This is a genomic window from Marinifilum caeruleilacunae, assembly GCF_013141825.1.
GTDB lineage: Bacteria > Bacteroidota > Bacteroidia > Bacteroidales > Marinifilaceae > Marinifilum > Marinifilum caeruleilacunae.
The window spans coordinates 57,672-115,342 of the sequence record NZ_RZNH01000010.1 but is presented as its reverse complement, the minus strand read 5'-3'; the positions used below and the strand labels follow the sequence as shown (position 1 = coordinate 115,342).

The 57,671-nt window shown below is 38.0% G+C and carries 48 protein-coding genes (2 of these 48 cut by a window edge); 21 read left to right on the top strand and 27 right to left on the bottom strand.

Annotated elements, in window-relative coordinates; all coding sequences use genetic code 11:
* Positions 1-5,157: the 3' end of a T9SS type B sorting domain-containing protein gene (locus tag ELS83_RS08255; RefSeq protein ID WP_171595066.1), read on the top strand. 7,080 nt of this gene lie to the left of the window's left edge; 5,157 of the gene's 12,237 nt are visible here — the last part of the coding sequence; the start codon falls outside the window, past its left edge; it ends in the stop codon at positions 5,155-5,157.
* 126 nt (positions 5,158-5,283) lie between these two features.
* On the top strand, positions 5,284-6,279 hold the full coding sequence (locus ELS83_RS08250; protein WP_171595065.1) for a PorP/SprF family type IX secretion system membrane protein: 996 nt from the start codon (positions 5,284-5,286) through the stop codon (positions 6,277-6,279).
* A gap of 68 nt (positions 6,280-6,347) precedes the next feature.
* On the opposite strand, the gene ELS83_RS08245 is transcribed toward ELS83_RS08250, so the two are convergent.
* The 3 genes from ELS83_RS08245 to ELS83_RS08235 all read right to left on the bottom strand — a co-directional run bounded on the left by ELS83_RS08245 (position 6,348) and on the right by ELS83_RS08235 (position 10,705).
* Positions 6,348-7,061, bottom strand: a complete 714-nt coding sequence (locus tag ELS83_RS08245; protein WP_171595064.1) for a hypothetical protein — start codon at positions 7,059-7,061, stop codon at positions 6,348-6,350.
* A gap of 107 nt (positions 7,062-7,168) precedes the next feature.
* Positions 7,169-7,939: a peroxide stress protein YaaA gene (gene yaaA / locus ELS83_RS08240; RefSeq protein ID WP_171595063.1), complete on the bottom strand. Its 771-nt coding sequence runs from the start codon at positions 7,937-7,939 to the stop codon at positions 7,169-7,171.
* 180 nt (positions 7,940-8,119) lie between these two features.
* On the bottom strand, positions 8,120-10,705 hold the full coding sequence (locus tag ELS83_RS08235; protein WP_171595062.1) for a S9 family peptidase: 2,586 nt from the start codon (positions 10,703-10,705) through the stop codon (positions 8,120-8,122).
* A 457-nt stretch (positions 10,706-11,162) separates the two neighbouring features.
* Between ELS83_RS08235 and ELS83_RS08230 the strand changes: the two genes are divergently transcribed.
* Complete coding sequence (locus ELS83_RS08230; RefSeq protein ID WP_171595061.1) at positions 11,163-12,599, top strand: MATE family efflux transporter; 1,437 nt, start codon at positions 11,163-11,165, stop codon at positions 12,597-12,599.
* Positions 12,600-12,664: 65 nt separating this feature from the next.
* Here ELS83_RS08230 and ELS83_RS08225 read toward each other — a convergent pair whose 3' ends face one another.
* The 5 genes from ELS83_RS08225 to ELS83_RS08205 form a co-directional block, all read right to left on the bottom strand.
* Positions 12,665-13,126 (bottom strand): pyridoxamine 5'-phosphate oxidase family protein, encoded by a 462-nt coding sequence (locus tag ELS83_RS08225; RefSeq protein ID WP_171595060.1) that lies wholly within the window; start codon positions 13,124-13,126, stop codon positions 12,665-12,667.
* 55 nt (positions 13,127-13,181) lie between these two features.
* Complete coding sequence (locus tag ELS83_RS08220; protein WP_171595059.1) at positions 13,182-15,152, bottom strand: response regulator; 1,971 nt, start codon at positions 15,150-15,152, stop codon at positions 13,182-13,184.
* Positions 15,153-15,264: 112 nt separating this feature from the next.
* Positions 15,265-16,425, bottom strand: a complete 1,161-nt coding sequence (locus tag ELS83_RS08215; protein WP_171595058.1) for a sensor histidine kinase — start codon at positions 16,423-16,425, stop codon at positions 15,265-15,267.
* Between the two features lie 14 nt (positions 16,426-16,439).
* Positions 16,440-16,871, bottom strand: coding sequence for a hypothetical protein (locus ELS83_RS08210; protein ID WP_171595057.1), 432 nt, complete (start codon positions 16,869-16,871; stop codon positions 16,440-16,442).
* Entirely contained in the window at positions 16,868-17,512 is a 645-nt protein-coding gene (locus ELS83_RS08205; RefSeq protein ID WP_171595056.1) for a cobalamin B12-binding domain-containing protein, read from the bottom strand. Before ELS83_RS08205 ends, ELS83_RS08210 begins: the two co-directional genes overlap by 4 nt.
* Positions 17,513-17,825: 313 nt before the next feature.
* Between ELS83_RS08205 and ELS83_RS08200 the strand changes: the two genes are divergently transcribed.
* On the top strand, positions 17,826-20,183 hold the full coding sequence (locus ELS83_RS08200) for a PAS domain-containing sensor histidine kinase (RefSeq protein WP_171595055.1): 2,358 nt from the start codon (positions 17,826-17,828) through the stop codon (positions 20,181-20,183).
* Positions 20,184-20,241: 58 nt separating this feature from the next.
* On the opposite strand, the gene rlmD is transcribed toward ELS83_RS08200, so the two are convergent.
* Positions 20,242-21,651, bottom strand: a complete 1,410-nt coding sequence (gene rlmD, locus ELS83_RS08195) for a 23S rRNA (uracil(1939)-C(5))-methyltransferase RlmD (protein ID WP_171595054.1) — start codon at positions 21,649-21,651, stop codon at positions 20,242-20,244.
* A 173-nt stretch (positions 21,652-21,824) separates the two neighbouring features.
* Between rlmD and ELS83_RS08190 the strand changes: the two genes are divergently transcribed.
* On the top strand, positions 21,825-22,940 hold the full coding sequence (locus tag ELS83_RS08190) for a glycoside hydrolase family protein (RefSeq protein WP_171595053.1): 1,116 nt from the start codon (positions 21,825-21,827) through the stop codon (positions 22,938-22,940).
* Positions 22,941-22,977: 37 nt separating this feature from the next.
* Here the strand turns inward: ELS83_RS08190 and ELS83_RS08185 are convergent, their stop codons facing one another.
* On the bottom strand, positions 22,978-23,421 hold the full coding sequence (locus tag ELS83_RS08185; protein WP_171595052.1) for an STAS/SEC14 domain-containing protein: 444 nt from the start codon (positions 23,419-23,421) through the stop codon (positions 22,978-22,980).
* 178 nt (positions 23,422-23,599) lie between these two features.
* On the opposite strand from ELS83_RS08185, the gene ELS83_RS08180 reads away from it, so the two are divergent.
* The 5 genes from ELS83_RS08180 (at position 23,600) to ELS83_RS08160 (ending at position 29,521) form a co-directional block, all read left to right on the top strand.
* Positions 23,600-24,340: an AAA family ATPase gene (locus tag ELS83_RS08180; RefSeq protein ID WP_171595051.1), complete on the top strand. Its 741-nt coding sequence runs from the start codon at positions 23,600-23,602 to the stop codon at positions 24,338-24,340.
* A gap of 120 nt (positions 24,341-24,460) precedes the next feature.
* Positions 24,461-26,401, top strand: a complete 1,941-nt coding sequence (locus ELS83_RS08175) for an ABC-F family ATP-binding cassette domain-containing protein (RefSeq protein WP_171595050.1) — start codon at positions 24,461-24,463, stop codon at positions 26,399-26,401.
* Between the two features lie 135 nt (positions 26,402-26,536).
* Positions 26,537-27,784, top strand: coding sequence for a DUF418 domain-containing protein (locus ELS83_RS08170; RefSeq protein ID WP_171595049.1), 1,248 nt, complete (start codon positions 26,537-26,539; stop codon positions 27,782-27,784).
* Positions 27,785-28,525 carry a 23S rRNA (guanosine(2251)-2'-O)-methyltransferase RlmB gene (gene rlmB, locus ELS83_RS08165; RefSeq protein WP_171595048.1) on the top strand — a complete coding sequence of 247 codons (741 nt, stop codon included), beginning with the start codon at positions 27,785-27,787 and terminating at the stop codon, positions 28,523-28,525.
* 135 nt (positions 28,526-28,660) lie between these two features.
* Positions 28,661-29,521, top strand: a complete 861-nt coding sequence (locus ELS83_RS08160; protein WP_171595047.1) for a tetratricopeptide repeat protein — start codon at positions 28,661-28,663, stop codon at positions 29,519-29,521.
* 29 nt (positions 29,522-29,550) lie between these two features.
* On the opposite strand, the gene ELS83_RS08155 is transcribed toward ELS83_RS08160, so the two are convergent.
* From ELS83_RS08155 to ELS83_RS08135, 5 genes are all read right to left on the bottom strand, one after another.
* Complete coding sequence (locus tag ELS83_RS08155; protein ID WP_171595046.1) at positions 29,551-30,924, bottom strand: 4Fe-4S dicluster domain-containing protein; 1,374 nt, start codon at positions 30,922-30,924, stop codon at positions 29,551-29,553.
* A 327-nt stretch (positions 30,925-31,251) separates the two neighbouring features.
* Positions 31,252-32,337, bottom strand: a complete 1,086-nt coding sequence (locus tag ELS83_RS08150; RefSeq protein WP_171595045.1) for a 3-oxoacyl-ACP synthase III family protein — start codon at positions 32,335-32,337, stop codon at positions 31,252-31,254.
* 266 nt (positions 32,338-32,603) lie between these two features.
* Complete coding sequence (locus ELS83_RS08145; RefSeq protein ID WP_171595044.1) at positions 32,604-33,158, bottom strand: chalcone isomerase family protein; 555 nt, start codon at positions 33,156-33,158, stop codon at positions 32,604-32,606.
* Positions 33,159-33,189: 31 nt separating this feature from the next.
* Positions 33,190-33,483 carry a PQ-loop domain-containing transporter gene (locus tag ELS83_RS08140; RefSeq protein ID WP_171595043.1) on the bottom strand — a complete coding sequence of 98 codons (294 nt, stop codon included), beginning with the start codon at positions 33,481-33,483 and terminating at the stop codon, positions 33,190-33,192.
* Between the two features lie 5 nt (positions 33,484-33,488).
* Positions 33,489-34,727, bottom strand: a complete 1,239-nt coding sequence (locus ELS83_RS08135) for a mechanosensitive ion channel family protein (protein ID WP_171595042.1) — start codon at positions 34,725-34,727, stop codon at positions 33,489-33,491.
* A gap of 140 nt (positions 34,728-34,867) precedes the next feature.
* On the opposite strand from ELS83_RS08135, the gene ELS83_RS08130 reads away from it, so the two are divergent.
* Positions 34,868-36,151, top strand: a complete 1,284-nt coding sequence (locus ELS83_RS08130) for a M64 family metallopeptidase (RefSeq protein ID WP_171595041.1) — start codon at positions 34,868-34,870, stop codon at positions 36,149-36,151.
* A 74-nt stretch (positions 36,152-36,225) separates the two neighbouring features.
* Here ELS83_RS08130 and ELS83_RS08125 read toward each other — a convergent pair whose 3' ends face one another.
* On the bottom strand, positions 36,226-36,561 hold the full coding sequence (locus ELS83_RS08125) for a DUF6249 domain-containing protein (RefSeq protein WP_171595040.1): 336 nt from the start codon (positions 36,559-36,561) through the stop codon (positions 36,226-36,228).
* Positions 36,562-36,919: 358 nt separating this feature from the next.
* Between ELS83_RS08125 and ELS83_RS08120 the strand changes: the two genes are divergently transcribed.
* Positions 36,920-37,495, top strand: a complete 576-nt coding sequence (locus ELS83_RS08120; protein ID WP_171595039.1) for an RNA polymerase sigma factor — start codon at positions 36,920-36,922, stop codon at positions 37,493-37,495.
* 21 nt (positions 37,496-37,516) lie between these two features.
* Positions 37,517-37,942 (top strand): hypothetical protein, encoded by a 426-nt coding sequence (locus ELS83_RS08115; RefSeq protein WP_171595038.1) that lies wholly within the window; start codon positions 37,517-37,519, stop codon positions 37,940-37,942.
* Between the two features lie 122 nt (positions 37,943-38,064).
* On the opposite strand, the gene ELS83_RS08110 is transcribed toward ELS83_RS08115, so the two are convergent.
* The 6 genes from ELS83_RS08110 to ELS83_RS08085 form a co-directional block, all read right to left on the bottom strand.
* Positions 38,065-38,436 carry a DUF3127 domain-containing protein gene (locus ELS83_RS08110; protein WP_171595037.1) on the bottom strand — a complete coding sequence of 124 codons (372 nt, stop codon included), beginning with the start codon at positions 38,434-38,436 and terminating at the stop codon, positions 38,065-38,067.
* A 24-nt stretch (positions 38,437-38,460) separates the two neighbouring features.
* Positions 38,461-38,895, bottom strand: a complete 435-nt coding sequence (locus tag ELS83_RS08105) for a peptidylprolyl isomerase (RefSeq protein WP_171595036.1) — start codon at positions 38,893-38,895, stop codon at positions 38,461-38,463.
* Positions 38,896-39,176: 281 nt separating this feature from the next.
* On the bottom strand, positions 39,177-39,869 hold the full coding sequence (gene bamJ / locus ELS83_RS08100; protein ID WP_171595035.1) for a BamJ family beta-barrel-assembly machinery protein: 693 nt from the start codon (positions 39,867-39,869) through the stop codon (positions 39,177-39,179).
* 23 nt (positions 39,870-39,892) lie between these two features.
* Positions 39,893-40,495: a BamJ family beta-barrel-assembly machinery protein gene (gene bamJ, locus ELS83_RS08095; protein ID WP_171595034.1), complete on the bottom strand. Its 603-nt coding sequence runs from the start codon at positions 40,493-40,495 to the stop codon at positions 39,893-39,895.
* A gap of 117 nt (positions 40,496-40,612) precedes the next feature.
* Complete coding sequence (mnmC2, locus tag ELS83_RS08090; RefSeq protein ID WP_171595033.1) at positions 40,613-41,317, bottom strand: tRNA (5-methylaminomethyl-2-thiouridine)(34)-methyltransferase MnmC2; 705 nt, start codon at positions 41,315-41,317, stop codon at positions 40,613-40,615.
* The gene (locus ELS83_RS08085; protein WP_171595032.1) at positions 41,292-42,809 is read right to left on the bottom strand and encodes an MATE family efflux transporter; all 1,518 of its coding nucleotides are present in this window, start codon (positions 42,807-42,809) and stop codon (positions 41,292-41,294) included. The genes mnmC2 and ELS83_RS08085 overlap by 26 nt, the downstream gene beginning before the upstream one ends.
* A gap of 56 nt (positions 42,810-42,865) precedes the next feature.
* Between ELS83_RS08085 and dinB the strand changes: the two genes are divergently transcribed.
* The 4 genes from dinB (at position 42,866) to ELS83_RS08065 (ending at position 46,770) form a co-directional block, all read left to right on the top strand.
* On the top strand, positions 42,866-43,984 hold the full coding sequence (gene dinB / locus ELS83_RS08080; protein ID WP_249414424.1) for a DNA polymerase IV: 1,119 nt from the start codon (positions 42,866-42,868) through the stop codon (positions 43,982-43,984).
* 168 nt (positions 43,985-44,152) lie between these two features.
* On the top strand, positions 44,153-44,935 hold the full coding sequence (locus ELS83_RS08075) for a 5'-nucleotidase C-terminal domain-containing protein (RefSeq protein WP_171595031.1): 783 nt from the start codon (positions 44,153-44,155) through the stop codon (positions 44,933-44,935).
* Positions 44,910-45,857: a bifunctional metallophosphatase/5'-nucleotidase gene (locus ELS83_RS08070; protein WP_216616430.1), complete on the top strand. Its 948-nt coding sequence runs from the start codon at positions 44,910-44,912 to the stop codon at positions 45,855-45,857. Before ELS83_RS08075 ends, ELS83_RS08070 begins: the two co-directional genes overlap by 26 nt.
* 34 nt (positions 45,858-45,891) lie before the next feature.
* Positions 45,892-46,770: a cation diffusion facilitator family transporter gene (locus tag ELS83_RS08065; RefSeq protein WP_249414423.1), complete on the top strand. Its 879-nt coding sequence runs from the start codon at positions 45,892-45,894 to the stop codon at positions 46,768-46,770.
* On the opposite strand, the gene ELS83_RS08060 is transcribed toward ELS83_RS08065, so the two are convergent.
* A complete protein-coding gene (locus tag ELS83_RS08060) occupies positions 46,767-47,714 on the bottom strand; it encodes a DMT family transporter (RefSeq protein WP_171595030.1) in 948 nt (315 codons plus the stop codon). The genes ELS83_RS08065 and ELS83_RS08060 overlap by 4 nt on opposite strands.
* Before the next feature lie 114 nt (positions 47,715-47,828).
* On the bottom strand, positions 47,829-48,542 hold the full coding sequence (locus ELS83_RS08055; RefSeq protein WP_171595029.1) for an XRE family transcriptional regulator: 714 nt from the start codon (positions 48,540-48,542) through the stop codon (positions 47,829-47,831).
* A gap of 221 nt (positions 48,543-48,763) precedes the next feature.
* Between ELS83_RS08055 and ELS83_RS08050 the strand changes: the two genes are divergently transcribed.
* From ELS83_RS08050 to ELS83_RS08040, 3 genes are all read left to right on the top strand, one after another.
* Positions 48,764-50,404, top strand: coding sequence for an acetolactate synthase large subunit (locus tag ELS83_RS08050; protein WP_171595028.1), 1,641 nt, complete (start codon positions 48,764-48,766; stop codon positions 50,402-50,404).
* 26 nt (positions 50,405-50,430) lie between these two features.
* Entirely contained in the window at positions 50,431-51,822 is a 1,392-nt protein-coding gene (locus tag ELS83_RS08045) for an aldehyde dehydrogenase family protein (RefSeq protein ID WP_171595027.1), read from the top strand.
* A 359-nt stretch (positions 51,823-52,181) separates the two neighbouring features.
* A complete protein-coding gene (locus ELS83_RS08040) occupies positions 52,182-53,201 on the top strand; it encodes a LacI family DNA-binding transcriptional regulator (protein WP_171595026.1) in 1,020 nt (339 codons plus the stop codon).
* A 67-nt stretch (positions 53,202-53,268) separates the two neighbouring features.
* Here the strand turns inward: ELS83_RS08040 and rlmN are convergent, their stop codons facing one another.
* Positions 53,269-54,315, bottom strand: a complete 1,047-nt coding sequence (gene rlmN / locus ELS83_RS08035) for a dual-specificity RNA methyltransferase RlmN (RefSeq protein WP_171595025.1) — start codon at positions 54,313-54,315, stop codon at positions 53,269-53,271.
* Between the two features lie 18 nt (positions 54,316-54,333).
* Positions 54,334-55,005 (bottom strand): ferredoxin--NADP reductase, encoded by a 672-nt coding sequence (locus ELS83_RS08030; protein WP_171595024.1) that lies wholly within the window; start codon positions 55,003-55,005, stop codon positions 54,334-54,336.
* A gap of 165 nt (positions 55,006-55,170) precedes the next feature.
* Here ELS83_RS08030 and ELS83_RS08025 point away from each other — a divergent pair, with 165 nt between their 5' ends.
* Positions 55,171-56,148 carry a DUF4097 family beta strand repeat-containing protein gene (locus tag ELS83_RS08025; protein ID WP_171595023.1) on the top strand — a complete coding sequence of 326 codons (978 nt, stop codon included), beginning with the start codon at positions 55,171-55,173 and terminating at the stop codon, positions 56,146-56,148.
* 323 nt (positions 56,149-56,471) lie between these two features.
* On the opposite strand, the gene ELS83_RS08020 is transcribed toward ELS83_RS08025, so the two are convergent.
* Positions 56,472-57,671, bottom strand: the 3' portion of a protein-coding gene (locus ELS83_RS08020; protein WP_171595022.1) for a Gfo/Idh/MocA family protein. The gene runs 150 nt beyond the window's last position; only the last 1,200 of its 1,350 coding nucleotides appear in the window; its start codon lies beyond the right edge, outside the window; the stop codon is at positions 56,472-56,474.

Sequence of the window (57,671 nt, the reverse complement as noted above, 5' to 3'; positions counted from 1 at the left end):
CTGGCCGAAGAAGGAGACTATACATGTGAAGTATATAACGATCAAGCTTGTAATAATCAAATCGTTAACTTTAATGTAGATGTAAAAGAATTCGTAACTCTAAATACCATAAATAATGTAGATGTTTGCGAAAGTGCAGCACACCCTACATTTACAATTACTCCAAGCGGAGATGGTCCATTCTCTTATCAATGGTATAACAGCGCGGGTGCAATTGGTACAGAAACTTCAGATTCATATACCGTAGGAACTTTAACCGACGGAGAATCATACTATTGTGAAGTTACAGGAGCATGTAATACCATTAATTCCAATGCAGCAGTTGTTACTGTATTAGAAGAAGTGGCCATTACAACACAACCTGTTGATATTACAATTGTTGATGGCGATGATGCAGTATTTACAGTGGTAGCTTCGGGTGAACCGATAATTACTTACCAATGGCAGGTAAGTACAGGTGGAGCTTTTGCAGATATGCCTGGCGAAAATGCAGCAACATTAACCATTGCTGATGCCGGACTTGCCCTAAGTGGAAATCAATATCAGTGCATTGTTGACAATGGATGTTCGAACTCGGTAACAAGTGCAGCAGTAAGTTTATCTGTAAATGCATTGATTAAAATATTTACTCAACCAGCTAATCTTCAAGCTTGTGAGGCTGATGCGGTAGAGTTTGAAATTACCGGAACCAATACCGGTTATACATACGATTGGGAGTACAGTACTGGTGGTGCTTATGCCAATGCCGAAGTGGTAGCAGGCATGTCCGAGGTATTAACTGCAAATGGTTCCAAACTACGTATCGCTAATGTAACTACTGCAATGAATACTTGGACTTTCCGTTGTATTGTAAAAGACGGTTCAAGTACCGATGATGTTTCGAATATAGTTGCTGTTGAGGTGGTTAAGCCTGTTGGTTTTGCTCCTGTAGATGATCAAAACTTATGTTCTGGTGAAAGCAAGCAGATCGAATTATCGGGCTTGAATGGAACAGGCAATATCACCTATGAATGGAAAAAAGATGGAATTGCATTAGCCACTACAAACACAATTCATACAATTGCTGATACCGATAATGGCAACTATGAAGTTACAATGTCAAATGGTGTTTGTCCTGATTTTACTGATACTTTTGAAGTATCTCATTATAAAGAATTAAGTATTGATCCTTGGGATAATGCAAGTGAGGTATGTGTTGGAAACACGGAAACACTTACAGCAATCGTAGATTTTGATGCTGGATTAACAGGATCAACTACCTACAAATGGTATAAAGATGAAGTAGATACAGGTGTTACAACAGCAGATTACAGCTTGGTAGCAACTGCTAAAAATCAGTCGGGCCAATACAAGTTGGAAGTTAGCGATGGTTGTTCTACTCAATCCATTTCTGGATATGTGAATGTATTTGAACCTGTTGTAGCAATTAATACATGGGATGCAAATGATGAGATTTGTGTTGGCAGTGAGTTGAACCTTGAGGTTCAGACAAGTGGTGATGTGAAATCTTATACATGGACACATGATGGAAATCCTTTGGCAGCCACTACAAATTATATTGTAGCTGAAGTAACTTTAGCAAATGCTGGAACATATAGATGTGAAATAGAACATCATTGTGGAAGTGTAATTACATATACAATCGATATTTCGATCATTGATGCTCCAAGTATTGATGGAACAGGAATTGAAAACCTTACGGCTGTTTGTGAAGGTGATCCACTGGTATTAGGTGCAATTAGCGTAAGTGGTTCTTATGATGAAATTAAGTGGACACTTAGCGATGATTCTGAAGATACAACATCAGGTTTAACCTTAGATTTAGGAAATGCGACTCCTGCAATGGAAGGAAATTACAAAGTGGCAGTTTCTAATGTTTGTGGTAGTAGTGAATCGGTGGGAACACAAGTTGTGAACCCAAAACCTACTCTTGAGCCTATTGCAGATCAGGTCGTATGTGAAGGTGAAGATGTAGTGTTTAGAGCCAAAGCAACGGGCCGCGACTTGAAATATCAATGGAAAATTGATGGGGTTGACCTGGGTGTTAGCATTCCAACTTTACTAAGAAGTGGATTAGATATCTTACCAGACGATCCGTTTACTCCTAAAACTTATACAGTAGAATGTATTGTAACGGATGATAATGGATGCGGTGGAACACTTACAGAAACCGCTCAACTTACTGTAAATCCGGGAACGATTCTGAAAGCCACTTTAAAGAACGTAGTAAAATTTGTAGGCGAAGATTATACAATGACTGTTGATGTAACAGGACATAACCTAACCTACAGCTGGACTCATGTGAAAGATGGTGTAACAACAGCACTACCTCAAACAGGACCATCTATTAATTTTACTGATATTCAGATGGATGATGCCGGATATTACAACTGTGAAATTACAGGTTCTTGTGGAATACGATTGGCATCAGGTAAACTAACTGTGAAAGAGCCTGTTGTGGTTGAAGATGGATTGGCTAGTCTTGAAGAGAAATGTATTGGCGAACCATTAAACCTAACAATTAATGCGAGTGGGCAAATTTCAAGTGTTTCGTGGACCAAAGATGGTACTCCGCTTGCGAATACCGAGCTTACACTATACATTGCTGAACTTACAAGTGCAGATGCCGGTGTGTACCGATGCATTATTGAAGGTGAAGGCGCACCAGCAGGTGGTATTATAGAAGAGGTTACCGTTCGCGTTTATGAAAATACAACACTACTTGCAGCATTGGGTACCCAAACAGTTTGTGAAGGTGATGAACTGAGTTGGATTCCAAATGTTTCGGGAGCTTCAGATATTGAATACAAATGGATGTTTGGCGGTGTTGAAGTTTCGACAGACAAAATCCTGCACTACGACGCAATATTATTAAGCCAGGAAGGTGATTATGAGGTTCAGGTGAGCGGATTATGTGGTGATGTTTCTACGTCAGGATCGCTTGAAGTGATAGAATTACCGAGTATTACAAGTGTAAGTGCAAGTAATGAAGTTTGTGAGAACACATCATTGGTAGAATTTAATGTTGAAGCTACTGGCGAAAACCTTAAGTACCAGTGGAGAAAAGATGGAGTTGATATGGCTGGAAAAACTTCTCCGGTGCTAAGTTTAACTAATATTCAACTAGATGATGATGCAGTATATAGCTGTAGAGTATACAATTCCTGTTCAGAGGCAATTGGTACAGATATTACTCTTACTGTTACACCTCAATTGAGAATTTTGTCTGAAATTGCTGATATTGAAGTATGTTCAGGCGAAGAAGTTACACTAACTGCTGATGTAGATGGAAATAATGTAACATATCAATGGAAATTAAATGGTGTTGACCTTGCTGGAGAAACCAGTTCAGTATTGAACCTGGGTGTAACAACAAGTGCCGATAATGGTTATTATACCTGTATCGTATCTGATAATTGTACAGATTCAAGATCGACCAAGCCAACACTATTAACAGTACACGAATTGCCAAATACAGCTATTTTCGGAAGAATGAAGCTTTGTGCAAAAGAAGACCGTGTTACTTATTTAACCAATCAGATTGATGATAATGAATATGGATGGTCGGTTGATGGTGGTGTGCTTGCCGGACCTAACGCTGGTTTAAGAACCAGGGTTACATGGGGTGACGATGATACAGGTCAATTATCAGTATTTATTTCTGATATAGAAACAGGTTGTGAGGCAAAAGTAGACTCATTGGTTACCCTAAATGCATTGCCAACTGTTAATTTGAATGCATTCGAGTCGAAAGGTGTTTGTGAGGAAAGCTTCACGCTTGCAGGAGGATATCCGGAAGGTGGTATTTATTGGGTTAACGATATCTCGGAAGAGGTATTCGATCCGGCAGAGAAAGGCCCGGGAACCTACAATATACATTATACCTATACCGATGAGAACGGATGTTCGAATGTAACCTCTAAAACTACGCTTAATGTAGATCCGTTACCAACAGTAAATATTACAGATAATGTTACGATTGGTAGCTGTAAGCCATTTGCATTAAATGCACAAACCGACGAGAATAATATTCAATGGTCGCCAGCAACAGACTTGGATGATGCCAACTCGATGACACCAACTTTTACACCAGGTGAATCGCAGGTGTTAATTGCCACTGTTATGGATGAACATGGTTGTACAAATATGGATTTGGTTGAAATAACAGTAGCTCCATTACCAATTGTTACAAGCATAGCCGACACTACCGTTGGTCAGTGTAATCAACTGCAATTGCTTACGGATATTGTTGGAGATGCTGGTGAAATAACCTGGACAAATCCAGATCACCTGGATGCTCCTGATACAAGAAGTCCTAAAATTATTAATGCTCCGGAAGGAACATATACCTATAAAATTAGCGTTACAGATCTTTATGGTTGTGAAGCTGAGGACGAAGTAGTTGTAAATATGGTAGCCGATCCTACATTGGATGAAGATCAATTCGGTTGTGAAGGAGATCAGTTCGAGGTGAACATTGCAGGTATGGATAATCCGATCTGGGATGATGGTTTCACAGATGAGGCCCGAACAATTGATCAGCCAGGAAAATACCTGTTAACGGTAGAAAATGAGCATGGTTGTGGCGATGAGCAAAACTTTGTAATCAATCCAACACCAAATCTGGATTTAAGAAACAACCTGATTTATGATGGTCCGGATGAGCTGGAGCTAACAGAAGGAAGACCTGTAAGCATATTTGAAGGACAAACGGTGACAATTGCACCCAACCTTCCATTGGAATACTCACCATACTTCTTCGAATGGCAAGATGGTAGTATTCTACAGCGATATGAGGCTTCGGAGACAGGTATCTATAAACTGATAGTACAAGATAACCTGGGTTGTACAGCCATCGACTCTGTTGAAATTGATGTGAAGCCGGTAGGTCTTGAATCACCTAACGCATTTACACCAAATTCTAACAACGAAAATGATCGTTTCTACTTAAAGGATATCAACTACGATATTGAGAAGTTTGAAATGTACGTGTACAACCGTTGGGGTGAATTACTGTACACAACCAATGAAGTTGGTCGCAACGGAGGTTGGGATGGTAAATACAATGGAAACCTTTGTCCGGCAGGAGCATATGTCTGGATGGTATTTATCAACGGTGAGTTAACCAATAAAGGAACCTTCATGTTGATTAGATAATGAAGAAAAGTTTTATTTTATCAATAAAATAAATTTATTTTACAAGTGATTTCGGACTTATACCTAAAAGTCCGAAATCACTTCCTAAACCTTGAATAATTCGGTGGAATTATAAATTACGAATCGATGAAGAAAGCTCTGATTGTTTTTTGCGTATTATTTTTTGGTTCCCTGGTGTATAGCTTTGCACAGGATATCCGATTTTCACAATTTTACGCAAATAAACTATATCTAAATCCGGCTTTGGCGGGGTCTACTAACAATTCCAATGTAAGTTTGAATTATCGTAATCAGTGGCCAAATCTCGACTTGCCCTATGTTACCTATAGCGTTGCTTTTGATAACTTCTACGAGGCTTTAAATGGTGGGATAGGGATAATGGTCATTCAGGACGATCAGGGCGATGGAGCGCTTAAAACAACCACCTTTGCCGGAATGTATTCCTTCTACCTTCGAATTAACGATGAGTTTGTGGTTCGACCTGCAATACAGGCTGCTTTTATGCAGAAAAAGGTCGACTGGCAAAACCTCGTTTTTCCCGACCAGGTTTCTCCGATTTATGGAAATATTTTTCCGCATAATTCATCGGGCGACCCTGTAAATCGAAGAAAAGATGGATGGGATTTTTCGTTAGGTACGATTGCTTACTACAAAGATTACTATTTTGGAATTGCAGCCCATCACCTGGCAAAACCTGATTTGAGTTTTGATGATGAACAGGAAGATAAGTTGCAAACAAAATATACGGTTCATGCCGGAGCTGAGTTTGTTTTGGGAGGGCGAGGCAGAACCTACGCAGACAATTGGGTCATTGCACCAGCTTTGTTATATCAGAAACAGGGCGATTTTTCACAAATGAATTACGGTGTTTATGCCAGTAAAAGTTCAATTGTATTTGGTTTGTGGTTCAATCAGAATTTTGAGCCAAACTACGACTCTTTCATTGCTATGGCAGGTTTTGTTACCGAACGATTTAAAGTGGCTTATAGCTACGACTATGCCATTTCTAAGCTGATACACACCAATACGGGGGCGCACGAAATTTCCTTCTCCTTTCCTTTATCAGTGGATACCAACAAAAGAAGAAAAAGAATTAAGGCGGTTCGTTCGCCTGTGTTTTAAACATACTGCCTACAAAAAAGGGAGGTTTTCAAATTTGAAAACCTCCCTTTTTTGTTTTTTATCTCTGTTTATTTAATTCTCTCAAGATATTTTGCTTTGATCTTTTTCATTAAATCAAGGTTCAAATCTTCAGCATATACCCTTATCATGTCAATTGCTCTAAAATGATCGTAAATAAAGCCCAGGGAAACGTCGAAATGTATCATTTCCATATTGTACTTCACTTGCTTGGTAAGTTGCTCAAACTGCTTCCAATTTAGCTTCTGAGGGATGGTAAAATACCCATGGTTAGGCTCAATGTGATCCTTGAAAAACCCATCCTCGATAATATCTAAAGCAAAAAACTTGTCAAGCTGAATCATTGCCTTTGAATTGTGAGGAATCGTAGCACCCGATTTAAAATCAATTCCTTCTTCTCTGTAACACGATTGAAGTTCCTTAATCTGATCATAAGCTGTTAGCCTTCTGATACGAATTGCATGGTACACATCATTGTAAATGGTAATGTTACCAATTGCCGCATGAAAATTTGCTTCGAAATAACTCATGATCTTCTGAGTTGCCCTGGTGAACTCCTCTAAATCATACTTTCTGTCTAATACCAAATAGATATAATGAGGCTGAACATCTTTCTGAAAACCATCATAATACTCATAATATCCCGGGAACGGATTGGTAGCTTCCAGAACAATGGTATTAGGTAAAATTTTATCATCAATAACTTCTAAGGTTTCTTCTTTTAGAAGACTCCCATACTTCACAACATAGTTTTCAGCAGTCATAGTAGAAGGATTAAGGGGTTAATACTCGGATTGTCTTACATTTAAACATAGTAAAATTTGAGAGTAAAAACAAGACCTAAAACTCTTTTTAATAATGTAAATTTTCTTTAATGATCGCGTGTAAAAACAGGAGCATTTTCTTTTGATAAATTCGGATTAAAAATATATCCATCTAAATCAAATGCTTTTAAGTCTTCCGGATTTGTGATTTCATTCTGAATAATGAATCGTGTCATTAATCCGCGTGCTTTCTTGGCAAAGAAGCTGATCATTTTGTATTGTCCATTCTTTAAATCTTTAAAAGCCGGAGTCACAATATCAGCATTAATTTTCTTTGAGTTTATCGATTTAAAATACTCATTTGAGGCCAAATTAATCAGATTTTTATGGCCATATTCTTTCAAATCCTGGTTGATGGATTTTGTGATTCGATCGCCCCAGAATTCATACAAATCTTTTCCCCGGCGATTCCCTAATTTCTTTCCCATCTCAAGGCGGTAGGCCTGTATCAGGTCCATTGGTTTTAAAACACCATACAAACCCGAAAGAATACGAAGTTTCGATTGAGCATATTCAAAATCTTTGTCTGTTAAACTATCCGCATCAATGCCTGTATAAACATCGCCTTTAAAAGCCAGTAAGGCTTGCTTTGCATTTTCCGATGTAAATGGCAGGCTCCACTGGTGAAAGCGTTCGAAGTTTAACTGCGCAAGTTTTGGGCTAACACTCATTAATTCCTGAATTTCGTCCACTTTTAATTTGCGGAGAATTTTAATCAGCTGTTCGGCATCCTTTGTAAAACCAGCATCGGAATGCAGTTTGGTAGGTACCGATGATTCAAAATCTAAACTTTTGGCAGGGGATATAACGATAAGCATGTTTTGTTCTTTTAAATGATTGATTTTTAATGCTACACCTATTAAAATGTTAGCGGTAATAAAAGTAAGTATAATTCACATAAGCATCAATAGTGTTTATCATTATTGATAATGACTTAGTTTTTCTCTATCTGCTAAAGCAATAAAAAAGGATGCCTTGTTAGACATCCTTTACATACTTTATAAATTTTTATCCGGATACAAATCATTCCACCATTGCGGCTGATCTTTCAAATATTTTGCAAAATATGCGAAAATGGTGTTGTTCCAAAGAATGCGTTTGGTATAGTTTTGTATCAGGTGATCCTGACCTTTTACCTGTACAAACTCAACATCTTTGCCTAGTAATTTAAGAGCCTGGTACATTTGAATACTTTCTCCCAATGGCACGTTGGTATCGTCGCTTCCGTGAAGCAATAACATAGGAGTTGTAATTTTATCAGCATTAAATAAAGGACTCTGATCCACATAAATGTCTTTTCTGTTCCATGGGAAAGATTTTCCTGTTGCATTCATGCTGTAAGAATATCCCCAATAACCTTCGCCCCAGTAACTGGTAATATCGCTAATGCCGGCATGCGAAATGGCAGCAGCAAAAATATCGGTTCTGGTTTGTAACAATTGGGTGGTAAATCCACCATAGGATGCTCCAATACAACCTACTTTATCGGCATCGATAAATTGATGATCCTTGATGAATTTTTTGGTTCCATCGATAATTTCATCGGCAGTAATAATTCCCCAATTGTTTTGGTGGCGAGCAGAAAATTCTTGTCCGAAACCAGTTGCACCACTTGGTTGTAACAAGTACACCACATATCCCATGGCGGCATACATATTTAATGGATATCGGCCTCCAAAGCTTCTCTCTACCGGCGAAGTACCACCATAGTAATTTACAATTAGCGGGTATTTTTTGCTCGAATCGAAATTAGGAGGGAAATATACGCGGCCAATAATGGTAGTACCATCTTCTTTCGTAAAGTTCCAATCCTTAGTCATCCCAAATTCAACATTGGCTAAATGTGCCTTTTCAGGATTTGAAATCACTTTTACCTTACTGTCTGCGACATTGTAAACAAAAGCTTTGTACTGACTGGAAATTCCGCAGGCAACATAGCTTAATGCTGAACCATTTTCTGATAAATCGAATCCTCGAACTACATCCGAACTGGTATTCAGTTCTGTAAATTCTTTGGAAGAGGTGTTGTAAGAGAATAATTTTACGTAATCCTGATCCTGTGCTTTGATATAGATCTTGCCATCCTTTTTGCTCCAAACAGCAGCATCAATTGCAGGATTAAAATTGTAAGTAATCGGATCAACTTTTTTACTTGCTAATTCATAAATGTAAAGCTGACCGTCGTAATTGTTAGCAATCGGATGATCGCCAATGTTTTCGCCAATTTTCCCAAAACAGGATGGACCACCCTGAACCAGCAAGTGTTTTCCGTCGGGCGAATACTGTGCTTGCCCACCAACAAGTTTGTCTTTCCAAATGGTATCTACTGCAAAAGTTTCCACATCCATCTGGTAAAGGTTTTGTTTGAAATAAGGATATCCACTGTAATCGGGGCGTGAGGTTGTGAAAAGAATCTTTTTTCCATCAGGACTGATATCGGCCAGGCTGGTGCTTAAAGTTCCATATGTAAGGCGTTGTTTTACTCCACTTGCAACATCAAGTTTGTACAAGAACGATCGGTATCTGTACCATGGTAAACGATCTTCCATGCCTTGGAATTTTTTCATTTTCCAGTCTTTCGAATGGCTTTTTCCAACACTGTAAATTATCGATTTTCCATTAGGTGCCCAGGTGTAAGATGAAAAATCTGCAATACTTCCTGCAATTTGCTTCTCTGTGTTCTTCTCAAAATCGAAAACAAAAACAGATGTTTTGCCATTGTATGCTTTGGTGTAAGAAATTTGATTTCCCGTTGGCAACCAACTGATATTGGACAGCTGTGTGCCTCTAAACGAGTACAGAATCTTTCCGCTTTCAATTTCCTGTATCTCTTTCCAGTTTTCACTTTTATCCGATGGAGGCAATGTTCTGCTGTAAGAAATCAAAGCATATTTGCCATCGAATGATAAAGAGGTGCTTTTTACTTTTGTTCCATCCAATACTTTATGGATATCCATATATTGTTTTGACGATAAACTCAGGTCAAATAAATCGCTGTTCCAGTCTTTTTTCGCTTTAAGCGATAATGAAAACTGATTGTTCTTTTCACCGCTTAAAAGTTTCACCACAATTTTATGATGTCCTTGTTCAAGTTTTAAGCTTTTGCTCGACTCTTTGGCTTCATCCGACTCGTGTTTGTATTGAGATAATTGTTTTTTTCCATCAATATAAACCTCGATCATTGGATAACTTTTCATCTCCAACTCCAGTTCGCACCACTCATCGGTATACAAATAAGAAACCAAATAGTACAATTGATTCTCATTGGATGGAAGCGATACAAAGTTTTTAGAATTGGCTTTTTTCTTTTTCCAGGTCAATACCGATTCATTCCAGTTCAATTTGTCCGACTCCTTCGGATTCATCTTACAAAGATCAATTTGATTTTCCTGTAAAAGATTTTTCAAATCGAAGGTGCTACCACTAAAATCTTCGGTTGAATTGAATGCAGGCAAGTGCAGTTCTATGGCGTCTGTTATCAGCCAGTTTTTTATGGTTTTTTGCTTGTTCTCATCGGTAGAGTTTGCAAAACAAATGTTTACACTTAGTATCACAGCTAATGCTGATACAAAAATCTTATTCATGTTTTTAGAATTTATTTGGTTTGTTGCCAGACTTCAATAGTACGGAAATTTCTGAGCATAAAAAAGAACATTTGTTAGCATCCGATCGATTTTACAACTGGTATTCAGAGACTAATAAAAAAAAGTGTTGTGAATTGAATTATTTGATCTATATTTGTGATACTCACAAAATGAGGAGGAAAGCTATGAATATGAATGTCACATTTTTACCTAATATCTGCAAGAGCTAATTAGCTTAGGCTTTCCCATTTCTATTGATCTTTATGAATCACAAGTAACGGAGGCGTAAGCCGCCCGAATTACCATTTGTACACACCTAAATTTATTGGAGGAAAAATTATGAATACATCAATGTATGATTGTGCTCCCAAAACGGAGCTCGTAAATGTCGAAACAGGATATTTTAAACCAAAGAGAATTGCAAGCATTTTAATTCATCATCATAAGCGAAAACCTAATGCAACAAAATATAAAGGATAAAAGAACAAAAATAGAAGGAATTGATCGCCTGGCTCAATTCATTAAATTAGTAAAGGAAGCCCTTTCGGGCGAAGAGAGAGATTATACCAATGGAAACATTAGAAAGGCCTTATTTATGTTGGCCATTCCAATGGTATTGGAAATGATCTTCGAATCGGTTTTTGCTGTGGCCGATATCTTTTTTGTATCTCAACTTGGCGACGATGCTGTTGCCACTGTGGGAATTACAGAATCGATAACAACCATAGTATATGCCATTGGTTTTGGGCTATCAATGGCCACAACAGCACTGGTTGCCCGAAGAGTGGGCGAAAAGAAATATTCAAAAGCAGCTAAAGTTTCTGTTCAGGCCATTGCAACAGGAGCAATCGCATCGGTGTTTATTGCATTTGTAGGCATTTTCTTTTCGAAAGACCTGCTTCGATTAATGGGAGCCAACTCAACTATCGTGAACGAGATGTCGGGTTATGCAAGCATCATTTTGGGCAGTAACATGATTATCATGCTGCTGTTTATTAACAATGCCATATTTCGTTCGGCTGGCGATGCTGCACTTTCCATGCGAGTTTTAATTATTGCCAACTGCTTGAATATTGTTTTGGATCCATTGCTGATTTTTGGATTAGGACCTATTCCAGGAATGGGAGTGGAAGGGGCTGCAATTGCAACTTGTATTGGTAGGGGAGTGGCCGTAATTTATCAGTTTGTTTTGCTTTTTAAAGGGGTTGGAAAAATTCACATCAAAAAAGAGCATTTTACCCTACGATGGAAAACCATTCAGAAACTGATCAATCTATCGCTCGGAGGAATTGGGCAAAACATTATTGCAACATCCAGCTGGATTGGTTTAATGAGAATTATGGCAGAATTTGGAAGTGCCGCTATTGCTGGTTATACCATTGCCATCCGCATTTTAATTTTTATTCTCCTGCCTTCCTGGGGATTGAGCAATGCGGCAGCAACACTGGTAGGGCAAAATTTGGGTGCCAACCAGGCCGAAAGAGCTGAGAAATCGGTATGGGCAGCAGGAAAAATCAATGTCATATTCCTGGGATTAATAGGAGTGCTTTTCTTCTTGTTTCCACGATTTTTTATCGAGCTGTTTACCCTCGACCAGGGAATTGTTGAAAATGGGATACAGGCGCTAAAAATTATTAGCTGTGGGTTTATTTTTTACGGTATGGGAATGGTGCTGCTGAACGCGATTAACGGGGCCGGCGATACCCAAACACCAACCTTATTAAATCTGATTAGCTTCTGGATTGTTGAAATTCCGGTAGCTTACCTCTTGGCCATTCAGTTCGGATGGAATCAGGATGGAGTTTTTTATTCCATCATTATTGCCGAAGCTGTACTTACTTTAATTGCCTTGTACTGGTTTAAAACCGGCAGGTGGAAATTAAAGAAGGTGTAAATAAATCCTTTTAAGGAAATTGAGTTAAGCTTCATCGGGAATCTTTTTCTGATGAAGCTTATTTTTTACCAATCACCTGCCTGTTTGCCACTAAACTCATTAATTTTTACTTTCAGAATCAGTACTTTATCAACTGCTTTGGGATGGTAAGAATTATCGGCTTTGCCAGAATGATTCATAATCACATCCAAGCCTTTACATTTTTCATCGAAATCATCAATCATTTCAACTTCTCCTGTTCCAATAATCGAACGATATTTTGTAGTCCATTGGCACGATTCTTCATGAGGAATAATTTCACTGCCCCTTTCAATTTGAAAACCTACCTTATTGTTCTTCCTTAAAAGATCAATTTTCTTGCCTTCTTTGGCGCAATGAATAAAGAGTGAATTATCGGCATAACCGTAATTCAAAGCTACAATATATGGGTAAGGATGGTTGCTAATGGCCAGGCGGCAAATGTTCGCCCCTTTCAATATTTCCTCTAGCAACTTAGGATCAGTTATTTCTCGTTCTTTTCGTCTCATGTTAATGTGGTTTTATTACTGATATAAACCTACAAAATAATGAGAAAAGAATTGCTTAATTGGATTGACTCAAATGTTTTTGTACAATCTCTGAGAAGGATTGAAAGGTAATTGGCTTGGCTAAAAAGTCGTTACAACCAGCATTAAATGCTTGCCTCTTATCGTCGGACATGGCATGAGCAGTTTGGGCAATTACAGGAATGGTTTTATTTGTTTTACGGATTTCCCTGGTGGCCTGTAAACCGTTCATAACCGGCATTTTTATATCCATTAAGATCAAATCCACTTTAATATCGTTATTGATAATATCAACAGCATCTTTGCCATTTTCGGCATGTAAAATATTGTAATTGTATTCACTCAGTAAATCTCTTACATAGATATAGTTTGAAGGTTCATCTTCAACCACAAGAATTGTTTTTCCACTGGTGTGATAAAAGAATTCATCGGCCTTTATCTTTTTATTTACCTGTTTAGTGGAAGTAGGCAAATAAGGAAGTTCGAAATAAAAACATGCACCAGTTCCTTCTTCCGACTCAAGCCATATTTTACCACCAAACAGCTCTACAATACCTTGGGCAATAGAAAGACCAAGACCTGTTCCGGTTGGAAGTGTTGCTTCCTGTAAATCGGTTTGCCTGAAGCGTTCAAAAATTAAATGATGAAAATCTTTCGGGATACCAATACCTGTATCGCGAACATGCATGACTAGCCTGTTTTCGTGTACTTGGTAGCCAAATTCAATTTCGCCCTCATTGGTAAACTTGATCGAATTTTCCAATAAATTGGAGAACACCTGGGAAAGCCTTGTGATATCGGTGGATATAAAACTCGAGTAATCGTCTAATGCTTTCAACGTTTTGAGCTCAATCCCTTTTTTACCAGTCGCAATTGAAAATTGCTGGTGAAGTTTATCGATAATTTCGTTCAGCATTGCAATTTCGTAACTTAAACTAAATTGTTTTGCTTCAATTTTCGAAATATCAACAATATCAGATATAATCGTTAGCAACCTCTGACCGCCATTGTCAATCATATCTAAATACAGTTTTTTCTTTTCTCGTGGAAGGTCATCTTTATGCAAGAACTCCGAAAAACCCAGGATCGAATTTAAGGGCGTCCTGATTTCGTGTGACATATTTGCCAGGAAAGCCGATTTTAGCTGTTCACTTTCTTCCGCTTTTTCTTTTGCTTCTTTTAATTCAGAAGTACGCTGTTCAATTTGTTTGTCGAGTTCTTTGTTAAAATCGTTGAGTTTTTGATAGGAAGATTTTAGTTTCTTGGAAGTAATTCCTAAAATTTCCTGTTCACTCTTGTTCTGAATGTTCTGAATTAAATCATCTTCATTCGTAAAAATGGTACTAATTTCATCGATAAAGCGATGAATTGGTCTGGAAATACTTTTGGAAAGCCAAAGTGCAGTACCAATACTTATCAGTAATATTAATGAAATACTGGTAATGAGGATGGCAAAACTTTTTTGCTCCGATTCCAGGGTACTTAGATAGAATTCATCAGCTTTGTTTTGTGCAAAATCGGTCAGGATTTTTGTTTTTTCGAATAGTAGATTTACATGGAACGCTCCTCGTCCTCGTGTAATGTCCGCGGCTCTTTCATCATGTCCACCTTTTTTGAGCATGATTACTTCATTTCTGATTTTTTCCCAATCGCGATAAGCCTGGTAGGCATCATTTACAACTTCTTTTTCGCCTAAAAAGCGTTCCTGTACAACCTTAAAGGAAGTGTAAACTTGTCTGTCATGCTTGTTGACCACTAAAATCGATTCGTATAATTCTTCGATATTTTTGGCAAGCACAACATCTTTCATCGAACGATGAATGGCATTAATGCTGATGTTAATGTCACGAACAGAATTACTTACAGCTAGTGGATGACGGTAGATAGCTTCTGTTTTCTTGCTTATGTTTTTAATTTCGATAAAAGAAATTATTCCAATAATAAAGCTAAAAAACAGGATGAGAGAAAAGCCTAAAATTAGTCGGGTTTGAAATTTGAGTCCTTTCATAATGAGTGTGGTTGTTGGTTATTTAAGTAGTCGTTAGATTGTAACTTCAATATAATCAACAAAATATAGAATTGCAAGTTAAGTTTTTATGAACTGAAAGGATTCAAGTAAGTTAGTTTGACCTTTGTGGAAGGCGAAAAATAATTGTACTTCCTTCACCGGGAGTCGAATTAATTTCAAATTCTCCACCATGCCTGGTGATAAATTCTTTGCACATTAATAATCCCAGCCCTGTTCCTTTTTCATTCTTTGTGCCGGCTTTACTCTTGATTTCGGAGGACCCAACAATTCTTTGAACCTCTTTCTCTGTCATTCCGATTCCTGTATCAGAAATTCTAAATTCCATATGTTTTTGCTTTTGCTCGATATTCATAGATACTCTTCCCCCTGTCGAAGTAAATTTAATGGCATTGGCTATCAAGTTTCTTAGAATAACTGAAAGCATGTCGTAATCTGCATAAACGAAATCCTGGCTGTGATGCAAGATATCCAAATGAATATTCTTTTCGCTTGCCCTTGATTTAACCTGTTTATAAATTGGTGTCAGGATTTCTGCCAGGGCAAAGGATTTTGGGGTATAAGGAATTTTACCACTGTTTGAGTTTTGCCAATTCAAAATGTCTTCGAGTAAGTGGTAGGACTGTGTTGAAATTTCATTGATAATTTTGGCATATTTTTGAATGGACTCCTGATCCAAAGTATCAAGGTCGTCAACCAAAAGAGATGAGAAGCCAAGTAGAGAATTGAAAGGACTTTTTAAATCATGGGCCAAAATGGATAAAAACAAATCTTTGTTGTTGTTGAGTTCTTCTAATTTTTGATTGCTTTCGTGAAGTTGATTCAGAGTTTCTTCCAGTTCATGATTCTTAAGAATCAAATCTCGTTGCAGGGTATTTACTTCTCGGTTGAGCTCTGCCATTTGCTTATTCTGATCGAGCAGCTCCAGAACTTTTGCACCGGCAAGAATTAGGATTTCATCTTTTTTTCGATATACATGAGCATATAGCGAAGTATTTACTGTTTGCAAATCGCCAATGGTAATGTAACCCACAAAAATTGGATTAGGATCAGTATCCAATTCAAGTAAAGTTCGAATATTTGGATTGATAAAGGCCTGCAGTCTGTTCTTGCCTAGTAGTTGAGACATCGAATCGTTCAGGTACAAAATTTCCTCATTGTCGTTTAAAAGTATGATATATACCAGCTCTTCATTTGAAATGACACTGGCGATTTCATGTTGCCAACCTTGAATGATGCGATTGATGTTTGACATATGCCTTTACTATATTATTTGCTCAATTTCGAAAAATGCTGAATGTTGGAGTGCATCCAATCATAAAGGGGCATTATTTCTTTACAAGATTGAAGGGGTAAATATTCCTCTAAGGATTTTTTCCATGATTCAAGTTGAACGGGCCAGTATTTTGTGTTAAAACCATGATTCTGATAAGCTTTAAATACCCAAATAATGGTTTCGACCAATACTTGAGCATTAAAATTAGCCATAAGAGAAGCCATAAAATCCAGGTGGTTTTTATGATTATCCTTCATCATGTCCAGGTTTTCATCACCTATCAGGGTTTTTAAATCAGCTTGTTCTGTCATTAAGTCGTTTACCCTGGCAATTAGTTTGTCGGCATTTTTATGGTAGTCTTCGAGAGCTTTGTCCCCAATTTTAGGAATTTGATTCGCACTAGATATCAAATCTGATTTATTCATGCTGAAAGTGTTTTTATGAATTTTTCGGTGTGAAAAGTGTCTTGTAACAAAACAACATTTTCATATTGAGCTATGGTTTCTTCTCCTCCATGTCGAAAGGCTTGTCCGCCAACTGCAATTAGATGTTTAGGAAATTTTGTTCTGATCGCAAGTATCAGTTTTTCCAATGCGGGCAAATGAGAATAAATACTTAAGGATACGGCAAATACATCAGGTTGTATAAGAGAGGCAAACTTTACAAGTTCTCTATTTGGAGTATTGGCTCCAAGAAAATACGATTTCCAACCATTTTTTTCAAAAACATCACCAATCATTTTAATGCCAATTTGGTGGAATTCGTTTTCTACGCAAGCGGTTAAAACCGTGTTTTTTTTGTTTGCCGAATGCTTAAGCTTTAGCTGTAAATCATTGAGAATAGATTCGATAATTCCCGAGGATAAATGCTCGGTTGCCACACTTATTTTATTGGCTTCCCATAAATCGCCAACCTCGTACATTGCTTTTTTAATCATCTCTTCGTAAATGATCAACAAAGGGAACTGTTTCTCCCAGTGCTCATTAATGATATGATGACACTGATTTCGATCGCCAAGAAGCAATGAGTTGATAAATTGGTGGTAAGTTTCAGTAGTAATAGTCATGTTGTAGTTTCAATGCTTTTATCCCTTTAATTTACCGTATTTTTTTTTAAGATTCTATTCATATTACAATTACTTCCTGTTATTAATGAACATATCTATGATTTTTAAGTAGATAAAATAGTAAACAAAATGAAGGATAGTGGGCTTAGGGTTATTTAAAGTAAGTGAGTAAATTGTAATTTTGTAAGCATTTATGAATCATTTATTTAATAAAATCATTATCTTTTTAAAACAATTTCTATGTTTAGTCGTATTGATTCATGTAAGCATTTAATTAGACTGTAAATACTACTCTTAAATCTAACGATATATAATGTCTGGCACTACTACTACCCAATTAAAAATTTCCAATGCTGTTTTAAGTAAATGGCAGGATGTGTTGGATTTAACTTCTAAATCATTCAATATATCCAATGTGTTTATAACCCGTGTAAGTAATTCCGATATTGAGTTGCTTTTGAAAAGCAATTCCAGTCAGAAGGAATTCAAACTGGGTGTAAAAGAACGACTCGATTCTTCCCATTATGGAAAGGTATTCACAAGCGATAAAAAGCTTGGAGCCGATGATTTTTTATTGGAAAACTCCAATGAAATCACCTACCTGGGATATCCTTTAAAGGCTGATAACGGCCAATGGTTTGGCAGCTTGTGCATTGTTGATAAAAACAAGCGAAAGTTCGATTCTGCAGTAAAGAAATTCTTTAAGGAATTTAAAAACATGATAGAAGAAGACTTAAGTTCCTTGAAAAACAAAAAGGATAAAGCGCTAGTCAGCTTATCTAAAGATCATTTGCTTATAGAAGAGCATAGATTGGAAAATGAAAAGTTGGTAGAACAGCTTATTCAGAGTGAAAGGAAATACAAAACTCTTTTTTCATCTACGAATTCTGCAATTGTAATTTTCGAAGCAGTACAAAATGAAGCAGGTGATTTGGTCGATCTGATTTATAAGGATATGAATCCTGCCAATGAAAAAATTATAGAAATATCGAGAGAAAATGCGGTTGGCAAAACCTTATTGGATTTGTTCCCCAATACTGAACCTGAATGGATTGCGCATTTTAATACGGTAATCAAAGATAATAAGAACACAAGCTTTTACTCCTATCATTCCGATATTGGAAAATACATTTATACCGATTCATTCCCTTTAAACGAAAAGGAGTTTGTTGTTTCGGCTGTTGACTTAACCGATAAGGTCAAACTGCAGGAAAAGCTAAGCGAGGTTGAAAATCGTTACAAGAATATCTTTTATTCCAGCTCATCGGTAATGATGCTGATTTCGCTCGAAGATGGAGCCATAAAAGATGTGAATGATGAGGCTTGTGAATTTTATGGGTATAGCAAAAGACAATTACAGAACCTGAAAATTTGGGATTTAAATATTGGAGGACAATCAACTGCCTGGAAAAATATTGAGAAAGTAATCAAAAACCCAAGGGGAACCTGCAAGGCAAAACATCGCACCGCATCTAAAGAGGTGAAGGAAGTAGAGGTGAATGCCAATATTGTACAGTTTGAAGGAAAGGAATTATTACACTGTGTGGTTAGAGACGTAACCACCAGGAATAAAAACCTTCTAAAAATTACAAAATTATCGAATGCTGTAGAGCAAAGCCCGGTTTCCATAGTAATTACAAACCTGGATGGTGATATTGAATATGTAAACCCAAGAACCTGTAAAGTTACTGGTTACGAAATTGAAGAATTGCTAGGAAAAAATCCAAGAATTTTAAAATCAGGAAAGCAATCGGCTGATGTATATCGCGATTTGTGGGGTAAAATATCCTCAGGAATGAAATGGGAAGGAGAGTTTTTCAACAAAACCAAAAATGGTAGTTATTACTGGGAATCAGCATCGATTTCGCCGGTTCTCGACGAAGCGCAAAAAATTATTGGCTATATCAAAGTTGGACTCGATATCACTGAAAAGAAAAATACCGAAGCAAAATTAACGCATGCTCTTTTAAAAGCTGAAGAAAACGACAGGTTAAAAAGTGCTTTCCTGGCCAACCTAAGTCACGAGGTGAGAACTCCATTAAACGGAATTTTAGGTTTTACCGATTTTATTAGCGACGAGAAAGTTACGGCCGAAGAACGCAAAGAGTATGGTACCATCATTAAAGATTGTGGAAATCAGCTGATGACAATTATGGATGATATCTTGAATGCCTCGCTTCTGGAGGCCAAACAGCTCGATTTAAATATTGAAACGGTGTGTATCGATCATTTGCTCGATGGAATTAAAGATCTTCACCAATTAGAGGCGAACAGAAAAAAATTGAACATTCAATTGGATCATTTGTACAATGCCAAGTTGAGGATACAAACAGATAAAGGGAAACTGGTTCAGGTATTGAACAATCTCATACAGAATGCGATAAAATTTACCAATGTTGGAGAAATTATTATTGGTTGCGAAAACCTGAAAGATACGGTTTTGTTTTACGTACAGGATTCAGGAATTGGAATATCACCCGAGCATCAGAAAATCATTTTCAGCAGGTTCCGACAAATCGAAAATCACCTTACACGAGAGCATGGAGGAATTGGATTGGGGCTTTCCATATCCAAGCAAATTGTAGAATTCCTTGGCGGTGAATTATGGGTGGAATCGGATGTTGGCAGAGGTTCAAAATTTAGTTTTACCATACCCAAAAAAATAGGATAATAAAAAAGCTCGCAAGAATCATTTGCGAGCTTTTTTATTTTTTCCTTTTTAGGAATTGTTATCTTTTCTCCAACTGCACAATATTCTCCACATGATGTGTGTGTGGGAACATATCTACAGCCTGTACTTTTGTTACTTTATAGCTTTCGTCCATCATGGCCAAATCGCGTGCCTGGGTTGCCGAATTACAACTTACGTAAACAATTCGTTTTGGAGCAGCGTGCAGAATGGTTTCAACAACATCTGCGTGCATTCCTGCTCTTGGCGGATCAACAATCATGGTATCCGGCTGACCGTGAAGTTCGATAAATTCTTTGGTCAGTACCTTTTTCATATCACCGGCAAAGAATTTTGTATTGTCAATTCCGTTAATTTCAGAGTTTACCTTAGCATCTTCAATGGCTTCTGGTACGTACTCAATACCAATAACCTGTTTTGCTTTTTTCGCCACAAAATTCGCAATTGTTCCGGTTCCTGTGTACAAATCGTAAACTACTTCGTCGCCTGTAAGCTCAGCAAATTCCCTTGTTTTGCAATACAACTCATAAGCCTGGTCCGAATTGGTCTGATAGAATGATTTAGGTCCAATCTTGAACTTCAAATCTTCCATTTGCTCAAAAATATGATCGCGTCCTTTAAACAAGATTACATCCTGATCGGTAATGGTATCGTTCGCCTTTTCGTTAATCACATACATTAATGATGTGATTTCAGGGAATTTTTCTACCAGGTGGTTCAATAAAGCTTCTCTCTTTTCAACATCTTCGTGATAGAAAGTAACGATTACCATGTTTTCACCTGTTGATGCAGTTCGAATGATCAAAGTTCTCAAAAATCCTTCATGGTTGCGAATGTCGAAAAAGCTTAAGTCGTTGGCAAAAGCAAATTTTTTAATCGCCAAACGAATGGCATTCGAAGGTTCCGGCTGCAGGTGACATTTGTTGATGTCAACAATCTTATCAAATAATCTTGGCACATGGAAACCAACCGCAGGAGTACGATTTAGATCCTCACCACTGGCAATTTCTTCATTGGTTAGGTAGCGTTTGCTCGAGAAAGTATATTCCAGTTTGTTGCGGTAGAATTCAGTTTTAGCCGATGCCAGAATATCATTCACTTCAGGCAATTCTACTTTACCAATACGCTCCAAATTGTCGATTACTTCCTGCTGTTTGAACTTTAACTGTTCTTCGTAAGGCAGGTTTTGCCACTTGCATCCACCACAAACACCAAAATGTTCGCAAAAAGCATCCTTCTTTAAAGGCGAATGTTCGTGAAAAAAAACAGGATTACCTTCCATATAACTTTTGCGTTTTTTGGTCACCTGTACATCCACTACATCGCCCGGAATCACGTTTGTTACAAACAATACTTTTTCTTCCACTTTTGCGATGGCCTTTCCCTCGGCGGCTAACTTCTCAATTCTAATGTTTTGCAGAAGGGGTTTTCTGTTTCTTCTTCTTCCCACTTGTTATCTATTTTTAATTTGGGCACAAAGATATAAAAAGTCGAACAGTCGAAAAGTTGAATCGTCAAAAAGTATTACTGTATTTCTCGATACTTTAATCTTGATACATGTAAGTTTAATTTGTTATCTTTAGCGAGTATTCCAAAGCCACAAATCTTATTTATAATCTTACTATGAACAAGCTACTTGCTGTTATCAGTTTGTTGTTGTTGGTGTCTTGTGGTACCAATCAATCAACAAAAGTTCCATGTTTTGCATGGTTAGGTGGTCCTGGCGAAGCAACAGACACCGAACTGTTGGAAAAATTTACCGATTTAAAAGAAAAAGGGATTGATGGATTGATGTACAACGGAGGTCACGATCCGGCCGTTTATCAACGTGTTGGGAAAATTGCCAAAGAGGTTGGACTGGAGTTCCATACCTGGATACCAACAATGGTGCAGGGCAGAGACAAGAATATCCCTGCTGAATTGTATGCCGTAAATGGCAATGGGGAATCGGCTTACGATAAACCAGCCTATGTGGATCATTATACTTTTTTGTGCCCCAATAAAGAGGAGGTTTATAAATTTCTATCGAATTTGTATGTGACCATTGCCCGATTGCCCGAAGTAGACGGTGTACATTTGGATTATATCCGTTACCCGGATGTGATTCTTGCAAAGGGCCTATGGAACAAATATGATTTGGTGATGGATAAGGAATATCCCGATTTTGATTATTGCTATTGCGATAAATGCAAGGCCGATTTTAAAGCAAAAACAGGAATCGAAATTACCGATCAGGCAGAAGCGAGAGAGCTTCAGGAGTGGAAAAAATTCCGCCAGGATCTGATTACAAAAATTGTAAACCGCCTGGTAGAAGATGTGCATGCACAAGGAAAAGACATTACGGCTGCAGTATTTCCGGGACCACATTCGCATGCTGTAAAAATGGTGCGCCAGGAGTGGGATCAATGGAATCTGGATGCATTTCTGCCAATGAATTACAACGATTTTTACCTGGAAGGAACAGAGTGGATTGGTAAAATGTGTAAAGAATCAGTAGAGAGTTTAAATGGAGAACGACCAGTGTACAGTGGCCTGTTTATTTGTCCTAATCCTGCAACTAAATTAAAAGAGGCCGATCCGGAAAACCACGGTCTGTTGCCAGAAGAAATAGGCGAGGCAATTCGCGAATCAATGGTAAATGGTGCTACAGGAATTTGCTTGTTTACACCAGGTAGAATGACCGATGAACATTGGGTAGAGTTCGAAAAAGCAATCTATAAAGACTATTCGAAACAGTAAAATATAAAAAAGGAGAGTTGTAAAAACTCTCCTTTTTTTATGAAGCTTTTCTTAAAACAAGCTTCGATAATGCTTTGTGGACACTTAAAGTTTTTTGTTGATCAGTTTTGCGATTCAGCCAATCGGTTGCTGAACTCTCCATGCTAAAAATTTTAATCGATGTTCCCAGGTGTTTTACCCCATCCATAAACAACATGGTTTGCACAACCTGATCGGGACTATCAGCCAAAACTGCAATTTTATTGATATAACGATACAGTTTGTCATCGTTAAAAAAATCAGTGTAGATCTTGCTGGCTTCTATCGATGCTTTTAGGTTTACATTCTTCACATCAATTAAAACATCCACATTGGTTTTAATATCCAGAAGAGAAAACATCTGTTGAAATTCAGCAATTAATTCAGTACGGATAATTTTTCCACTGCAAGCAATAATTAACTGCTTTTCATTCTTCAAATACGAATAACGTATATATTTCATCTCTACCTCAACAATTCAATTATTATTTATTACAGAGTAAGTTGAATTACAAAATGGTCCGCAAATGTAATTCTTTTCTAAAACTCTCAAAATGATCTTGTTTAGGTTTACGGATAAAATACTAAGTTTGCAGAATTAAATTAACAACAACAAAATACAGCAAACACAATAATTAAGCATGAATCACTTGTTTATACCCAACAAAGGAAAAGTTGATTTGAACGATGTAGTTTTTGACGAACGACTTTTTTCGCAGATTTCTCAGTTTATGAGAGAATATGAACATGTTGAAATCCTTACAAAGTACGGATTGCCTGTTATCAACAAGATTTTACTATACGGAAAATCGGGTTGTGGTAAAACCATGACAGCCAAGGCAATTGCCAATAAACTGAATAAAAAAATCAAGACAATTAATCTTGGGAACATTATTTCTTCCAAACTGGGAGAAACCTCAAGAAATATTGCTTCGGCTTTTAAAATGATCGAAACCCAGGAAGCAGTTTTATTCTTCGATGAATTCGATTCTTTGGGAAAAGAACGCAATTACGACAATACCGATAGTAGCGAAATGAAACGAGTTGTAAACGGTATGATTCAGATGATGGACCATTTGCCAAAGAATTCGATCATGATTGCTGCTACCAATCAAATTGACATGATTGATGAGGCGTTGATTCGTAGATTCGAATTGAAATTGGAGTTTCAGAATCCGAAAAAACAGGATTTGGATCGTTTATACGATAAGCTGTTGGCCAGATTTCCTGAGGAGTATGCCAAAGTAAATCGCGTGTACGATATTTCCTTTGCCGAAGCAGAAAATATTGTAATGACTGAAGTGAAAGAGAATATCATTCAGTCGGAAATGTTAAAAAAAGCCACAATTGGCGAAGAAGTAGCTGTTGAAACTCATCTGTAAACAATTTTCTTCTTTAGTACTAAACAAGTCCTGAAACCTAATGACAAATAGTGTTGAACTGAGCATGATTAATTGTTCATTCTTCATTATTTTTGTCGCCATATCTAAAATCGGAACAGAATGATCTCTATAAATAATCTTACAGTTGAATTTGGTGGTTTTACTCTTTTTAAAGAGGTTAGTTTTCTTGTGAATTCAAGAGACAGAATTGGCCTTGTTGGAAAAAACGGTGCTGGTAAATCAACTTTGTTAAAGATATTTGCAGGATTACAGGGAGCTACCAAAGGAAATGTTTCCATCCCTTCCGAAATTAAGATTGGATATCTGCCTCAGCAAATGAACCATGTAGATGGCAGAACCGTAATGGAGGAAACTCTTACAGCTTTCGAAGAAGTTTTAGGCCTGGAGAAGGAGATTGCCAAAATTAATGCTGAAATTGCTGAACGTACCGATTACGAGTCGGAAGAGTACATGAAGCTGATTAACAGTTTGACTGATAAGAACGACCGTTACCACATGATGGGTGGTGAAAATGTTGATGCAGAAGCGGAGAAAACTCTGATGGGACTTGGTTTTGTGCGTAGTGACTTTGACAGACAAACCGAAGAGTTTAGCGGTGGTTGGCGAATGCGTATCGAGCTGGCAAAGATTCTTTTGCGCCGACCTGATGTATTTCTGCTCGATGAGCCTACCAACCATTTGGATATTGAATCGATTCAATGGCTGGAGGATTTTCTGAAAGTGTATCCGGGAGCCGTGGTTTTGGTATCGCACGACCGTGCATTTTTGGATAATATCACCAACAGAACAGTTGAGATTTCTGTAGGGAAAATATACGATTACAAAGTTCCTTATTCTGAGTATGTTGTTTTGCATGCAGAGCGTCGCGAACAACAAATGAAGGCCTATATTAATCAGCAAAAGATGATTAAGGATACCGAAGATTTCATCGAAAGATTTAGGTATAAAGCTACAAAAGCTGTGCAGGTTCAGTCGAGAATCAAACAACTCGAAAAGCTGGATAGAATTGAGGTGGATGAGGAAGATTTATCGAAACTGAATTTGAAATTTCCACCAGCACCTCGCTCTGGCGATTTGGTTTGTGAAGCCAAGGGTTTAAGTAAGGCTTATGGAGAGCATTTGGTTTTGAGTGAACTCGAGTTTGTAATAGAAAGAGGAGAAAAACTTGCCTTTGTTGGAAAGAATGGTGAAGGAAAATCAACACTGGTTAAGGTCTTGATGGGAGAGTTGGAATACAGCGGTTTGTGTAAGATTGGCCACAATGTTAAAATCGGTTATTTTGCCCAAAATCAGGCCCAGCTTTTAGACGAAAACAAAACCGTTTTCGATACCATAGACGATGTTGCTGTTGGCGACGTAAGAACAAAAATCAGGGATATTCTGGGTGCATTTATGTTCCGGGGCGAGGATGTTGACAAGAAGGTGAAAGTGCTTTCGGGTGGTGAAAGATCCCGATTGGCCATGATTCGTCTGCTACTTGAACCAGTAAATTTATTGGTGCTCGATGAGCCTACCAACCATTTGGATATGAAATCGAAAGATGTGTTGAAAGAGGCCTTGTCGCAGTTTGAAGGAACAGTGATTGTGGTTTCTCACGACCGTGAATTTTTAGATGGTTTGGCATCGAAGGTTTATGAATTTGGGAATAAAAAAATCAAAGAACACCTTGGCGGGATTTACGACTTCCTTCGCGCCAAAAGAATGGAATCGCTACAGGAACTTGAGGTAAAAAAGGCGATTGTACAGGAGAAGGTGGAAGAAGCACCATCTGAAAATAAATTGAACTACCTGGAACGAAAAGAACTGAGCAAGAAAATTACCAAAATGGAGCGCAATGTGGCCAAAGCTGAAGAAAACATTGCAAAATTCGAAGAGCAGATTGCTGAAATGGAAGAACTGCTTTCGAATCCTGAGAAAATGCAGGATCAATCCTTATTTACCCAATACGAAGATGCCAAGCAGGACCTTGAGAAAGAAATGATGGCCTGGGAAGAGTTCAATGAACAATTGGAGGAATTGATAGCAGAGCGTGGGGAGTAGGAGTTTTCTGCAGATCAAAAAAGCTTATTCTGTTTTTTAAAGATATATGGATATTTTCGTGTAGCTGTATTCTGCCCGGGAATTATCTTTATGATTAAATGTTTGCGCGAAAAGTGCTAACTTGAAAACAAAAAAATGCAAAAACCACATCCTGCCCCAACTGCCCTGAAAGAAAGAATTCGTTCGCTTGATATTCTACGAGGCTTTGCTCTTTTAGGAATTCTTTTTATCAACATACAACTGTTTTCTTTGCCGAATGCTTCTTTTGCCAATCCTTTGGTTTTGGGCGAAATGAGTAGTTTGGATCATTTTTCATATTGGTTTGTGCATGTTTTTGCTGAGCTAAAATTCATGACGATATTCTCTATTCTTTTTGGAGCAGGAATGTTGCTTTTTGTGAATCGATTGGCCGAAAAAGAAATGGATGGAGCAAAAATCCACATTAGAAGAATGATGTGGCTCTTGCTTTTTGGAATGATACATGCCTATTTTATTTGGTTTGGCGATATCCTGGTTGCCTATTCAATTATCGGATTAATTGTGCTGTTAATGCGCAAAATGAAAGACGCCTGGAAATTGGTTCTGGTCGTGTTTTTGTATTTTATTCCAATGTTGTTTTTCTATGCTGTAGGTGGTTTTTTCCAAACAATGCCCGAATCGATGCTGGAAGAATCAATGGCGGAAATGCTTCCTTCTGCGGAAGCTTTAGCGGCAGAAATTGAATTGTATCAGAATGGCTCGTGGTTCGAGATCTTTATCAAAAGGGCCGAGTTGAATATAAACTACCAGGTAGGATCATTCTTTATGCTTTCAATTTGGAGAACAACAGGAATGATGCTGTTGGGAATGGTGCTGTTGAACCAGGGGATTTTATCAGCAAAAAAAACGAAATTGTTTTATACAATATTAGCAGTTTTGGGAATTGGAGTAGGAGCTATCATCTCGCATTTTGGAGTACAGGAAATGTCTGAACACAGGTGGGAAGTAATCCATTATTTCAAGTACGGATATCAATACAATTACTTTTCAAGCATCTTCACTTCCTTAGGGTACATTGGTTTAATCATTTTGATTTACCAATTAAATGTGCTTAAATTTTTAATGAAAGGTCTCGAAGCAGTTGGTCGATTGGCTTTTACGAACTACCTTTGCCAATCCGTAATTTGTTCCATCATTTTTTATAGTTACGGCTTTGGATTATTCGGCGAGTTTACAAGATTCGAGTTGCTTTTCTGGATGATTGGAATCTGGATTTTCCAAATGGCTTCTTCCTATATTTGGTTGAAGTATTATAGAATGGGACCATTGGAATGGTTGTGGAGATACCTAACCTACAAGGAAAAACCGCAATTGAGATTAAGTGTAAAATCAAGTTTTAGATAGATGGCTAAACAAAAACAGGAGATGTTGTTCGGAATTAGAGCAACAATGGAAGCAATTAAAAGTGGTAAAGAAATTGAAAAGGTATTGATCCGTAAAGGATTAACCGGTCGTTTGTATCAGGACCTATTCGATTTGATTCGTGACGAGAATGTAGAGTACCAGTTTGTTCCAGCTGAGAAAATCAACTCATTGAATCAAAAAAATAACCAGGGTGTAGTAACTTTGGTGGCACCAATTGCTTACCAGGAGGTAGAAGATGTTGTGCCACAGATTATGGCCGAAGGAAGAACGCCTTTGATCCTGATTCTGGATCAGATTACTGATGTGAGAAACTTTGGAGCCATTGCGCGTTCTGCCGAGTGTGCTGGTGTTGATGCCATTATCATTCCATTTAAGAACTCAGCTAAAATTACCCCTGATTCGATAAAAACTTCGGCAGGAGCATTATATCAAATCCCGGTTTGCCGTGTTCAAAACTTAAAAACTTGTGTTCGTAACCTAAAGAAGGAAGGAATAAGAATTGTTGCTTCTACCGAAAAGGCAGAACAATTTTATACCGAAGCCGATTTAACCCTTGCAACGGCCATTATTATGGGATCGGAAGATACTGGTATTGATGAGGCTTTGCTTCGTTTGGCGGACGAAAAGGTGAAAGTGCCAATTTTGGGGCAGATTGAATCCTTGAATGTATCGGTTGCAGCTTCATTAATGGTTTACGAAGCGGTTCGACAAAGAAAATAAAGCGATCAGGTCAAAAAATATTGTAACGCAGGAATAAACTTTCTGCGTTTTTTTGTGTCTAATTGTGAATGATGATTCACCCTAAACGACTTAATAAGCGTCAGAATAGTAGAGAATCATTAACAAACTTGAATTATGAAAGGAATATTTACATCTCTATTGGTCTTGTTTTCGTTGATTTTGTATGCACAAGATTTCGACACCGAATTGAATAAGGCGAACAGCAAGTTTTTCGAAAAAAAATACAAAGAAGCTTTACACGATTACCAAAAATTGGTGGAAAGTGGTATTGGAGATCGCATGCAAAAATCGTGGGCATATGGCTATATTGGTGTTTGCCAGCAGGAACTGGGAAATATTGAGGAGGCAAAAACAAACTACAGAAAGGCTATGGAAATGGGTACTCCAGGTCCGAGTTTTTATTCAAAATGCCTGGCCATTTATAAATCGGAAAAGAATATTGAAGGCCAGGAATTTGTACTGCTGGCCAAAAAAGTAAATATGCCTCACGAATATCGAAAGGCCGTGAAGAGTTTATCTTACCTGTACATGAACTCAAAACAGTTCGAGAAATTATTGCCTGTTTGCGAAGAATTGATTGCATGGTATCCTACAAATCACAAGTATCATTATTTCAAAGCAGTTGCGCATCAAAAGTTAAAAGATTTGGAGAGTGCGAAGACTGAATATCGAAAGGCAATTGAACTAAAGCCAAGCGATGCCAGCTCTAATATGAACCTGGGAATGATTTTGTTTTTAAAAGCCAATGCTGGATACGACAAAGCGGTAAAATCCTATGAATCCCTGGCAAAGCCAAGTGATGATGATTATCAGAAATGTAAGCAGAAATTGGCCGTTTATCGCAAGAAAATGCGAGAAGCAGAACCCATGTTACTGATTGCTTACAAAGCCAAGCCCAACAAAAACTTGAAGAACGCCTTGTATAACCTGTATAAAAAGTGCAACGATTTTGAGACTGCAAAGCAGTATCAGTAAATCAAGATCAACCAATGGCGCAGGAATATTTATTTCTGCGCTTTTTCATGATTTGGAATCCAGGATGGAAGCTCGGCCGATTTTGGTTTTCTCCCATAAAAGAAATCATCCAGATGCACTGCCAACATTCTGAAAAGAGATGATTTTTTAATGCCGAATCGAATGAAATTGTGCAGCAAGTTGTCGGGATGAGAATAAGGACAGCATGCCATGCAACGACCACAATCGGTTCCGGCTTTGCACCAGTAGGTAAAACAGGATTCCGAATTGATCTGCCATCTCTTAATGCCATTTACCAATTTCGGATCATCAAAAGAAATGGATTTGCTTGGACACACCTCGGCGCACTTCTTACATTGCAAACAAAAGTCGAGCATCGAGTTGTCTTTTATCCTTGTGTCTGTTCGCAGTTTAAAATCTGTACTAACCACACCCAATCTCACCCTTGGACCTTCTTTGGGAGTCATTAGTAAGCCCATTCTGCCAATTTCGCCCAAACCGGCATCGCGAGCTACCAACGGACAAACCAATTGGTAGTTGCCATCGATATGAGCGCGGGCCGAAAAGCCCATGCTTCGAAGAAATTGTGCCAGCTGAACGGCAATTCGTCCAGCTTCTAAATATTGCTGTGCCGATTCCATTACAATGGAGGATTGTGGCGCCGCTGCCACCATCTCCTGGCTCATTTCAACCGTAAATGCGATGGCATGACTGTGAACACTCTCAATGGGATTGCCGTACTCTTCACCTCTTCCTTTATGCGAATAGAAGTGATAGTTTTCCAGTTTGGTGATACCAACATCCAATGCTCCCAGTTTTTTGCTCCAGTCTTTAAGGAATTTGCTTAGTTCACTACTGCTGATATCAGACTTGCTGTGATGAACCGGTCCATCTACCGAATTTTTAAACTGCTCAACTGCAAAAAAGCTAGAATTACCTGCTTTATATGCTACTTCATTATAGAAAATCGATTTTTCAGCCGTTAAACCTGGTTCTTTTCTAAACCCATTGTCAAGATCCAGCTTGTCGGGGTTTTTAGAATAGTACTCCTTGTATCGATCTGTATTCACTTTAAGCTCATTTCTGGCAAACATGATATCTCTTTCATCAATCTGATGTTTTGGAATATCATCGGTGATCTGAGCTTTTTTACCAAAAGAGATAAAGAATAAAATGCCCATTAGTACAAGGTCGGCACTAAGTATTAATGCAACAATTTCCCAATTGTAAAACCAGCTTAGAAAGTAAATAGGTGGCAGTAACAAGGCCAATAAAAGTGCTCTGAATGCAGCCCTGTTTTCCTTTTCCTGGTAAAAAATGATAGATGCGTAAACTAATCCTGCCAACAGAATAATCGAAAAAATCAGGCAGGTAAGGATTGATATTTGATAGATTAGGCTCATTAGAATAAGGTTAGAGCGGAAAGATAAAGGATTTTTTCAGGGAATCCATTTGGTGCATCTAATTTGGATTCTTTCTCGTCATTTTCGGACAAAAAATTACCCGAACCAAGTAGTCTTGATTCGGGTAATATTTATAGTAATTTTAGGGTTAGAATGCAATTTTAAAATCAAATCTGATAATATCCTATTCTCCTCAATCCCTTTTATTCTCTAGCCTCTATCAGATTCAGCCCTGCTAATTTAGAAAAATTATTTTTGAATCCAACACTTTTAGATAAATCTTTATTAAAAAAGATAAAATTTTAACATTTCATACATGCTTTAACATCAAACCTTATAAACGAATGAATTGATATTCATTCCTGCTCCAACCGATGCAAAAACAACGTAATCGCCTTCATTCAGATTGTGTCCATTTAGTGTTCCTTTTGCAATTTGATCGTAAAGCACCGGCACTGTGGCAACCGAATTATTACCCATGTTTTTTAGGATAATTGGCATGATATCTTCTGGTACTTCTCTCTCTTTGTACAGTCTGAATAAGCGTTTACCAATGGCTTCGTCCATTTTTTCGTTTGCCTGGTGTATTAAGATTTTCTTAATGTCTTTGATGTCTAAACCAGCCTTATCGATACTTTCCTTTACAACACCCGGAACATTGGTAATGGCATATTCATAAATTTTACGTCCGAACATCTTAATGAAATGGCTGTTACTGTTTCCTTCAAAATCGGCATTGTCAGAAATGTCTGATCTTAAAAAATAGGCCTGATCTTTTGTGTCTGTTCTCATGGCATGTGACAGGATGCCCGTATTTTCATCCGATTCGTAAGCTTCCAAAATGGTTGCTCCGGCACCATCAGAATAAATCATACTGTCTCTGTCGTGCGGATCGCAAACACGCGAAAGCGTTTCTGCACCAATTACCAATACCCTGTCGGCGTCGCCCGATTTAATGTAATAGTTGGCCTGAATCATTAACTGAACCCAACCTGGACAGCCAAAAAGAATATCGTAGGCAATACACTTTGGGTTTTCGATTTGCAGAAGGTTTTTCACTTTTGCAGCCAGGCAAGGTAGCTGGTTGGTTAAAGTAGAATTTGGCTTGATATCGCCATAATTATGCGCAACCAGAATGTAATCGATACTTTCTTTATCGATGTTCGAAGAATCGAGCGCATCTTTTGCGGCCAGGTAAGCCAAATCGGATGCCTGCTGCTTTTCGGTAGCGTATTTTCTCTCCTCAATTCCGGTAATCTCGCGGAACTTTTCGATGACTTCCTCGTTTGGAGTTTCAATTTTTTGTCCGTTCGGTTCAAAAAAATCATGGTTCAAAAAGTGGGAGTTTTTTACTTCGATACTAGGTAAATAGCTACCTGAACCTACAATTTTTGAAAATCTCTTGGTACTCATTGTCATTGTTTTTGTTTCATAAATGTGCGCAATTTATGTGCGCAAAATATTAGCTCAAGAAACAGATTTCTAAAGTCCGAAAGAGTTGTAATAAAAGTTATCCCGCAGGATAATAAGTTTGGTGTGTGCGCTAAGATAGAGTTTTTTTTCGAACCGCATTTGTAAATGCATTATTTAGAATACAATTCCCATGTTTACACAAAGCAATAAAATATGGACGAATAAAAAAGGAGTGACTTAATATCACTCCTTATTCTATTTTGCTTCTACTTTAAAAGATCTTCTTTCAAATTTTTATCGGCAGGTTTATCGCAGAGCCAAATTCCAAAAAGTGCCTTTTTAAAATCCAGGCCATTAATCTCTTTTTTCAGCTCGCCATTTTTATAAACCAGTGTTCCTTCGTCCGGATTGTAAACAAATTCGAATACATCCTTCTTTTCCACTCCACTTAAGAATACCGATAAGAAATCGTTGATCCTGGAATCGACGGCTTTTGTGTTGTTTTTGGTAGAGTTTTTGAAACCATCGCGTGTGGCTTTTTCCATTTTCTCAGCAGTTATTAAACCCGAAATAATTTCAAGTCGTATGCCCATGCACTTGTCTTCATTAATAATTTGCATGGCATCATTGCTTTTGTTTTCAAGATATAATCCCATTGCATACATATCCATCCAAAGTTTTACTCTGGTTCCAGCTCCCTGTAAATGCATTTTGGTCTCCTTAACCATCATTTCCGATGGCAGTTCAACATTACCAACTTTGGTTTGAGCGAATGAGCATAAACTGCTTAGTATAAGAATAAGGGTAAAAAATTTCTTCATATCAATTTTGGATTAAGCTTAGATTTCGTGTTTATGAATAAATTAATTTGGCATAGCAGAGGTAAAAGGTGGCCACAATATTTACCATATAGTTTAGCCAAAGTGGGTATTGCCTCTTGCCCGAATTTAAATCGCCATTCACAATATAGATAAAAGTAAAGAGTACTCCAAAAGCCCACATCAGCAGAAATGGCCAGTTAAAGCTGTCTACATCATGTGTTTTCCAGGTCTGAACAACCTGTGGAATCACCCCGATACTTAGTATAATGTTTCCAAACCAGCCTAAGGATTCGAAAAAGGTGAGATTTTTAAGAAAATTTTTCATTGATATTAGTTCATTAATTTTTGGAAATCGTCGCCAGTAGGGTTCTGGAAAACTTTTAAGTTGAATTCTGGTACAATGGCAAAGATGTGATCGAAAATATCGGCCTGAATTGCCTCGTAATTTGCCCATGCCTGGTCGTTCGAGAATACATAAATCTCAATAGGCAAGCCTTTTTCGGAAGGTTGCAACTGGCGAACCAGGAAGGTCATGTTCTTATGAATTTTTGGATGGCTTTGTAAATATGCTTCGATGTATTTTCTGAATGTACCTACATTGGTTAGCCTTCTTTGGTTTACAGGAATTTCTCCTTCGGGATTAGCAGATCGAATTTCTTCCATCTTTTCTTTCATGTAATCCTGAATCAAATGGATCTTTTCAAACTTGTTAATGTCTTCTTCAGAAAGAAAATGAATCGATTTTACATCAATATTCAAATGGCGTTTTATTCTTCTACCGCCTGATTCTTCCATTCCTTTCCAGTTGTTGAATGATTCAGAAACCAATGCATAAGTAGGAATGGTGCTGATGGTTTTGTCCCAGTTTTGAACTTTTACTGTATTTAAACTGATATCAATTACAGTTCCGTCGGCACCTTTCGATGGCATGGAAATCCAATCGCCAATGTTCACCATTTTGTTGGCCGAAAGCTGAATGGAAGCAACGAAACCTAAAATGGTATCTTTAAAAATCAAGAGAATAACAGCTGCAAAGGCTCCCATCCCGGCAATAATGGTTAGCGGATTTTTATCGAATAAAACCGCTATTATGGCTATAATTCCCAAGGCATAAAAGAAGATTTTTACAATTTGTATGTATCCTTTTATAGGCCGGGTTTTACTCACCGGCATGGTATTGTAAATATCATTACTGGCATTTAGGAAAGTATCAAGTAGCATAATGGCCAAGACAACCATGTATACATATGCTCCATTTTCAATGAAATTACTCCAGGATGGATGATCGATTAAGCTGGCACTCGAATAGATGATTAAAGCAGGTGCAAAATGTGATATCTTATTAAAAACTTTGCGTTCCAGTAAGATATCGTCCCAATGAGTTTTAGTTTTGCGAACAACCCTGGTTATAAATGCAATTAGTATCTTTTTTGCTATAAAATCAGATAACCAAGCGATAAGAATTACAACAACTGCTGCAATGGCTGATTGCAAAATAACAGCCCAGTATTCCGTAATACCTTCATTTATTAACCAGTTCTTTAATTGAACTCCCAAAAGTTCTTTCATGCTAGAATAATATTTGTGTGTGAATTAAAAATCTAAGATATCTATTTCGATCAGGAAAAGAAAAATGAACTTGAATATTTCATGGTGTTTTTATGATTCACGTTTCGTATTTTTATCACTTCAACTTAAACAACTTTAAAATGAAAGCTAAAACTTTACTTGTTCTGTTTTTTATTGCAATTGGCTTTGTAAGCTACGGACAAGACAAATTTGAGAAATACTTCGAAAATAAAACCCTTCGTATCGATTACCTGATGGGTGGTGATGCTGAATCACAAACCGTTTTTCTTAAGGAGCTTAAAGAAGAGCCACACTGGGGTGGGAGTACGGTTAATTTGGTAGATATATTTGGCTATGGTACTTTCCGCTTTCAGCTTTACGATGTGGCGTCGAATGAATTGATTTATTCGAAAGGTTTTAACTCCTTGTTCCAGGAATGGCAAACTACTGCCGAGGCAAAGGAATTGAAAAAGGCATTTTACCAGGTAAATGTGATGCCATTTCCTAAAAAGACGGCTCGTTTTGTTTTGGAATCGAGAAAATGGGATGGGAGCATGGAGAAAATCTGGGAGTACGAAATTAATCCTGCCAATTATTTTATCGGCAGGGACAAGCCTATGCATGTGCCATTTACAAAGGTGATGGGAAAAGGAAATCCGGAAGAGAGTGTTGATATTGCCTTTATTGCAGAAGGCTACACTGCCGAAGAAATGGATAAATTCCGAGCCGATGTAAAAAGAGTGGCTGGTTATTTATTGGATGTTCCTCCTTTCGATAAGTATGCAAAGCGATTTAATATTTATGCATTGGAATCGGTATCAGAGGAATCGGGAACGGATATTCCGGGAGAAAACATTTACAAGAACACAGCGGTAAATACCACATTCTACACTTTCGATGTGCCAAGATACCTAACTACTTTCGACATTAAAGCGCTTCATGATATTTGTGCCAATGTGCCTTACGACCAGATATTTGTATTGATTAATACCGACCGATATGGTGGAGGAGGTTTTTATAATTACTACTCAAGCTGTTCGGCCGATAATCAATTGACATACGAAGTATCGAGCCACGAGTTTGGACATGGTTTTGTTGGACTTGGCGATGAGTATTACAATTCGACAGTGGCATATGATGGTTTCTACAACCTGGAAGTGGAACCTTGGGAACCCAATATCACCACCATGGTCGATTTTGATTCGAAATGGAAGGATATGCTGGATGAATCGACACCAGTTCCAACTCCACGAACTCCCGAATATGAAAAAACTTTAGGTGTGTTCGAAGGTGGAGGATATATGTCAAAAGGAATTTATTCTCCGGTTCAGGATTGTAAAATGAAATCGAACAACGAGAAACATTTCTGCCCGGTTTGCGAAAGAGCTGCCGAAAAGGTAATTCTATTCCATATTGGGAAATAGAAGCACGACTTCGTAGATATAAAAAAAATGCGCTTCATACCGAAGCGCATTTTTTTGTTTGGGCCAAAACAGTTCTATTCAGTTTCCTGCTGCTTTTTTGCAATGCTGTAAAAAATTAAGAGTGCCAGTCCACCAAATAAGAAGATCATTGAAAAATATGCAACTTCTTCGTTCAATCTTGTATAAGCATCCAAAATGTTACCAATAAGAATTCCAACTGCGAATCCGATTAATAAAATTCCATACTTTAAGCTTTCAAGTGTACTACACTTCTTTTCTCCTTGCAATAAACTAATGTCCATGCCTTTTTCGATTAATGCTTTTCTTTCTCTGTGGCGGTGTACCAAAAATACTACCAAAGGAATTACTCCAAATACCGAAATTATTGCTACTACTCCTGTGATATCCATAATATGTGATTTAAGGTTAAACTTTAAATTATTTCTTTATTTATGCGCTAAAACCGTTTATTGATTTTTGCTTTCATCTTTATGACGCCACCTCTTTTAAATCGGTTACAAAAAATTTTAAGAAAGTTTTAACGTGATAAATTATTCAGATGAAAATCATTGCCTTAACTTGCATGTAAAGCTTGAAGAAAAAGAAAATTGAAACGAATTGTAATTTAACTGTAACCGATTGTAGAACTTGTGCGTCTAAGTTACAGATGATTGAAATAAAAGCACAAAAATTTCGCTTTTGAAGCAACATTTATCGACGAAAGTTTGTCTTTTTAATTGTTGGGCCTAATTGAAAATTGAATTGAACATGGCATTTAGAAGAGATAGCTATTACATTGCAAAAATAAAGGAGGGAGATCCTGGAGCCTATGCTGTTCTTGTAGATAAATACAAGAAAATGGCGTTTAATGTGGCTTTGCAATTAATGGGCAATCGCGAAGATGCCGAAGAAGTTGCCCAGGATGCTTTTTTGAAAGCATATCAAGCCATAGATACTTATAAGGGCGATGCAAAATTTTCGACCTGGGTTTATCGAATCATCTACAATACTGCAATATCGAAATTGAGAAAAAAAAAACTTGATGTAAGCTCCATTGATGAAGATTATTCGGCATCGGTAAATATCAAGTCTACTCAATCGGCTTTGCAGGAGCTGCGCTCAGAAGAAAGAAAAAAGTACCTTACAAAGGCTTTACAAAACATGAGTGCAGAGGACAGAACATTATTAACTCTATTTTACCTGGAAGAAAATTCGGTTGAAGAAGTTTGTTCGGTAACCGGTTTAAGCCAGTCAAACGTGAAAGTAAAGTTGCATCGTGCACGAAAAAAATTATATTCCGAATTGGAAATGATTTTGCACGGAGAGCTAAAAACAATATTATAGATTTCGAAAAATAAGGAGATCATGAACAAGCAAGAAGATATCTATAAAGACGAATTCATTAAGAATTTAATGAAAGATGTTGAGTTGGAAGAACCATCGGATCGCTTTACCAATAAGGTGATGGATGATGTGATGCAGGATTGGCTGGCTAAGCCAATTGAGGTGAAGCAAACCCGATCGCGAAAGCAATGGTTCGGTATTATTGGTGTACTGGTGGTATTAGGCTTAATTCTTCTGGGAACCGATGTAAGAACGCTGGTAAGCGATTTAGATCATCCTTTCTTTACTCAACTGGATAAAATATTCCTGACACCAATTAATCAGTTGCTAAATGGAGTTTTTGTTAGCTTGTCGAAAGTTCCTGTAATTGTTTATGTGGTGGTGGTTGCCATGGCTTCATTGGCAGCATTCGACAGAATTGTGAATAAATTTCTTCACTTTAGGTAAGTTCAAACACAGCCGGTGCCGACCGGATTTTTTCAATATTTTTTGACGATAAACTGCTCTTCTCCAGGAGGGCAGTTTTTTTAATAAAAAAAAGCCGCTCTTGGGCGGCTTTTATATTTTAATTAAAAAGGAAGATCATCTTCTTCCGGAGCTGGTGGTACATCATCAGCAGTAAATTCCGGCATTTCAGGAATTGCAGCTTCAGCTTGCACTTTTTCAATTCTCCAGGCTTCCAAATTAGAGAAGTAGTTCACTTTTCCATCTTTCTCCCACTTGCGACCACGAATGTTGAAAGAAACTTTAATTTCTTCGTTCAAAGAAATTGGTTCCAATAGGTCACATCTGTCTTGAGTTAATTGGAATTTAATGAAATCGTTCCACTCCGAATTTCTTTCATTTTCTACTTCAATTACAAATTCTCTTTTCTTAAAGCGATCGCTAATTTGTTGAGTATCATCTTTAACGATTACTTTTCCGTTGATTTCAAAATTCATCTGTATCTAATTATCTTTTAGGAATTACTCTTTAATGATTACAATTTTCTCGATTTTATCGCCAGCGCGGATATCATCAACAATATCAACACCTTCTACAACTTTACCGAAACAAGTGTGGTTTCTGTCAAGGTGAGAAGTGTTGTCGCGGTTGTGGCAAATGAAAAACTGCGATCCACCTGTGTTTCTACCTGCGTGTGCCATAGAAAGAACTCCTCTGTCGTGATATTGGTTGTCTCCATCTAACTCACAGTTAATTGAGTAACCTGGTCCGCCAGCACCTGTTCCATCAGGGCATCCACCTTGAATTACAAAGCTAGGAATTACACGGTGAAAATTTAGTCCGTCGTAAAATCCGGATTCCGATAGGTTTACAAAGTTTTCAACAGTTTTTGGAGCGTCTTTTTCGTAGAATTCTACTTTCATCACTCCTTTTTCGGTATGAATTTCAGCGTACATGACTATTTATTTTATTGGTTATTATACAGTTTTATTCGTTTTCAGTTTTCGAAAACAAGAATTTAAATTTACAACATCGTGCTGTGAGTTGCAAAGGAATGCAAATCTAAAAAAAAGAAATCGGCTTAAAAAATTGTCGGCTGTGGATCTGGCTCAGAACGAAGTAATGGTGTGTTCTTTTTAAGCGGATAAAAGTTTCAAAAAACCCCTTTCGATTGACATCAAAAGGGGTTCTGTTTTTAATATATTGTCCTGATTTATTACAGGTCAATTATTTTTTATTATTCTGCACCAACAATTTCCAAAAGCTCAACTTCGAAAATTAGGGTTTCGTTTGGACCGATATCGCCACCTGCACCACGAGGACCGTAAGCCAATTTAGCAGGAATGAACAATTCGTACTTAGAACCAACAGGCATTAGCTGAAGTGCTTCTGTCCAACCTTTAATCACGCGGTTAGCAGCAAAAGTTGCAGGCTCGTTTCTCTTGAAAGAAGAATCAAATTCTTTTCCATCAATTGTTGTTCCACGATAGTGAACTTTAACTTTATCAGTAGCAGCTGGTTTATCGCCAGTACCTTCTGTAATTACTCTGTATTGTAGACCGCTGGCAGTAGTAATAATACCTTCTTTTTTAGCGTTTTCTGATAAGAATTTCTCTCCTTTTGCAAGGTTTTCTTCTCCTACTTTTGCTTGTAAATCACGAATGTATGTATTGATTACCTGACCGCTTTCACGTAATTCGATTTTTAGCGAATCGTCATCCATTACATCATAAATACCAGCGAGAATTGCTGCTTCGTTAAATTCAGTGATTTGACTTTTCTTAAGGTTTGAACCGAAGTTCACACCAATACTGTAGCTTACTGAATCAATCTGATTGTTTAAGGCAACATCCTTGTTCCCGTTCTGGTTACAAGAAACTAGAGCCATTGCACCCAAACCTAGTGCAAGAGACAATACTTTTAACTTCATTTTGCGTTATATTTTGGTTATAATTAAACGATTTCTAACAACTCAACTTCGAAAATAAGAGTTGTGTGAGGTCCAATTAGGTTACCAGCACCTTGCGCGCCGTAAGCCAAATCAGAAGGAACATATAATTTCCATTTCGAACCAACTGGCATTAATTGAAGAGCTTCAACCCATCCTGCAATTACACCATTTACAGGGAATGTAGCAGGCTCGCCTCTGTTCACAGAGCTATCGAATACTGTTCCATCAATTAAAGTACCGTGGTAGTGACATTTTACGCTATCAGTTCCCTTAGGTAAATCACCATTTCCTTCGTTCACGATTTCGTACTGAAGACCACTTTCCAAAGCAACTACACCTTCTTTTTTAGCATTTTCAGCTAAGAATTTTTTACCAGCTTCGATTGCTGCCCCAGCTTGCTCTTCCTGAATTCTTCCAAAATATTCCTGTAGAATAGAATTAGCTTCTTCTGGTGATAGTTCTGGCATTTTACCATTGAATGCTGCATCAAGTGCTTCCATGAAAGGTTCAACACTAATTGTTTTTACTCCTGATGTAATTAGGTTGCTTGCGATACTTAAACCAAGGCAATAGCTTACCTTATCTTGTTCTTCTGTGTACTTCATTTTATATAATTATTTGTTATTTCTTGTTTAAACTTATGATTAGTATGATCATAAAGATCGACTAAGGTAAGGCTTTTCCTTCACATATTCGAAATTAGCCGGAATTTTAAGCTTTTTTTACAAATATTTTTGCTCATCAAGCGGCTCAAAATCATCAATTCGAGTGGCACGTAACATTTGTCTCTTACCGGGAGGTCCAGGCAATCGTTTTACTTTAAAACCAGCTGCACGCAAGGCTCTTTTTACGATTCCTTTGGTGCAATATGTCACTAGTATGGCTTCTGAATTGCTAGCCTGATAAATTTTTTCAAAGATCTCGCGACTCCATAGGTCTGGTTGAACATCAGGAGCAAAGGCATCGAAATATACCAGGTCATATTTAGCCGAAAATTTGTAATCAAGTAGATCGCCCTGAAGCTTTCGAAGCGTAAAATTGTTATTGATTTGAATGTCCGTATTCCACTGGCAATCGTGTAATTTTTGGAACAGATCAGTAGATGCCTTATCGTTTTCGTCCGCGTAATTCAGTTTGGCAACCAAATCTTTTTCCAAAGGATAAAGTTCGATGGAGTGATAAACGACTTTCCTGTTTTGTTTTTCTGCTTCTTTAAGGGTGAGGTAGCAATTTAAACCCGTTCCAAAACCGATTTCAAGAATATGAATCGGGTCCTTATCAGCGTAAGCAAAACCGGCATTGAGGAAAATATGCATCGATTCCTGCATTGCACCATGAGTGGAATGATAATGTTCATCTAAATCGGGCATGTAAAATGTATGCGAACCGTCTTCGGTAAGTTTAAGCTCCCTTTTTAATTTCTTCATTTTCCAATGGATTAATAATGATTGATGTCTGACGCAACCTGCTTGGTATTAATCGAATCCAAAACTTTTGAAATGGCAATGGATGTTCATTCTCCGGGTGTTTGTATAGCAATATCAGGAACCAAAAGAATAAAATACTCCCTTTTAATACACTCGATACTGTAATTCCCCACCATACTCCTGTAACCTGAACCGATTCGGATGAGATCCAATCCTGGAACAATGGCAATAAATCCAGCAAAGTATAGCTAAACAAAAAGGCGAATGGTATGCGCAGTATATTGCCAATTATTCCAACAATTGCTGGTGGAATAGCTCTTCCAACTCCGTTAAATGCACCTGTAGTAGTAATTTCTATACTCATAAACACTTGCGAAAAACTCAAAATAATAAGGTATACAATGCCGAGCTGAACAACGCCCTGTTCACTGTTTTTCATGAACAAACCAAAAATCGATTCGCCAACAAAAAGAAACAGAACTGTACTGATAAGGCCAATAAATCCTGCAATTGCAAGGGTAATAAAAAATCCTTTTTGAATTCGGCCCCATTTTTTGGCACCGAAATTTTGTCCGGTGAAGGTTCCCAGCGCAGTAGAAAAACCAGATGCTGTCATCCAGGAAAGAGCCTCGATTTGTGCACCTATGGATTGTACTGCAAAAGGGATTTCGTTTCCTTCGGCAATTCCATTTAAAACCCGAGCCAGAAGCATGGCCAGAAATGCAAAACAAACCGATTGCAAAGCTACTGGTCCGCCCACTTTTAAAATGGGAGCGAGAAATTGTTTCTGAATTTTTCCCAAATAGTGCTTAATATTCAAAGGATTCTGCCTGATGTGTAGATTGTAAATAAAGATCAGGAATACCAAAAACTGCGAACTAACAGTAGCAATAGCTGCACCTTTCGCACCCATTGCAGGAATACTTCCCCAGCCAAAAATTAAAATCGGATCGAGAATGATATTCATGATAAGTCCAATGGTATTTACAACAAAAGGAATTCGGGTGTTTCCCGTTCCGTTATAAATACCCGACATGCTAATGTTGGTAAACGTAAATGGCATCCCAAAAGCCACAAAGCGGAGGTAATCCACGGCAGTGGCATTTACATATTCGCTTTCGATATTAAATGTGCTGATAATGGGTACTGCAAAAATCCACACCAAAACTGCAAAAGCAGATGATATCAGCAATGACAAGCTGAATGCATTTTTTGCAAATGATTGAGCATCGGGAAGGTGATTCCTTCCAATGGATTGGGAGATCCCAACTTCTGCTCCAATTTTTGGGATGAACATGAGCGATGATCCAAACCAGACCAAATACAAAGCCATTCCAACTGCACTAACCGTTTCTTTTCCCACATGCCCCAACCATGCCATATCGGTCATGTTGTAGGCCATTTGCACAAAGGAAGTCGCAATGATTGGAATTGCCAGCTTCACAATTTGTGAAAAGATATTGCCCGATGTGAGATCCTTGATTTTATTCACCTTAAATAATCCTTGATTTTGTATTTTATAAGTAGGCCGTAAAATTACAAAAATGCATGCGATTATTTTTTGAATGCCTCACGATTATTCAAATATTTGCATTGGAAAACATGGAAGAAATTCGAAAAATTATACATATCGATATGGATGCATTTTTTGCATCTGTAGAACAATTGGATCGTCCGGAGCTGCGTAATAAGCCAATAGCAGTTGGAGGTGATGGAGATAGAGGAGTTGTTGCAGCTGCCAGCTACGAAGCGCGCAAGTTTGGGGTGCGCTCGGCCATGTCATCAAAAATTGCCAAAAAAAGATGTCCCCAACTCATTTTTGTGAGAGGAAGGCACGATAGATACAAGGAGGTATCCAAGCAGATCATGAATATTTTTCATGAATTTACCGATTTGGTGGAGCCACTATCAATCGATGAGGCTTTCCTTGATGTTACCCACAACAAGAAAAACCTTCCATCGGCCACCTTAATTGCCAAAGAAATTAAGAAGCGAATAAAGGAAGTAACCGGGCTGACTGCATCGGCAGGAATATCTGTGAATAAATTTTTAGCGAAAATAGCTTCTGATGTGAATAAGCCAGATGGTTTATTTGCCATTCCTCCTAAAGATGTTGAGGCTTTTATTGAAGATTTACAAATCGATAAATTTTATGGTGTTGGCAAAGTAACGGCCGACAAAATGCACAAACTGGGCATTTTTAAAGGAAAAGATTTAAAAAAGAAAAGTCTGCTTGAGTTGAGCAGGTTGTTTGGGAAACATGGGGCCTATTACTACAATATTTCCAGGGGAATTGATGAGAGATCGGTGAATCCGAATCGAATTCGAAAATCGGTAGGAACGGAGCATACCTATCAATCCGATTTAATCGATACAAAAGAGATTAAGAAAGACATTCAGAAGACCACCCAATCCTTGGTTAGAAGGTTGGAAAAGAGCGATTTTAAAGGGCGAACCATTACTTTGAAACTGAAGTACAGCAATTTTGAACAGGAAACCCGAAGCAGAACTTTACTGCAAATCATACAAGGGGAAGAAATGATACAAAAACTGGCAGAAGATTTATTGGATCAGGAAGAATTGAAAACCAGTATTCGCCTGATTGGCCTTACCATATCAAACCGAATAAATGAATCGGAACCCATGCAGCTTACCATAGATTTTTAGGTTCTGAATAATTTAAATGGCCAGGCATTAAACACTTTCAACGCTAAGCCTGATTCATTCTATCTAAGTACCGGTAAATAAATGTTATCAATTATTTAATGAAGATAATCGAATATATTTATAATTTTACCAGCCAATAAAAAGACTTTAAAGTATTTTACTCTAGAAATGAAGAAAAACCTGATCACATCACTTTTATATGTTCTTGTTGTTTCGGTAATGATTTCTTGCGCCGGACCTGCAAAACATACTGCAAACCAAGTGGAATCGCATTATTCTGTTAATTCCGATCTGGATGAGATTTCCACAATTGATACCAGTTTAACCAATCTGATCAATTCCTACAAACACCAGTTGGATGGGGAGATGAACACAATTATATCGGTAGCCGAAATGGATTTAATGACCGGTAAACCCGAAGGATTGCTGTCTAATTTTATTGCTGATGCCATGTTTGATATTGGCAATCAGTATTGTGCTGATCAAAAATTAGATCATGGAGTAGATGTGGTTTTGATGAACATGGGAGGCATTCGAACTTCCCTGTCGAAAGGAGAGATTTCAACCGGAAGAGTGTATGAAATGTTGCCTTTTAAAAACAAGTTGGTTATTGTTGGCATGAAAGGAAAAGACTTGATCAACCTAATGCATAGAGTGGCCTATTTTGGTGGAGAAGGAGTGAGTGGTCTTCGAATGGGAATAAAGGATCGCAAAGCAGTAAATGTTGTAGTTGCCGGACAGGCAATTGAGAATGATAAAATATATCATGTAATGAGTGTAGACTACCTGGTGAATGGTGGTGGCGGTTTCACGGCTTTTGAACAGCGTGAAACCTTTCGACATATGCATAAATTATTGCGATCGGAAATCATCAGTTACATGAGTGAAATGCACAAGCGAGGAGAAAAAATATCAGCTAAAAAAGATGGGAGGATTTACAATGTGGAATAGAAGAGAATTTGTTAAGAAGCTTGGATTAACTGGTGTTTTTCTGGGTAGTGGATTGTTCTCAAAATCACTTTTTGCAGCTTCGAAATCCAAATTGAAAATTACCTTGTTGCACACCAACGATTTGCACAGCAGGATTGAACCTTTCCCTGAAAAAGATCCAAAATATGGCGGATTGGGAGGTTTTGCCCGTTTGAATGCTTTGATGAAAAAAATCAGGAGAGAAGAGGAGCATGTTTTACTTTTCGATTGTGGCGATGTGTACCAGGGAACTCCATATTTTAACTTTTTTAAGGGAGAAGCAGAATTTAAACTGATGTCGAAAATTGGTTACGATGCAGGTAATATCGGGAACCATGAGTTTGATAATGGAATCAAAGGAATTGCCTCACAATTAAAACACCTGAACTTTCCATTGCTAAATGCCAATTACGATTTTTCGGGAACCGACTTGGAGGGCAAGATTCCTCCCTATCATATTTTCGAAAAGGGAGATTTGAAAGTGGGTGTTTTTGGTGTTGGAGTCGATTTAACTGGCTATGTAGAGCCTCACAACAGGGAAACAATTACCTATATCGATCCGGTTGAGGTATCTAAAAAAATGGTTCGCATTTTAAAAGAAGAAAACAATTGCGATTTGGTAGTTTGCTTGTCACATTTGGGACATACCAGCCATATTGGTGAGGATTGCGATACAGAATTTGCCAAGCAAACCAGGGGCGTGGATGTAATTTTAGGTGGACATTCGCATACGCTGCTTGAAAAACCAGAGCGTGTTCAAAACCTTGATGGTGAAGAGGTATTGATCAACCAGGTAGGTTGGGCAGGAATTGCTTTGGGAAGAATCGATTTTTATATCGATCCGAAAAAGAATACAAAATTAGCCGCTTCGCAATTGATAAAAGTGAAAGGGAATATAGTTTAAAATCGTTAACTTAGGTATCTGATTATTAGATTGTATGAAGAAATTTGAGCTGAATAAATCGAATTGGGCCGAAACAGAAGGCTGGCTGTCTATTGCCGGTAATGTGATCTTATTTGTACTAAAGTATTGGGCAGGATTGGTGACCGGTTCCATTGCGATTATTGCTGATGCCTGGCATACTTTATCAGATAGTTTAAGCTCGGTTATCGTTTTAATTGGAGCAAAAATTTCGAAAAAACCTGCCGATGATGATCATCCTTTCGGGCATGGTAGAGCCGATTTAATTAGTGCATTTATTATTGGGATTCTGCTGCTATTGGTAGCCTTCGATTTTGTGATTGAATCCTATCACACTTTAAAAGATGGAGAATCATCGCAATTTGGAACCATAGCCATTGTGGTGATGGTTATTTCTGTAATTGTGAAAGAAGCACTGGCTCAGTTTGCTTTTTATGGTGCCCGAAAAACCGACTCCAAGGTCCTGAAGGCTGATGGCTGGCATCATCGAAGCGATGCTATTTCTTCCTTTGTGATTCTGATTGGTATTTTTCTTGGAAGATATTTCTGGTGGGTTGATGGCGCATTGGGAATGATTGTGGCCTTTATGATTGGATATGCCGCCTATGAAATTATCAGAGATTCTATTCACTCATTGCTTGGCGAAAGCCCCGATAAGAAATTGCTTGAAGATTTAAAGAAAACCTGTGAAGAGGTTTATCCTCATGCCATTGATCCACACCATTTTCATGTGCACAATTATGGAGACCATACCGAGGTAACCTTCCACATTAAGCTACCTCATGATATGTCGATTAAAACCGGGCATGATATTTCCACCGAAATAGAAAAAGAGATAAAAAAGAAATTTGGCTTTGTTGCTACAATTCATATTGAGCCTCGAGACCATGTTTAAGTGGTTGATTTAGCCATTGCTTTTTTCTTTTTCTCTCTTGAGAAAAACACGGCTGTAACTGCTCCTCCAATCACTAAAATAGCACCAATTAAGGAGAACAGATTCAGGTTTTCGGTCTGAATCCAATCTACCTGTAACTTAGCCAAAACAGCCATTGTTAACAAAGTAATAATCGGATTTAGCGTTACAATGATACTCACTTTGTAGGCTTCGGTGTATTTAAAAGCCAGTGCGATAGAACCGTAGGCAATTAAAGTGTTGATGCCTAAAAAGATCACAATTGCCCATGTTTTAAGATCTAATCCCGAAAAGGCTGAAAAATCGGCCATAGGAGTATAAATTAAAGCTGGAATTCCATAAAGAACCATATTTAATACCTGGGCGGGATATTGTTGAACAAGTTTTTTCTGCAGCACTGCGTACAATACCCAGGTTACTGCAGCCAGTTCTACCCAAAAGAATCCAAGGTTGAAAGCATTGGTGTCGTGAATGAACTCTTGCAATTGGTTGCGATAGAAAAGGAAAAGGCCAATTCCTGCAATTCCAAAGCCGATCATCTGCTTCAGGTTTAATCTTTCTTTAAAGAAAATTACACCTGCCAGGGCTAGCATTATTGGGCCACTTTGAATGATAATTTGAGCATTGCTCGGACTCGTATAGTTCAATCCTTGTAAAAAACCAATATAATTTACGCCCAATGCAATGGCAGCAATAATTAGAATAAGAGGCGGACGTTTAATGATATTCAATTGCTTTCTATCTGTAAACAAATAGTACAAGAAGAGCACTGCAAAGGCAAAACTAAATCGGAACCATACGATACTAATGGGATCAATATCCTGTAAAGCAACTTTTAAAAATATGGGTAAAAATCCCCACAGAAAAGCTGTAACCATGGCATAAATTACACCCTTGTATTTTGTTGTAGCATTGAGTCGGTTCATGATCTGTTTTTTTAATTTATTTAGAATAAATAAAAGCAGTCAAATGTAGGAAATTTTTCAATTGCTAATGTGAATTCCAGATGAAGTTTCGAAAAATATTTTTCTACTTCTATATTATTCAATATCAGTGATATTTGGAAGCTGAAAACTTACATATCCTAAGGCTTTCCAAACCTCTACAACCTGGTTTAAACTTACTTCGAAGGATAAGTAATCTTTATTGTCTGAATTTAGTAGCAACTGATTGTTCTCAAAATCCTTTTTGATTCTTTTGTAAACAATGCCATCATCTGTTGTTACCACGACATGGCAGGTGTTGTCGGTAATTAATTCCCAGTCTTGCAGGTATTCACAAATAACGTAAGATCCGGCAGGAACGGGCAGCATACTTTCACCCTCAATTTGAAATGCACGATAGGTTTTGTTTTCCGATAATTCGCTAAATGGCATTCTAAAGTTTGGCAGTTCACTGATAAACTCGGCATCAGAATAACCATTTAAATAACCAGCTGCAGCTTTAACCGGAACCAGGCTAATCATTTCATCATTCTTCTCGTCAACCAAAATTGGGAGAATTCTTAAATTTTCTCCTTTTGTATCCTGCTTTTTTACCTTTTCTTCCTCTTCAATATCCGATTTTACAAGCTCATCAAGATTCCGATTAAAATAATCTGAGTACTTTAAAAGGGTAGAGATTTTTGGAGTACTCCTTCTTTGTTCGTAAGAACTAATGGATGAGGCTCCAATCCCAATTCGCGCAGAAAGTCTGCTCTGCGATAATCTTTTTCGAATTCGTAAATGTTTTAGGTTCTTATTTAGATTTTTCATACTTGAATCTGATGTTAAAAGAGTGAACAAAAGTAATGCTTTAAGTGTTAGCTTTTCCATATCGCTTACTCGAATTAACCTGTAAACTGAAGCATTGGTAAATCAAATTCTTTCAAGTGGTTTTAATTGAGTAAATTATAGATTCTTACTTCGGAGTGGTTGAAATGAAACAAATTTGGTTTTACCTGATATCTTAATTCGATATCGTAAATAAGTGGAAAATGAAGGCATCAGATTTATTTGTAAAAGCGTTGGAAAATGAGGGAGTTGAATACATTTTTGGTATACCTGGAGAGGAGAATTTGGATATTCTGGATTCTTTAAAAGATTCCAAAATAAAATTGATTCTTACAAGGCATGAACAGGCGGCAGGTTTTATGGCTGCCACTTATGGCAGACTCACCGGAAAACCTGGTGTTTGCCTGGCAACTTTAGGGCCTGGAGCAACCAATTTTGTAACGGCATCGGCTTATGCACAACTGGGGGCAATGCCGATGATGATGATCACCGGGCAGAAACCAATTAAAAAGAGCAAGCAGGGACGATTCCAGATTCTGGATGTAGTGGATATGATGAGGCCCATCACAAAATATACCAGGCAGATTGTAAATGGAAACAATATCCCGGCAATGGTACGTGAGGCATTTCGAATTGCAGTAGAAGAGAGACCTGGAGCGGTTCATTTAGAATTACCAGAGGATATTGCAGCAGAAGAGATTGATGCCAGTTTGTTTGAAACCAATCCTATTCGAAGGGCAAATCCGGAAGTAAAATCATTGGAAATGGCTGTGGATATGATTCAAAATGCAAAGCGTCCGCTGCTTTTGATTGGGGCAGGAGCCAATCGAAAAAGAACCTCAAAAGCTTTGCGCGATTTTATCGAGAAAACGGGAATCTACTTCTTCAACACTCAAATGGGGAAAGGTGTGGTTGATGAGCGTCATTCTTTGTATTTGGGAACTGCTGCTTTGTCGGATCATGATTATCTGCATTGTGCACTGGAAAGAGCAGATTTGATTGTTAATGTTGGTCATGATGTAATTGAGAAACCACCATTTTTTATGGAACAGGGAGGGAAAAAAGTAATCCACGTCAATTTTTTTGCTGCCCAGGTTGACGATGTCTATTTTCCACAATTAAATGTAGTTGGTGATATTGCCTTTTCGATAAAGGAGCTGACCCGCATGATTACGGTGCAAAATCATTGGGATTTCGATTACTTCTGCAGGATTAAAATAGAGGTGGACCAGCACATTAAAAGCAATTCGGAAAGTGCTCAATTTCCGATTTTACCTCAATATTTAGTTAGCGAAGTAAGAAAAGCCTTGCCCGATGATGGGATTCTAACATTGGATAATGGTGTTTACAAAATCTGGTTTGCGCGAAATTTTCCGGCCTACCATGCCAATACTTTACTTCTCGATAATGCTTTGGCTACCATGGGAGCAGGGTTTCCATCGGCAATGGCGGCAAAAATGGTGTATCCCGAACGAGCTGTTGTATCGGTTTGTGGCGATGGCGGTTTCATGATGAACTCGCAGGAATTGGAAACTGCTGTGCGACTTGGTTTGCATGTGGTAATAGTTATTTTAAATGATAGCGCTTATGGCATGATTAAATGGAAACAAGCAGCTCAAAAATTTGAAAATTTTGGTTTGGATTATGCTAATCCAGATTTCGTAAAATATGCAGAAAGCTACGGTGCAAAGGGGCACAGAGTAGAAAAATCTGAAGATTTCAGTAAAATTTTAAATGAATGTTTGCAATCAAAAGGGGTGCACTTAATTGATGTTCCTGTTGATTATTCCGAAAATCATAAAGTATTAAATGAAGAACTTTATGCCAAAACATGTATTTTGTAAACAAAATAACACACACTAATATCACGATGAATACAATACAAGTAAAATCGCCCTTTGATGGGAGTTTGATTCAGGAAATTCCTTTGTTGAACAGTCAGCAGGTAGAAGAGAAAATAGCAAATGCATATGCACTTTTTCAGGATAAATCGCGATGGTTAAAGCCATTTGAAAGAATTGAAATTCTTGAAAAAACAAAGGCTATCATGCAAACTCGGGTTGAGGAATTGACCAAAATAGCTGCTGCCGAAGGTGGAAAACCATACCAGGATAGTAAAGTAGAGGTATTACGTGCAATCAATGGAGTTCAATTGGCCATTGAGCACATTGGTCAGATGAAAGGGGAACAAATTCCAATGGGAACAACCGCTGCATCGGTTCATCGTTGGGGATTCACTATGCGAGAGCCAATAGGTGTTGTTTTGAGTATTAGCGCCTTTAACCATCCGCTTAACCTGGCAGTACATCAGATTATTCCAGCTTTTGCAGTGGGATGTCCTGTACTGATTAAACCAGCTACTACTACGCCAATGTCGGCCATAGAGTTGGTGAAAATGATGAAGGAAGCCGGATTGCCTGCCGATTGGGCTGAGGTAGTAATATGCGACCGTACAAATGCTGAAAACCTGGTGAAGGATTCAAGAGTGAATTACCTTTCCTTTATTGGCTCTGCCGCTGTTGGTTGGAGTTTGCGTTCGAAACTGGCTCCGGGAACAAGATGCGCATTGGAACATGGCGGATCGGCACCTGTAATTGTTGAAGCTGATGCCAATTTGGAGGATTGCATTCCTTCCCTGGCAAAAGGAGGATTCTATCATGCAGGTCAGGTTTGTGTATCGGTTCAAAGGGTGTATGTTCAGGAAGCTATAGCTGATGAATTCTGTAGTAAATTGGTAGAGATTGCCAAGAGTTTGAAAGTTGGAGACCCTTTGGATCCTCAAACCGAAGTGGGTCCTTTGATCGAAACCTACGAAGTAGATCGTGTAGACGAATGGGTGAAGGAAGCTGTTGCTGACGGTGCCAAATTGTTGTGGGGAGGTCATAAAATATCTGACACATGTTATGAGCCAACTGTTTTGCTCAATGCCTGTCAGAGTTCAAAAGTTTCTCAGCATGAGGTGTTTGGCCCGGTAATTTGCGTGTATACTTATAAGGAAATGCAGGAAGCTATCGATTTGTCAAATTCTTTACCACTGGCATTTCAATCGGCAGTATTTACAAGCAATATCGATAAAGCATTGAATGCAGTGAATCAATTCAATGCAGCAACGGTAATGGTGAATGATCATACTGCTTTTAGAGTAGATTGGATGCCATTTGGCGGAAGAGATGAGTCTGGAATTGGAGTGGGAGGAATTCCATATTCGATGCACGAAATGACACGTGAAAAATTGATGGTGATCAAATCATCACATTTGTAATTAAAGATCAAATTCAGTATTTAAAATAATGCCTACTAGTGTCAACTGGTAGGCATTATTGTTTTTAGGATATAAATATCATAATAATTAGTCTATTCCTGAAGGTCTAATATAAATACCTTCTAAGAGTCACATTTAATCGTGCTTTTGGAGGCTGATTGTCGATTGGTTAAGTTAATCGATCATTATAATTTCAGAATGAGTAAAAATACTTATGTCATTTGGGTGAAAAAGTAAGCTGGCAATCACATGTCCTATTTAAATTATACTATCTTTGTATGTTGTTGGATAAACTGATAAAAGTCATTATATTAATGATCGCTTATCTGATTTACTGAAATAAGATTAAATTTTGTACTATGGCAAACCGACCTGTAACCATTAAGGACATTGCAGAAAAATTGAATATTTCTGTTTCAACCGTATCTCGTGCCCTAAAAAATAACCCTGAAATTAGCCTGCAAACAAGAGAGGCTGTTCAGAAGTTAGCAAAAGAGCTTAAATACCAGCCAAATCCATTGGCAGTAGCGTTGAAAACTCAGAAGTCGAATACAATCGGGGTTGTAGTACCACAAATTGTGAGCTCATTTTATGCATCGGTTGTAAAAGGGATAGAGCAGGTTGCTGATGAATTCGGATACCAGGTTTTTGTGAGTTCTTCGAACGAAAAAATGGAGAAAGAAGAAAAGAACGTGAATGGATTCCTGAACATGAGAATGGATGGAATTATTCTTTCTTTATCGCGTGCGACTAATACCTACGATCATATTCAGAAAATTAAAGACATGGGCGTACCTATGGTTCTTTTCGATAGAACATCGAAAGAGTTAGAGGTTTCAAAAGTTGTGGCAGATGATGCTGCAGCAGCTCATTCTGCAGTAAGTCATTTGATCGATGGTGGTGCCAAAAGAATTGCTTTCTTAACGGGTCCTGAATACATGCTTTTTGGTAGAAACCGTATGAGAGGTTATAAAAAGGCTTTGAAAGACAAGGATATGACCATTGATGAAACCTTGATTTCGAGATGTGATTTTACAGTTGAAGATGCCAAGAATGCTTCATTGGAATTACTTAAACGTTCAAATCGTCCGGATGCTTTCTTTGCCATTAATGATGAATTGGCCATTGGAGCCATTGCAGCTGCAAAAGAGTTGGGGCTTAAGATTCCTGAAGAAGTTGCAGTAGTTGGTTTTTCAAACAGCCGCCGTTCTCGTTATATGGAACCATCAATGTCAACCATGGATCAAAACCCGAAACAAGTTGGTCGCGAAGCTGCGAAGTTGTTGTTCGATCAGTTGGAAGACAAGCCAGGAGCTAAGGATGTGAAGGAAGTAGTAGTTCACGCCGATCTTTTGGTGAGAACATCAAGTGAAAAATAAACTGAAGTTTATGATATAAAAAAATCCTGCCAATTGGCAGGATTTTTTGTTTGTATCAGCTTTAAGCTTAATAATCTTTTTCCTCTTGTTGTTTTAGCAACTCCTTTGTGGATAGTAGACCACAAGCTGCAAAAATATCTAATCCTCTCGATCGGCGAATGGTTGTTGTAATTCCCTTTTTATTAAGCTGATCTTTGAAGAATTCAATGGTCTGATCATCTGATCCATCCAAAGGTGTATTAGGGATAGGATGGAAGCGAATTAAATTGATTCTGCATTTGATTCCATCCAGAATTCTGCAAAGTTCCTTTACATGTTTCGCTGTATCGTTAATGCCTTTGAACATGATGTATTCGAATGAAACTCTACGCTGTCGTCCAAAATCAAAATCTTTAATAATTTTCAAAACATCCTTAATCGGATACACATTTTGAACTGGCATTAACTTCTTTCTTTCATCGTCGAATGGGGTGTGCAAACTAACGGCCAAATGACATTCGCTCTGATCCAGAAATTCAACCATTCCAGGAATAATTCCAATGGTGGAAACTGTAATTCTTCTTGGGCTCATTGCCATTCCATAATCTGAAGTAAGAATTTCCAGTGATTTCAGAACTTCCGGAACATTATCAAGGGGCTCGCCCATGCCCATATATACAATATTGGTCAGCTTTTCTCTTTCAGGCAAACTTCGAATCTGATTGATAATTTCACCGCTTGACAATTGTCCCTGGAATCCTTGTTTTCCGGTCATGCAAAACAAACATCCCATTTTACAACCTACCTGTGATGAAACACATAAAGTGTTTCTGTCATTATCAGGAATATAGGCAGCTTCGATAAATTTATTGTCGTGATTGGTTGGGTAAAGATATTTCTTTGTGCCATCAACCGATTCTTGCACTTTGGTAGTTGCAGTTGTTCCGAAATCGAATTTTTCCTTTAAAGCAGTTCGTGCTTTTAAAGAAAGATTTGTCATCTCATCAATTTCGTTCACATCTTTTTTGTACAGCCAATCAGCAATCTGTTTGGCGGTAAACTTCGGCAATCCTATGTCCTTAACTACTTGCGTTAATTCATCAAGACTTTTTCCCAATAGAATCTCTTTCCCCATCTTTCAGTATTATTCGAATTAAAAGTAAATCTCAGCCACAATTCTATTGTATTCAACACCACGGTTGATTAACAAATCGCGCACCTCGACAACCATTTCAGGGCTACCACATAAAAAGAACCTGCAATTTTTTGGCAACACCGAAATTTCCTGCAAATATCGGGTTAATCTTCCACTATACAAACCATCTCCAGATTCTTGTGAGCAACAGCGGATATAATTTTCACCCAGTTCAGGCGAAAATTCATTTTCGAAATAGAAAGAATGTGTATGTCTGCCACCATGAATCAGCATTTTGTTTTCCTTTAATCCCGATCGGAACATAGAGGCAAAAGGGGCAATTCCTGTACCTGATGCAATCCACCAGGCAGGCGATTTATCATCAATAAAGTCTCCATCGGGATCGCTAACAAACAGTTCAGTTCCTGGTTTAATTTCACTCAATCTTGGCGTAAGCCACCCATCATCCTTTAAATTGTAAAGAATTTGGACTTCGTCATCATGAACGCCACTAGCTATGGTGTACAGTCTGGGTGTAACACTTAAATCAGTTGTTAAACCTACATATTGTCCGGCTTTAAATTCCTTTATTTTTTTGAATTTCAACACATACACTCCTGGTGATATTTCATTGTTTTCGAGGATGTTGGTAGTGTGAAGTTTGTTTTGTTGATCTGTATTTGAATTCATATATTACATTTTGAGTCGGCAAATATACTAATTAATTTAAAAAGATTCTAAATAGCGATTATCTATTTATATCTGGTAGGTGCAATGTGTAACTAAACTTATTCAACAAGCGTCCTATATTATATTCTTGAATTTACTCATTCATTCCATAAAATCATACTAGAAATGAAAACAAAAAAGAGATTTATCCAAATCGTATTGAGCAGTTTGTTTGTGATTTGCTCAATGAGTTCATATTCGCAGACCATTTTCGCGGAAGTTCACAAAGAATTTAGTGGCATCAACAAACTTGAAGTAAAAGGTTCTTTTTGCGATGTCGAAATTATTGGCTCCGATAGAAGCAATGTAAAGTTCGATGGAGTTATCAAAGGATCATCCTTTAAAAGCAAGAATTTTGAGATTAAATATGATGTGGATGGAGATGTTTTGAGTGTTTGGATTGATTCACCATTCTCATTTAGCGGAAGAATTGAATCCAAATTACAATTTAAGGTTCCTTCTGATTTGCAGGTGAAAGTAAAAAATTCTTCTGGCGATCTGTATTGTGAGAAACTAGTGGCAAAATATACCTCTTTAAGCGCAAGTTCGGGTGATGTTAGTGCTCAGAATATGAAAGGTGATCTTAGAATAAATACTTCTTCTGGCGAGATTTCGGTAAAGAATCTTACCGGTAATCTTGAATTGGTGTCAACCTCAGGCGACCAGGAAATTAAGGAAATCGTTGGGAATGTGACTACGCAAGCTTCATCAGGCGATTTGGAATTGAGCTATATCAAAGGTGATGTTGCTTCGAGAACAACTTCGGGTGATGTAGAAATTGACAATCTTGTTGGACGATTGAAAAATGTATCCAGTTCGGGCAGTACAGAAATCGATAACTCTAAGGTATATCTTCATCTTACCACATCATCGGGCGATATCCAGGGAAATAATATCGTACTGCTTGGCGAAAGTTATTTCAATACCACTTCGGGGAATGTAGATATGGAGTTGAGAAACGATCCTGAGCAATTAAGTTTTGACCTGGTTGCTTCATCGGGTAATTTACGCGCCTTCAACAAACGAGGCGATAAGCGACTCTACATTAAAAATGGTGAAATATGGATTCACGGAAAAAGTAGCTCGGGAGATCAGACTTATTAGAGATCACTTCATAGAGATTGTATTAAAATGAGAGGATTTGAACGAATCCTCTTTTTTATGTTCGAATGCGAACAAGCATTGTGATGCTATCGTACACTTTTAAACAATTGATTGAAAGCTAAAATTATGTAAGTGACAGATAATCAGTAAAAAGAATTTTTTGGCCTGCTGCTTGTAAAGATAATAGCGAAATCATTTTATAATGGTTTCCCAAAAATTGGGAGTGGTGTCCCGGGATTTTGGTTTTAATAGCATAATTAATTGGTTTTCTTTGATTAAGGGTCTGGTGTAGACCCTTTTTCTTTTTTATGAACCGGGCTCATTTATTTTTGCACAGGAGCTTTTCCGGGTTTGGCTATCTCTTTGGAGATGTCAACAGGGCCGATATCATAAGTTTTTGGTCCCAAATACAAATCCGAATTTATCATCTCATCCCAGCTCACTTCTTTGCCTGTGTATGCCGAAACTCTTCCCATAATTCCAGTCATGCTCGATTCTGCAATCTGGAAGGCTTCGTTAACAGGTTTTCTGGTTCGAATTGCTGTTACCAAATCGATGTGTTCCTGATCGAATGGGTTCGTGGCCAATCGGCTGATGTTCTTACCACTTCCTTTCTTTGGGTAATCGAATGACCATTTTAATGAACCATCCAATTCATAAATGCTGTTTTCGCAATTGGTGAAACCTTCTGTTCCCTGTATTCGATCGGAAACGGAGTTTGAGCACTCGTTAATTTGACGGCACATGCTGTGGTAATGAATGTCGTTATCGTACACAAAATCGACACTAAACATGTCGTATTGATCACCTGAGACCCTTTGATGGCGTGCACCAAAGCCCAAAGCTTTCACGGGATGTTTGCCAACAAACCAGTTGATGGTATCCAGGTTGTGAACGTGTTGCTCCACAATATGATCGCCCGATAGCCAGCACCAATTCACCCAGTTGCGAATCATGTTTTCCAATTCAGACCAGTCGGCACGTGGGTTTCGATGCCATAATTTGCCTACATTGTAGTAACTGTTAGCCGAAACAATCTCGCCAATAGCACCCCGATTTACCTGCTTAAAAGTTTCGATATAGTCTTGCTGATGGCGTTTAATGGTTCCCGTTACAACGGATAAACCAAGCATTTTTGCTTTTTCGGCCGATACCATTACCGAACGTACTCCAACAGGATCAACAGCTACAGGCTTTTCCATGAAAACATGCTTTTGTGCTTTTACACATGCTTCGAAATGTTGTGGTCGAAAGTGAGGAGGAGTAGCCAGGATGACCACATCCAGATCGCATTCCATTAACTTCTCAAAAGAATCAATGCCAACAAAGCAATTGTCTTTAGGAACCTCAACATTTTTTTGTTCCAGAATCTGTTTGCGGCAGGCTTCAACCCGATCTTGAAAAACATCGGCCAGAGCAGCAATTTCCAAATTAGGACCGGCATTTAGAAAGTTGAGGGCTGCGCCGGTTCCACGATAACCACAACCTACAATTCCGGCTTTTAAAAGTGGTCCGTCAGGAGC

Coding starts and splice junctions, on each gene's coding strand:
- ELS83_RS08125 (WP_171595040.1), bottom strand. CDS start 36,561: ATGGATATCACAGGAGTAGTAGCAATAATTTCGGTATTTGGAGTAATT.
- ELS83_RS08105 (WP_171595036.1), bottom strand. CDS start 38,895: ATGTACGCTGAAATTCATACCGAAAAAGGAGTGATGAAAGTAGAATTC.
- ELS83_RS08145 (WP_171595044.1), bottom strand. CDS start 33,158: ATGAAGAAATTTTTTACCCTTATTCTTATACTAAGCAGTTTATGCTCA.
- dinB (WP_249414424.1), top strand. CDS start 42,866: ATGCGATTATTTTTTGAATGCCTCACGATTATTCAAATATTTGCATTG.
- ELS83_RS08205 (WP_171595056.1), bottom strand. CDS start 17,512: ATGACTATTACTACTGAAACTTACCACCAATTTATCAACTCATTGCTT.
- ELS83_RS08060 (WP_171595030.1), bottom strand. CDS start 47,714: ATGAACCGACTCAATGCTACAACAAAATACAAGGGTGTAATTTATGCC.
- ELS83_RS08065 (WP_249414423.1), top strand. CDS start 45,892: ATGAAGAAATTTGAGCTGAATAAATCGAATTGGGCCGAAACAGAAGGC.
- bamJ (WP_171595035.1), bottom strand. CDS start 39,869: ATGAAGTTAAAAGTATTGTCTCTTGCACTAGGTTTGGGTGCAATGGCT.
- ELS83_RS08250 (WP_171595065.1), top strand. CDS start 5,284: ATGAAGAAAGCTCTGATTGTTTTTTGCGTATTATTTTTTGGTTCCCTG.
- ELS83_RS08190 (WP_171595053.1), top strand. CDS start 21,825: ATGAACAAGCTACTTGCTGTTATCAGTTTGTTGTTGTTGGTGTCTTGT.
- ELS83_RS08130 (WP_171595041.1), top strand. CDS start 34,868: ATGAAAGCTAAAACTTTACTTGTTCTGTTTTTTATTGCAATTGGCTTT.
- ELS83_RS08225 (WP_171595060.1), bottom strand. CDS start 13,126: ATGAGACGAAAAGAACGAGAAATAACTGATCCTAAGTTGCTAGAGGAA.
- ELS83_RS08135 (WP_171595042.1), bottom strand. CDS start 34,727: ATGAAAGAACTTTTGGGAGTTCAATTAAAGAACTGGTTAATAAATGAA.
- ELS83_RS08110 (WP_171595037.1), bottom strand. CDS start 38,436: ATGAATTTTGAAATCAACGGAAAAGTAATCGTTAAAGATGATACTCAA.
- ELS83_RS08045 (WP_171595027.1), top strand. CDS start 50,431: ATGAATACAATACAAGTAAAATCGCCCTTTGATGGGAGTTTGATTCAG.
- ELS83_RS08050 (WP_171595028.1), top strand. CDS start 48,764: ATGAAGGCATCAGATTTATTTGTAAAAGCGTTGGAAAATGAGGGAGTT.
- mnmC2 (WP_171595033.1), bottom strand. CDS start 41,317: ATGAAGAAATTAAAAAGGGAGCTTAAACTTACCGAAGACGGTTCGCAT.
- ELS83_RS08075 (WP_171595031.1), top strand. CDS start 44,153: ATGAAGAAAAACCTGATCACATCACTTTTATATGTTCTTGTTGTTTCG.
- ELS83_RS08210 (WP_171595057.1), bottom strand. CDS start 16,871: ATGAATAAATCAGATTTGATATCTAGTGCGAATCAAATTCCTAAAATT.
- ELS83_RS08170 (WP_171595049.1), top strand. CDS start 26,537: ATGCAAAAACCACATCCTGCCCCAACTGCCCTGAAAGAAAGAATTCGT.
- ELS83_RS08230 (WP_171595061.1), top strand. CDS start 11,163: ATGCAACAAAATATAAAGGATAAAAGAACAAAAATAGAAGGAATTGAT.
- ELS83_RS08185 (WP_171595052.1), bottom strand. CDS start 23,421: ATGAAATATATACGTTATTCGTATTTGAAGAATGAAAAGCAGTTAATT.
- ELS83_RS08215 (WP_171595058.1), bottom strand. CDS start 16,425: ATGTCAAACATCAATCGCATCATTCAAGGTTGGCAACATGAAATCGCC.
- bamJ (WP_171595034.1), bottom strand. CDS start 40,495: ATGAAGTACACAGAAGAACAAGATAAGGTAAGCTATTGCCTTGGTTTA.
- ELS83_RS08200 (WP_171595055.1), top strand. CDS start 17,826: ATGTCTGGCACTACTACTACCCAATTAAAAATTTCCAATGCTGTTTTA.
- rlmB (WP_171595048.1), top strand. CDS start 27,785: ATGGCTAAACAAAAACAGGAGATGTTGTTCGGAATTAGAGCAACAATG.
- ELS83_RS08120 (WP_171595039.1), top strand. CDS start 36,920: ATGGCATTTAGAAGAGATAGCTATTACATTGCAAAAATAAAGGAGGGA.
- ELS83_RS08180 (WP_171595051.1), top strand. CDS start 23,600: ATGAATCACTTGTTTATACCCAACAAAGGAAAAGTTGATTTGAACGAT.
- ELS83_RS08150 (WP_171595045.1), bottom strand. CDS start 32,337: ATGAGTACCAAGAGATTTTCAAAAATTGTAGGTTCAGGTAGCTATTTA.
- ELS83_RS08160 (WP_171595047.1), top strand. CDS start 28,661: ATGAAAGGAATATTTACATCTCTATTGGTCTTGTTTTCGTTGATTTTG.
- ELS83_RS08025 (WP_171595023.1), top strand. CDS start 55,171: ATGAAAACAAAAAAGAGATTTATCCAAATCGTATTGAGCAGTTTGTTT.
- ELS83_RS08155 (WP_171595046.1), bottom strand. CDS start 30,924: ATGAGCCTAATCTATCAAATATCAATCCTTACCTGCCTGATTTTTTCG.
- ELS83_RS08040 (WP_171595026.1), top strand. CDS start 52,182: ATGGCAAACCGACCTGTAACCATTAAGGACATTGCAGAAAAATTGAAT.
- ELS83_RS08235 (WP_171595062.1), bottom strand. CDS start 10,705: ATGAATAAGATTTTTGTATCAGCATTAGCTGTGATACTAAGTGTAAAC.
- ELS83_RS08070 (WP_216616430.1), top strand. CDS start 44,910: ATGGGAGGATTTACAATGTGGAATAGAAGAGAATTTGTTAAGAAGCTT.
- ELS83_RS08030 (WP_171595024.1), bottom strand. CDS start 55,005: ATGAATTCAAATACAGATCAACAAAACAAACTTCACACTACCAACATC.
- yaaA (WP_171595063.1), bottom strand. CDS start 7,939: ATGCTTATCGTTATATCCCCTGCCAAAAGTTTAGATTTTGAATCATCG.
- ELS83_RS08245 (WP_171595064.1), bottom strand. CDS start 7,061: ATGACTGCTGAAAACTATGTTGTGAAGTATGGGAGTCTTCTAAAAGAA.
- ELS83_RS08115 (WP_171595038.1), top strand. CDS start 37,517: ATGAACAAGCAAGAAGATATCTATAAAGACGAATTCATTAAGAATTTA.
- ELS83_RS08055 (WP_171595029.1), bottom strand. CDS start 48,542: ATGAAAAATCTAAATAAGAACCTAAAACATTTACGAATTCGAAAAAGA.
- rlmN (WP_171595025.1), bottom strand. CDS start 54,315: ATGGGGAAAGAGATTCTATTGGGAAAAAGTCTTGATGAATTAACGCAA.
- ELS83_RS08140 (WP_171595043.1), bottom strand. CDS start 33,483: ATGAAAAATTTTCTTAAAAATCTCACCTTTTTCGAATCCTTAGGCTGG.
- ELS83_RS08220 (WP_171595059.1), bottom strand. CDS start 15,152: ATGAAAGGACTCAAATTTCAAACCCGACTAATTTTAGGCTTTTCTCTC.
- ELS83_RS08175 (WP_171595050.1), top strand. CDS start 24,461: ATGATCTCTATAAATAATCTTACAGTTGAATTTGGTGGTTTTACTCTT.